At 59.0% G+C, this 57,052-nt stretch carries 55 protein-coding genes and 2 tRNA genes (2 of these 57 cut by a window edge); 42 read left to right on the top strand and 15 right to left on the bottom strand.

Features of this window, described 5'->3' with window-relative positions:
- Positions 1-509, top strand: the 3' portion of a protein-coding gene (locus DYI22_RS02355) for a DUF6160 family protein (protein ID WP_213476408.1). 301 nt of this gene lie to the left of the window's left edge; the window shows 509 of its 810 coding nt (coding positions 302-810); the start codon falls outside the window, past its left edge; it ends in the stop codon at positions 507-509.
- A gap of 70 nt (positions 510-579) precedes the next feature.
- Here DYI22_RS02355 and DYI22_RS02350 read toward each other — a convergent pair whose 3' ends face one another.
- The 3 genes from DYI22_RS02350 to DYI22_RS02340 all read right to left on the bottom strand — a co-directional run bounded on the left by DYI22_RS02350 (position 580) and on the right by DYI22_RS02340 (position 3,327).
- Positions 580-1,374, bottom strand: a complete 795-nt coding sequence (locus DYI22_RS02350) for an ABC transporter ATP-binding protein (protein ID WP_213476407.1) — start codon at positions 1,372-1,374, stop codon at positions 580-582.
- Between the two features lie 10 nt (positions 1,375-1,384).
- A complete protein-coding gene (locus DYI22_RS02345; RefSeq protein WP_213476406.1) occupies positions 1,385-2,287 on the bottom strand; it encodes an ABC transporter permease in 903 nt (300 codons plus the stop codon).
- A gap of 65 nt (positions 2,288-2,352) precedes the next feature.
- Positions 2,353-3,327, bottom strand: coding sequence for an ABC transporter substrate-binding protein (locus tag DYI22_RS02340; protein ID WP_213476405.1), 975 nt, complete (start codon positions 3,325-3,327; stop codon positions 2,353-2,355).
- 255 nt (positions 3,328-3,582) lie between these two features.
- On the opposite strand from DYI22_RS02340, the gene DYI22_RS02335 reads away from it, so the two are divergent.
- Positions 3,583-5,250, top strand: a complete 1,668-nt coding sequence (locus DYI22_RS02335) for an AMP-binding protein (RefSeq protein WP_213476404.1) — start codon at positions 3,583-3,585, stop codon at positions 5,248-5,250.
- 131 nt (positions 5,251-5,381) lie between these two features.
- Entirely contained in the window at positions 5,382-5,867 is a 486-nt protein-coding gene (locus DYI22_RS02330) for a thioesterase domain-containing protein (RefSeq protein WP_213476403.1), read from the top strand.
- Positions 5,868-5,903: 36 nt separating this feature from the next.
- Here the strand turns inward: DYI22_RS02330 and DYI22_RS02325 are convergent, their stop codons facing one another.
- Entirely contained in the window at positions 5,904-7,592 is a 1,689-nt protein-coding gene (locus DYI22_RS02325) for an ABC transporter permease (protein WP_213476402.1), read from the bottom strand.
- A gap of 107 nt (positions 7,593-7,699) precedes the next feature.
- Complete coding sequence (locus DYI22_RS02320; RefSeq protein ID WP_228300740.1) at positions 7,700-8,716, bottom strand: Fe(3+) ABC transporter substrate-binding protein; 1,017 nt, start codon at positions 8,714-8,716, stop codon at positions 7,700-7,702.
- Positions 8,717-8,906: 190 nt separating this feature from the next.
- Here DYI22_RS02320 and DYI22_RS02315 point away from each other — a divergent pair, with 190 nt between their 5' ends.
- The 3 genes from DYI22_RS02315 to DYI22_RS02305 all read left to right on the top strand — a co-directional run bounded on the left by DYI22_RS02315 (position 8,907) and on the right by DYI22_RS02305 (position 11,334).
- Positions 8,907-9,179 (top strand): PilZ domain-containing protein, encoded by a 273-nt coding sequence (locus DYI22_RS02315; protein WP_213476401.1) that lies wholly within the window; start codon positions 8,907-8,909, stop codon positions 9,177-9,179.
- 72 nt (positions 9,180-9,251) lie between these two features.
- Positions 9,252-9,851, top strand: a complete 600-nt coding sequence (locus DYI22_RS02310) for a hypothetical protein (RefSeq protein ID WP_213476400.1) — start codon at positions 9,252-9,254, stop codon at positions 9,849-9,851.
- A 175-nt stretch (positions 9,852-10,026) separates the two neighbouring features.
- Positions 10,027-11,334, top strand: a complete 1,308-nt coding sequence (locus DYI22_RS02305) for an HD-GYP domain-containing protein (RefSeq protein ID WP_213476399.1) — start codon at positions 10,027-10,029, stop codon at positions 11,332-11,334.
- Between the two features lie 14 nt (positions 11,335-11,348).
- On the opposite strand, the gene DYI22_RS02300 is transcribed toward DYI22_RS02305, so the two are convergent.
- Positions 11,349-12,482, bottom strand: coding sequence for an organic solvent ABC transporter permease (locus tag DYI22_RS02300; RefSeq protein WP_213476398.1), 1,134 nt, complete (start codon positions 12,480-12,482; stop codon positions 11,349-11,351).
- 272 nt (positions 12,483-12,754) lie between these two features.
- Between DYI22_RS02300 and DYI22_RS02295 the strand changes: the two genes are divergently transcribed.
- From DYI22_RS02295 to queF, 3 genes are read left to right on the top strand one after another with little or no spacing between them, the layout of a single operon-like run.
- Positions 12,755-13,696: an ABC transporter ATP-binding protein gene (locus DYI22_RS02295; protein WP_213476397.1), complete on the top strand. Its 942-nt coding sequence runs from the start codon at positions 12,755-12,757 to the stop codon at positions 13,694-13,696.
- Complete coding sequence (locus DYI22_RS02290) at positions 13,693-14,466, top strand: ABC transporter permease (RefSeq protein ID WP_213476396.1); 774 nt, start codon at positions 13,693-13,695, stop codon at positions 14,464-14,466. Before DYI22_RS02295 ends, DYI22_RS02290 begins: the two co-directional genes overlap by 4 nt.
- 26 nt (positions 14,467-14,492) lie before the next feature.
- Positions 14,493-15,314 carry an NADPH-dependent 7-cyano-7-deazaguanine reductase QueF gene (gene queF / locus DYI22_RS02285; RefSeq protein WP_213476395.1) on the top strand — a complete coding sequence of 274 codons (822 nt, stop codon included), beginning with the start codon at positions 14,493-14,495 and terminating at the stop codon, positions 15,312-15,314.
- Between the two features lie 29 nt (positions 15,315-15,343).
- Here queF and DYI22_RS02280 read toward each other — a convergent pair whose 3' ends face one another.
- Complete coding sequence (locus tag DYI22_RS02280) at positions 15,344-16,783, bottom strand: adenylate/guanylate cyclase domain-containing protein (RefSeq protein WP_213476394.1); 1,440 nt, start codon at positions 16,781-16,783, stop codon at positions 15,344-15,346.
- 1 nt (position 16,784) lies between these two features.
- Positions 16,785-17,096, bottom strand: a complete 312-nt coding sequence (locus DYI22_RS02275; protein ID WP_213476393.1) for a DUF962 domain-containing protein — start codon at positions 17,094-17,096, stop codon at positions 16,785-16,787.
- Between the two features lie 125 nt (positions 17,097-17,221).
- On the opposite strand from DYI22_RS02275, the gene DYI22_RS02270 reads away from it, so the two are divergent.
- The 18 genes from DYI22_RS02270 (at position 17,222) to secF (ending at position 35,147) form a co-directional block, all read left to right on the top strand.
- The gene (locus DYI22_RS02270) at positions 17,222-17,776 is read left to right on the top strand and encodes a nitroreductase family protein (protein ID WP_213476392.1); all 555 of its coding nucleotides are present in this window, start codon (positions 17,222-17,224) and stop codon (positions 17,774-17,776) included.
- Positions 17,777-17,989: 213 nt separating this feature from the next.
- The gene (flgB, locus tag DYI22_RS02265; protein WP_213476391.1) at positions 17,990-18,388 is read left to right on the top strand and encodes a flagellar basal body rod protein FlgB; all 399 of its coding nucleotides are present in this window, start codon (positions 17,990-17,992) and stop codon (positions 18,386-18,388) included.
- 34 nt (positions 18,389-18,422) lie between these two features.
- Positions 18,423-18,872, top strand: coding sequence for a flagellar basal body rod protein FlgC (gene flgC, locus DYI22_RS02260; protein WP_213476390.1), 450 nt, complete (start codon positions 18,423-18,425; stop codon positions 18,870-18,872).
- Positions 18,873-18,890: 18 nt separating this feature from the next.
- Entirely contained in the window at positions 18,891-19,568 is a 678-nt protein-coding gene (locus DYI22_RS02255; RefSeq protein WP_213476389.1) for a flagellar hook assembly protein FlgD, read from the top strand.
- Positions 19,569-19,595: 27 nt separating this feature from the next.
- A complete protein-coding gene (locus tag DYI22_RS02250) occupies positions 19,596-21,539 on the top strand; it encodes a flagellar hook protein FlgE (RefSeq protein ID WP_213476388.1) in 1,944 nt (647 codons plus the stop codon).
- Positions 21,540-21,613: 74 nt separating this feature from the next.
- Positions 21,614-22,366, top strand: coding sequence for a flagellar basal body rod protein FlgF (locus DYI22_RS02245; RefSeq protein ID WP_213476387.1), 753 nt, complete (start codon positions 21,614-21,616; stop codon positions 22,364-22,366).
- Positions 22,367-22,450: 84 nt separating this feature from the next.
- Positions 22,451-23,239, top strand: a complete 789-nt coding sequence (gene flgG / locus DYI22_RS02240; protein WP_213476386.1) for a flagellar basal-body rod protein FlgG — start codon at positions 22,451-22,453, stop codon at positions 23,237-23,239.
- A gap of 30 nt (positions 23,240-23,269) precedes the next feature.
- Positions 23,270-23,971, top strand: a complete 702-nt coding sequence (gene flgH, locus DYI22_RS02235) for a flagellar basal body L-ring protein FlgH (protein WP_213476385.1) — start codon at positions 23,270-23,272, stop codon at positions 23,969-23,971.
- A complete protein-coding gene (locus DYI22_RS02230; protein WP_323132854.1) occupies positions 23,968-25,065 on the top strand; it encodes a flagellar basal body P-ring protein FlgI in 1,098 nt (365 codons plus the stop codon). The genes flgH and DYI22_RS02230 overlap by 4 nt, the downstream gene beginning before the upstream one ends.
- A gap of 8 nt (positions 25,066-25,073) precedes the next feature.
- Positions 25,074-26,069 carry a flagellar assembly peptidoglycan hydrolase FlgJ gene (gene flgJ, locus DYI22_RS02225; RefSeq protein ID WP_213476384.1) on the top strand — a complete coding sequence of 332 codons (996 nt, stop codon included), beginning with the start codon at positions 25,074-25,076 and terminating at the stop codon, positions 26,067-26,069.
- A 6-nt stretch (positions 26,070-26,075) separates the two neighbouring features.
- Entirely contained in the window at positions 26,076-28,112 is a 2,037-nt protein-coding gene (gene flgK / locus DYI22_RS02220; RefSeq protein ID WP_213476383.1) for a flagellar hook-associated protein FlgK, read from the top strand.
- Between the two features lie 19 nt (positions 28,113-28,131).
- Positions 28,132-29,382 carry a flagellar hook-associated protein FlgL gene (gene flgL, locus DYI22_RS02215; protein ID WP_213476382.1) on the top strand — a complete coding sequence of 417 codons (1,251 nt, stop codon included), beginning with the start codon at positions 28,132-28,134 and terminating at the stop codon, positions 29,380-29,382.
- A gap of 82 nt (positions 29,383-29,464) precedes the next feature.
- Positions 29,465-29,551, top strand: a tRNA-Leu gene (locus tag DYI22_RS02210).
- A 41-nt stretch (positions 29,552-29,592) separates the two neighbouring features.
- Positions 29,593-30,684 (top strand): tRNA preQ1(34) S-adenosylmethionine ribosyltransferase-isomerase QueA, encoded by a 1,092-nt coding sequence (queA, locus tag DYI22_RS02205; RefSeq protein ID WP_213476381.1) that lies wholly within the window; start codon positions 29,593-29,595, stop codon positions 30,682-30,684.
- A gap of 14 nt (positions 30,685-30,698) precedes the next feature.
- On the top strand, positions 30,699-31,817 hold the full coding sequence (gene tgt / locus DYI22_RS02200; RefSeq protein WP_213476439.1) for a tRNA guanosine(34) transglycosylase Tgt: 1,119 nt from the start codon (positions 30,699-30,701) through the stop codon (positions 31,815-31,817).
- 73 nt (positions 31,818-31,890) lie between these two features.
- A complete protein-coding gene (gene yajC / locus DYI22_RS02195) occupies positions 31,891-32,253 on the top strand; it encodes a preprotein translocase subunit YajC (RefSeq protein ID WP_228300739.1) in 363 nt (120 codons plus the stop codon).
- Positions 32,254-32,329: 76 nt separating this feature from the next.
- A complete protein-coding gene (gene secD / locus DYI22_RS02190; RefSeq protein ID WP_213476380.1) occupies positions 32,330-34,201 on the top strand; it encodes a protein translocase subunit SecD in 1,872 nt (623 codons plus the stop codon).
- Positions 34,194-35,147, top strand: coding sequence for a protein translocase subunit SecF (gene secF, locus DYI22_RS02185; protein ID WP_213476379.1), 954 nt, complete (start codon positions 34,194-34,196; stop codon positions 35,145-35,147). Before secD ends, secF begins: the two co-directional genes overlap by 8 nt.
- Positions 35,148-35,218: 71 nt before the next feature.
- Here the strand turns inward: secF and DYI22_RS02180 are convergent, their stop codons facing one another.
- On the bottom strand, positions 35,219-36,019 hold the full coding sequence (locus DYI22_RS02180; protein ID WP_213476378.1) for an inositol monophosphatase family protein: 801 nt from the start codon (positions 36,017-36,019) through the stop codon (positions 35,219-35,221).
- 183 nt (positions 36,020-36,202) lie between these two features.
- On the opposite strand from DYI22_RS02180, the gene trmJ reads away from it, so the two are divergent.
- From trmJ to der, 13 genes are all read left to right on the top strand, one after another.
- On the top strand, positions 36,203-37,066 hold the full coding sequence (trmJ, locus tag DYI22_RS02175) for a tRNA (cytosine(32)/uridine(32)-2'-O)-methyltransferase TrmJ (protein WP_213476377.1): 864 nt from the start codon (positions 36,203-36,205) through the stop codon (positions 37,064-37,066).
- Entirely contained in the window at positions 37,059-37,838 is a 780-nt protein-coding gene (gene cysE / locus DYI22_RS02170; RefSeq protein ID WP_213476376.1) for a serine O-acetyltransferase, read from the top strand. Before trmJ ends, cysE begins: the two co-directional genes overlap by 8 nt.
- A gap of 77 nt (positions 37,839-37,915) precedes the next feature.
- The gene (gene iscR, locus DYI22_RS02165; protein ID WP_213476375.1) at positions 37,916-38,413 is read left to right on the top strand and encodes a Fe-S cluster assembly transcriptional regulator IscR; all 498 of its coding nucleotides are present in this window, start codon (positions 37,916-37,918) and stop codon (positions 38,411-38,413) included.
- A gap of 24 nt (positions 38,414-38,437) precedes the next feature.
- Positions 38,438-39,586 (top strand): IscS subfamily cysteine desulfurase, encoded by a 1,149-nt coding sequence (locus DYI22_RS02160; RefSeq protein WP_213476437.1) that lies wholly within the window; start codon positions 38,438-38,440, stop codon positions 39,584-39,586.
- A gap of 69 nt (positions 39,587-39,655) precedes the next feature.
- Positions 39,656-40,084, top strand: a complete 429-nt coding sequence (gene ndk, locus DYI22_RS02155; protein ID WP_213476374.1) for a nucleoside-diphosphate kinase — start codon at positions 39,656-39,658, stop codon at positions 40,082-40,084.
- 60 nt (positions 40,085-40,144) lie between these two features.
- Positions 40,145-41,257, top strand: coding sequence for a 23S rRNA (adenine(2503)-C(2))-methyltransferase RlmN (rlmN, locus tag DYI22_RS02150; protein ID WP_213476373.1), 1,113 nt, complete (start codon positions 40,145-40,147; stop codon positions 41,255-41,257).
- Between the two features lie 78 nt (positions 41,258-41,335).
- Complete coding sequence (gene pilW, locus DYI22_RS02145) at positions 41,336-42,106, top strand: type IV pilus biogenesis/stability protein PilW (RefSeq protein ID WP_213476436.1); 771 nt, start codon at positions 41,336-41,338, stop codon at positions 42,104-42,106.
- Positions 42,099-43,142, top strand: a complete 1,044-nt coding sequence (locus DYI22_RS02140; RefSeq protein WP_213476372.1) for a RodZ domain-containing protein — start codon at positions 42,099-42,101, stop codon at positions 43,140-43,142. The genes pilW and DYI22_RS02140 overlap by 8 nt, the downstream gene beginning before the upstream one ends.
- Positions 43,143-43,177: 35 nt before the next feature.
- On the top strand, positions 43,178-44,296 hold the full coding sequence (gene ispG / locus DYI22_RS02135; RefSeq protein WP_213476371.1) for a flavodoxin-dependent (E)-4-hydroxy-3-methylbut-2-enyl-diphosphate synthase: 1,119 nt from the start codon (positions 43,178-43,180) through the stop codon (positions 44,294-44,296).
- A gap of 42 nt (positions 44,297-44,338) precedes the next feature.
- Entirely contained in the window at positions 44,339-45,619 is a 1,281-nt protein-coding gene (gene hisS / locus DYI22_RS02130; protein ID WP_213476370.1) for a histidine--tRNA ligase, read from the top strand.
- Between the two features lie 49 nt (positions 45,620-45,668).
- Positions 45,669-46,325 (top strand): YfgM family protein, encoded by a 657-nt coding sequence (locus DYI22_RS02125; RefSeq protein ID WP_213476369.1) that lies wholly within the window; start codon positions 45,669-45,671, stop codon positions 46,323-46,325.
- Complete coding sequence (bamB, locus tag DYI22_RS02120; protein WP_213476368.1) at positions 46,325-47,500, top strand: outer membrane protein assembly factor BamB; 1,176 nt, start codon at positions 46,325-46,327, stop codon at positions 47,498-47,500. Before DYI22_RS02125 ends, bamB begins: the two co-directional genes overlap by 1 nt.
- A 55-nt stretch (positions 47,501-47,555) precedes the next feature.
- Positions 47,556-48,977, top strand: coding sequence for a ribosome biogenesis GTPase Der (gene der, locus DYI22_RS02115; protein WP_213476367.1), 1,422 nt, complete (start codon positions 47,556-47,558; stop codon positions 48,975-48,977).
- A 33-nt stretch (positions 48,978-49,010) separates the two neighbouring features.
- Here the strand turns inward: der and pta are convergent, their stop codons facing one another.
- Genes pta through DYI22_RS02100 form a run of 3 tightly spaced genes read right to left on the bottom strand, consistent with a single transcriptional unit; the run spans position 49,011 to position 54,828 of the window.
- A complete protein-coding gene (pta, locus tag DYI22_RS02110; protein ID WP_213476366.1) occupies positions 49,011-51,164 on the bottom strand; it encodes a phosphate acetyltransferase in 2,154 nt (717 codons plus the stop codon).
- Between the two features lie 27 nt (positions 51,165-51,191).
- The gene (locus tag DYI22_RS02105) at positions 51,192-52,388 is read right to left on the bottom strand and encodes an acetate/propionate family kinase (RefSeq protein ID WP_213476365.1); all 1,197 of its coding nucleotides are present in this window, start codon (positions 52,386-52,388) and stop codon (positions 51,192-51,194) included.
- 22 nt (positions 52,389-52,410) lie between these two features.
- Positions 52,411-54,828: an EAL domain-containing protein gene (locus tag DYI22_RS02100; protein WP_213476364.1), complete on the bottom strand. Its 2,418-nt coding sequence runs from the start codon at positions 54,826-54,828 to the stop codon at positions 52,411-52,413.
- Positions 54,829-55,068: 240 nt separating this feature from the next.
- On the opposite strand from DYI22_RS02100, the gene ccoM reads away from it, so the two are divergent.
- Positions 55,069-55,224 carry a cytochrome c oxidase subunit CcoM gene (gene ccoM, locus DYI22_RS02095; RefSeq protein WP_213476363.1) on the top strand — a complete coding sequence of 52 codons (156 nt, stop codon included), beginning with the start codon at positions 55,069-55,071 and terminating at the stop codon, positions 55,222-55,224.
- A gap of 12 nt (positions 55,225-55,236) precedes the next feature.
- Here the strand turns inward: ccoM and DYI22_RS02090 are convergent.
- The 3 genes from DYI22_RS02090 to DYI22_RS02080 all read right to left on the bottom strand — a co-directional run bounded on the left by DYI22_RS02090 (position 55,237) and on the right by DYI22_RS02080 (position 56,761).
- A tRNA-Glu gene (locus tag DYI22_RS02090) sits at positions 55,237-55,312 on the bottom strand.
- Positions 55,313-55,415: 103 nt separating this feature from the next.
- Positions 55,416-56,318, bottom strand: a complete 903-nt coding sequence (locus DYI22_RS02085; RefSeq protein ID WP_213476362.1) for a TIGR01777 family oxidoreductase — start codon at positions 56,316-56,318, stop codon at positions 55,416-55,418.
- A 62-nt stretch (positions 56,319-56,380) separates the two neighbouring features.
- Complete coding sequence (locus DYI22_RS02080) at positions 56,381-56,761, bottom strand: sirohydrochlorin chelatase (protein ID WP_213476361.1); 381 nt, start codon at positions 56,759-56,761, stop codon at positions 56,381-56,383.
- A gap of 106 nt (positions 56,762-56,867) precedes the next feature.
- Between DYI22_RS02080 and DYI22_RS02075 the strand changes: the two genes are divergently transcribed.
- Positions 56,868-57,052: the 5' portion of a DUF924 family protein gene (locus DYI22_RS02075; protein ID WP_213476360.1), read on the top strand. It continues 418 nt past the right edge of the window; 185 of the gene's 603 nt are visible here — the first part of the coding sequence; the start codon lies at positions 56,868-56,870; its stop codon lies off the right edge, out of view.

The raw sequence follows: 57,052 nt of genomic DNA, 5'->3' as shown, positions 1-57,052 counted from the left end.
ATTTGGCGAATGACGGTGATGCCATCATCAACCTGCTGCCGCTGAGCTTTAACGCGGTCGACGTGCGGGTATCCACCGGCGCCTGGAACCTGACGGGTACCGGCGGCAGCACTACGGTGCTGGATAACTTCAACATGGACATGCTGGTGGGGTCGGGCACCATCCGGGTGGATACCGCCACGGATACGCTCAACTTCCGTACCGACATTGCCATCGATGACATGGATTTCGACGTGCCGTTCCTGGCACTCGGCATCCAAGACTTCCAGCTGACCGGCGCCGACTATGACCTGCAGGCGCCGCAGCCGTTGCGTCTGTTTGCCGCCGTTGAGCTGGACATGTACACCGCTCCGAACTCACAGAACGTCGAGAGCCTGGCGATTGATCTGGCGAATTTCGAGGCGGATATCCGTATCGGTGGGGTGATTGTGGGGGGCACCTCCATTGGCTCCATTGCCATGGATAATCTGGCGATTACCAATACCTCGATGCTGATCTACGGTCACTGAGGTCTTTGCCGGAACGAAAAAAGGGGCCGATGGCCCCCTTTTTTACATTCAGGCTAGCAAGTTTCTACGGTCATCCCAGCAGCAGGCTGTCGTCGTCCACTTCCAGCCCGCGCTGTTTCTCAAACAGCCCCAGCAGGTCTTTCACCTCCAGGCCTTTGCGGTCTTCGCCCTCGATATCGAACACCACCTGGCCCTGGTGCAGCATCACCGTGCGGTCGCCCACTTCCAGCGCCTGTTTCATGCTGTGGGTCACCATCAGCGCCGTGAGCTTCTGCTCCTCGATGATGCGGGTGGTCAGTTCCAGCACGAAGGCCGCGGTTTTCGGGTCCAGTGCGGCGGTGTGCTCATCGAGCAGCAGGATGGCCGACGGAGTGAGGCTGGCCATCAGCAGGCTGACGGCCTGGCGCTGGCCGCCGGACAGCAGGCCCATCTTGTCGCCAAGGCGGTTTTCCAGCCCCAGCTTCAGGGACGAAAGGCTTTCGCGGAACCGCTCCATGTATTCCTTTTTCACGGCGGAGGTCAGGCCCCGGCGCTGGCCGCGTTTGATGGCCAGTGACAGATTTTCCTCAATGCTCAGGCCTTCGCAGGTGCCGGCCAGCGGGTCCTGAAACACCCGCGCCACGCTGGCGGCCCGTTTGTGGGTCGGCAGTTTGGTGACGTCTGTGTTGTCGACGATGATCTTTCCGCTGTCCACCATTACTTCGCCGGCCAGGGCGTTCAGAAACGTGGATTTGCCGGCGCCGTTACTGCCAATCACGGTGACAAACTCACCCTGGTTGACGGTCAGGCTCATGCCGCGCAGTGCGGGGTTTTCCAGCGGCGTGCCTTTGCCGAAGGTCAGTCTGAGATCTGTTGCGCTAATCATGCTGTACCTCTCAGGCCTTTTTGCGGGTGAAGCGGGCGGCGACCGAGGTGCGCACGCCGGGCAGGACAATGGCCAGGGTGACCAGTACCGCGGTAATCAGGTTGAGATCCTGCGCCTGCAGGCCCAGGAAATCCGCGTTCAGGGCAAAGGCGATGGCCAGGCGGTAGATGATGGCACCCACTACGCAGGCGATCAGCGCTTTGATCACGGAATTGGGCGTGATCACCGCCTCGCCGCCGATCAGCGACGCCAGCCCGATCACGATCACGCCGACCCCCATAGTTACATCCGCCGCGCCCTGGCTCTGGGCGAACAGGGCGCCCGCCAGGCCCACCAGGCCGTTGGACAGCGCCACGCCGAGAATGATCATGCCGCCGGTGGCGATGCCCTGGGCCCGGGCCATCCGGGCGTTGGCTCCGGTGGCCCGCATGGCCAGGCCGGTTTCGGATTTCATGAAGCGCCACAGCAGGAACAGGGACACCAGCACCACGATGATGAACAGCAAAACCGGCACCTGATGGTACGCCAGGTTCAGGTCGTACCAGGGCGTGAGCACGGTTTCTTCGGTCAGCAGCGCCACATTGGGCCGGCCCATGATGCGCAGGTTCACCGAATAGAGCGCGATCATGGTGAGGATCGACGCCAACAGGTTGAGGATGTTCAGTTTGACGTTGAGTATCGCCGTCACCGCCCCGGCGGCCATACCGGCCAGGATGGCGGCACCGGTAGCCAGCCACGGGTTCCAGCCGGCAATGATCAGCATGGCGGCAACCGCAGCCCCGAGGGGGAAGCTGCCGTCTACGGTGAGATCGGGAAAGTCGAGCACCCGGAAGGAGAGGTAGATGCCAAAGGCAACGAGGCCATAGATCAGGCCGGTTTCGATGGCGCCGTACAGAGCAATTTCACTGAGCATGGGTAATGATCGCTATAAATAGTACGGGCGGGCCCTTGTGAGGCCCGCCCGTCGTGAATCAGCTGTTACTTATCGCTTTTGACGATTTCCTGGGCATCACTGAGCAGCTCGTCGGACAGGGTAATGCCCATGCGCTCTCCCGCATCCGGGTTGACGAACAGGTTCAGCGCATCAACCGACTCCACCGGCATGGTGGCCGGGGTGGCGCCGTTGAGAATGCGCGCAACCATGCTACCGGTCTGGCGGCCGAGGTCGTAGTAATCAAAGCCCAGGGCGGCGACGGCACCGCGGCTCACAGTGGCGGTATCGGCCGCGAATACCGGAATCTTGGCGCGCTCACCCACGGATACTACCGCCTCGGCGGCGCTGATCACGGTGTTGTCTGTGGTCAGGTAGATGGCGTCTGCCTTGCCCACCAGTGAGCGGGCAGCGCCCAGCACTTCGGAGGTCTTGGTGGCGGCGCCCTTGACCAGGGTCATGCCGCGGGCGGCCAGGCGCTCTTCGAGCAGTTCCACCAAGGCAACGGAGTTGGCTTCACCCGGGTTGTACACAGTGCCGATGTTCTTGGCATCTGGCATGATGCGCTGGAGCAGGTCGATGTGGCGTTCGATTGGCAGCATGTCGGTCACGCCGGTGATGTTCGCGCCCGGTTGCTCCAGGCTGGAAACCAGCTTCGCGCCGACCGGATCGGTCACCGCGGAAAATACCACCGGAATGTTGCGGGCCGCGGCGGCCACGGTCTGCGCAGACGGTGTGGCGATGGCCACAATCACGTCGGGGCCTTCGCCAACAAATTTGCGGGCGATCTGTGAAGCAATCGCGGCGTTGCCCTGGGCGCTTTCGTGCATCAGGCGCAGGTTCTCGCCTTCGGTGTAACCTTCCTCAGCAAGCTCATCCCTGACGCCCTGATGAACCGCGTCCAGTGCGGGGTGTTCAACGATCTGGGTGATGGCAACCACTTTTGGATCTTCAGCCTGTGCCAGCCCGGCCGCGGCCAGCAGCGTTGCACCTATCAGGGTTCTCAGAGTGTTCTTGGCCATACGCCGTTTCTCCCGAGTAAAATGAGCCGTAATTTAAAGGTGCGCAAGTTTACCACAGCAGAAAGCCTTCTGGGGCAGGGTAGGAACCGGGAATAAAACATGAGAAGAGCAATAGTTTTATTGCCATCACGTTTTGACTGAAGCCGGTGTGTTGAAATACGCTACGAAAGTCTAATAAGCCCGCCAAGAGGCCCGGCTCTCGACTAACATCGTTACTCTGGAATAACTCCAATAACAGCAAGCAAGGAAAGGTCCATGGACACATCAAACAAACTGCCACTGGATATGGTCTACTACTGGGAGAAAACCAAGGGCGACTCCCTGTACATGACCCAGCCGATCGGTGACGGAAAGGTGGTGAAATATAGCTGGAAGCGGGCCGCTGACGAAGCCCGCCGGATGGCGTCGTACCTCAAGTCCCTCAACCTTCCGGAGAAGAGCCGGATCGGCATTATATCCAAGAACTGCGCCCACTGGATCATGTCCGACTGGGCGATCTGGATGGCCGGGCATATCTCCGTGCCGCTGTACCCAACACTGAATGCCGACACCGTCAGCTACATTCTTGAGCACAGTGGCTGCGAGCTGTTGTTTGTTGGCAAGCTGGACGACTGGGAAATGATGAAACCGGGCGTGCCGGAGAGCATGCGCTGTGTCTCCTACCCCCTCAGCCCGCCCAACGATTTCGACTCCTGGGACGATCTGGTGGCCAAGTACCCGCCGATGGAAGAGAACACCACCCGCGAAGCCGCCGAGCTGGCCACCATTGTATACACCTCTGGCAGCACCGGCCGCCCCAAGGGCGTGATGCTGAGCTTCCGCAACATGGCCTTTGCTGCCTCTGGCGGCACCCAGGTGCTGGGCGTCGGCTCCGAGGAGCGGATGCTGTCGTACCTGCCGCTGGCCCACGTGTTCGAGCGTACCTTTGTTGAGCTGGGGTCGCTGTACTCCGGTTTCGAGCTGTACTTCGCCGAATCCCTCGACACCTTTGTGCAGGATCTGCAGCGCGCCCAGCCTACGCTGTTCCTGTCGGTACCGCGCCTGTGGGTGAAATTCCAGCACGGTGTGCTGCAGAAACTGCCCAAGCAGAAGCTTGATAAACTGCTTAAGATTCCGGTTGTAAGAGGTCTGATTAAAAAGAAAATTCTCAAAGGCCTTGGTCTGAGCAAAGTGAAGCTGGCCGGCAGCGGTTCCGCGCCGCTGTCCAACGATGTACTGGACTGGTACCGCAGCCTGGGGCTGGAACTGCTTGAAGGTTACGGCATGTCCGAGAACTTCGCCTATTCCCACATGAACAAGCCGGGTCGCTCACGCACCGGTTATGTCGGCGAAGCACTGCCGGGTGTCGAGGTGAAAATCAGTGAGCAGGGCGAAGTGCTGGTCAAGAGCCCGGCCACCATGATGGGTTACTACAAGGACGAAGAGAAAACCCGCGAAACCTTTACCGAAGATGGCTTCCTCAAGACCGGCGACAAGGGCGAGATCGATGAAATGGGTCGCCTCAAGCTGACCGGGCGCATCAAGGAGATCTTCAAGACCAGCAAGGGCAAGTACATTGCGCCTGCGCCGATCGAGAACCGCCTGATGTCCCACGATGCCATCGAAATGGTGTGCGTTTCCGGTGCCAACCAGACCCAGCCCCACGCGCTGGTCATGCTGGGTGAGGAAATCCGCCCGAAGATGGCTGACGAGGCCTTCCGCAAGGAAATCGAGGAAAGCTTCCGGCAGTTGATCACCGATGTGAACAAGACCGTCGATCCCCACGAGCAGCTGGCCTTCATTACCGTGGTCAGTGACGAATGGTCGATTGAGAACAGCTTCCTCACCCCGACGCTGAAACTCAAGCGTAACGTGGTGGAAGACGCCTACCAGGAGAATGTGGATAGCTGGTACGCCAAGCGTCAGCCGGTTATCTGGCAGTAATCGATACAGGGGTATCGATCCAAAAGGCCCGGACTCAGTCCGGGCCTTTTGCGTTTGGTGACACAATGTCTACATAAGTCGCATAGGGCGACAGCGACAGGCGTCCTAAACTGGGGAAAGCAGGAGGTGCTATGACGCAATTAGGCCGTTTCCAGAAACGACTCCACGACGCCATTCCGATTAGCCGTGCATTGGGTCTTGAGGTGATTGACTATGATGGCCGTGCGCTGCTGGTCAGCGCGCCGCTGGAGCCTAATCATAATCATCAGGGTACCGGTTTTGGTGGCAGTGTTTACTCAATAGCGGTTACCGCAGCCTGGGGGCTGATCGAGCTGGCCATCGCCGATATGGGGCTGAAAGGCAACGTATTGGTGCAGAGCGGCAACATCGATTACCTGACACCGGTGGACGGGGATTTCTACGCCCTGTGCCGGTTGCCCGCGGGGGAGGTGCCTGACCGCTTTCGCAAAAGCCTGGCGCGCCACGGCAAGGGCCGCCTGGCGCTGCATGCGGACGTTTATTGTGGTGAACCGACCATGGAGCCCCGGGGGGCGCCGGTGGCAACGTTCCAGGGGCGGTTCGTGGTGCAGGACGCCGGTTCCCGCCCGATTCTCTGATCGTCTTCGAGGTTTTTTCAGCGGCCGACGCTCGCCTCAGGCGATGCTGCGGGTGTCGGAGATCGAGCGGCTCATCAGGATGATGGGTATGATGCCGGCGAGCACGATCACCAGCGCCGGCAAAGCGCTGTGAGTCAGTTTCTCATCCGACGCAAACTGGTAAACGTATGTCGCCAGCGTCTCGAAATTGAACGGGCGCAGAATCAGCGTCGCCGGTAACTCTTTCATGCAGTCCACAAACACCACCAGTGCGGCGGTGATCAGCGTTCCCCGCAGCATTGGCAGGTGAACTTTCACCAGCGTATTGCCCGGCGAGTGCCCGAGCGAGCGCGAGGCCATGTCCATACTCGGGGTGATCTTCTGGAGCGCGCTCTCCACGCTGCCGGCCGATACCGCCAGAAAGCGTACCGTGTACGCGAATACCAGGGCGAAGGCCGACCCGCTGAGCAACAACCCGGTGCTGACATTGAAGGTGTCCCGCATCAACCCATCCAGCCAGTTGTCGAAGCCCGCCAGAGGAATGATCACGCCCACCGCAAGAACGGCGCCGGGCATGGCGTAGCCCAGGCTCGACAGCCGCATCATGATTTGCATGCCACGGGTGTTGTGCAGGCGCCGGCTATAGGCCAGGGTGACGCCGATCAGCAACGTGGTCAGCGCCGCGGTACCGGACAGGAACAGGCTGTTCAGGGTGTTGCGGAAAAACTCCGGGTTCCAGCTCTCATCAAAATACTCCCACGCAAACTGCCCGAGGGTAGCCGCTGGGATAACGAAGCCGAGAATCACCGGGAGGGCGCACACCACAATGCACACAAATTGGCGTGGCCGCGACATGGTGAAGCGACGAATCGGGTCACGGTTGTCCCGTGCCGCAAACTGCTGCTGACGCCGGCGCGAATAGCGTTCGAGGGTTACCAGAATCACCACGAAGATGAGCATGGTGGTGGCAATCTGCGCGGCACCGCCCAGATTGCCCAGGTTCATCCAGGTGTCGAACAGCCCGGCAGTGAGGGTCTGCACGGCAAAGAAGTCGACGGTGCCGAAGTCGTTCAGGGTTTCCATCAGCACCAGTGACAGCCCGACGGCGATGGCGGGCCGGGCAATGGGCAGAACCACCCGGAAAAAGGTGCTGATGGCCGAATGGCCCAGGCTGCGACTGACCGCAAACAGCGAGGGTGACTGCTCCAGAAACGCCGCACGGGCCAGCAGGTAGACGTAGGGGTACAGCACCAGGCCGATCATCAGGGTGGCCCCCTCCAGCGTGCGGATTTCCGGAAACCAGTAATCCCGGGCGCTGTCCCAGCCAAACCAGTCCCGCAATGCGATCTGTACCGGCCCGGCGTAGTCGAGCAAGCTGGTGTACACGTAGGCAATCACGTAGGCGGGCACGGCAAACGGCAGCAGCATGGCCCATTCGAAAAAGCGTCGTCCCGGAAACTCGCACATGGTGACTGCCCAGGCCGTTGCCAGACCAATCACCAGGGTGATGGCCGCCACGCCGAGCATCAGCTTCAGGGTTGTGGTGAGATACCGGGGCAGGGTGGTGTCGAGCAGGTGTGGCCAGATATTCTCATCCGGGAACAGGGCCAGAAAAATAACGGAGAGAACCGGTAGGGCGACTATGGCAGTGGTCAGAGCTGCGGAGACCAGCCAGCGTTTTGAGGTGCGTCTTGCCAGCAGCGGCTGATTCAGCCCGGGGGCTCTGCTGGATGCTGCCTCGGTCATGTGGATCCTTTGGAGTTCTGAAAAAGAGCCACGATTCTAGTCACCTGAGGGGGTAGCTGCAACGAAAAAGGGTGGGCCAGGCCCACCCTTTCCGCATCGCGAGGGCTTTATTCGCCGTCGTAATCCACGCGATCAACCAGTTTCACCGCGGCGTTGCGGTTTTCGGCAATTTCCTGCAGTGACAGGTCGTCCGGGTTGATCTCGCCCCACTCAGCGACCAGGCCGGAAGGCTTCACGTCGGGGTTGGCGGGGTACTCGGTGTTGGCTTCAGCGTAGATGCGCTGGGCCTCGTCTTCCGACAGGAACTCCATCAGTTTGATGGCGTTTTCGCGGTTCGGCGCGCTCTTGGTCAGCGAGATGCCACTGATGTTCACGTGGGTGCCACGGCCTTCTGCGTTCGGGAACACCAGGCGAACCGCTTCGGCGGCCGGGCGCTGGTTTTCGTCGTTCAGCATGTTGCCGTAGTAGTAGCTGTTGCCAATGGCAAGATCGCACACGCCCTCGGCAATGGCCTTGATCTGGTCACGGTCACCGCCCTGGGGCTTGCGTGCCAGGTTGTCCTTGACGCCCTGAAGCCATTCCTGGGTCTCTTCTTCGCCGTGGTGGGCGATCATGGACGAGATCAGGGCAATGTTGTACGGATGCTTGCCGCTGCGGGTGCAGATGCGATCGTTCCACTTGTCGTCGGCGAGTTCTTCGTAAGTGGTGATTTCGCCTTCCTCAACGCGCTCTTTTGACGCAAAAATCAGGCGGCCGCGGGTGGTCAGGGCGAACCATTTGCCATCCGGATGACGGAGGTTTTCGGGAATGTTTTCGGCCAGGGTGTCGCTTTCAACGCCGGCGACCAGGTCGCGTTCCACCAGCTCATTGATGCGGGAAATGTCCACGGTCATAACCACGTCGGCGGGGCTGTTGCGACCTTCGCGCTCCAGGCGCTCAGCCAGGCCTTGCTTGGCGAAAACCACGTTGGCCTTGATGCCGGTCTCTTGTTCAAAGGCGTTGAGCAGAGGCTCCAGCAGGTACGCCTGACGATAGGAGTAGATGTTCACCTCGCCATCGGCGGAAGCGGTGAGTGGCATTACAGACAGCGCCATGGTGGCGGCAGCGGCCAGTTTCATTCGCATAATGTGATTTCCTTTTCCAGGCAGATTATTGATGTAATCGCGACAGAGTATCGGGATGACAGTAAAAACAAAAACTATTCTCATTACTGATCAGCGTACTGTCAAGCAGGCGTTGCCAGTTTTGCCTTAAATGGTGCTATGCTTCGGAAGACTATAAAAACTATGCAAAAAAGTAGTGGATACACAGCTTATGGTTGGCAATGATCGGAGAGAGCACAATCGCACGGCCATGAGTGCCAAAGTAAAGGTGCGTCACGGCACCCAGGGCGAGTTTGTTTTTTCTACCCGCGATATTTCGGATGGCGGGATTTTCATCGTAGTGGAAAGTGATCCATTTGAGCCGACCATTGGCGACCGGGTGGAAGTGCAGGTGCAGGGGCTCCCGGTGCCGGCCCCAATTCTGGAAATGGTAGTGGTTCGACGTACCAACGACGGTTTCGGTCTGCAATTTGCGGATCAATAGCCGGTTTCCCCGCTCCAGGTATGGATAATCACTCCGTCTGAACCGTCAATCCCCAGCAATGAAGCCTGACAAATGACCAATCCAAAGACTGTACGTCGCCTGTTTCTTCCCGCTTTCGTTGTCCTGTCGGTGAGTCTTGGCGGCTGCGCCTCCTATTACAGCCACTACGGTGTGTTCCCGGCCGAAAATTCCGCCGGGGAAGAGCGACAGGTGATGTTGAGCTGGCAGACGGCCGAGTATCCGGACTGGTGGCTGCAGGCTGATCAGTCCACGCCCATTACCGTGACTACACAGTGCAGTAGCCGCTCCTGGCGGATGGCGGATAGCAGTCACCAGGAGCCGGGCGCCTGCGCAGACGGAATCCGGGCCTGTGGCAAACCGGGCCAGGATCTGATTGCCGCGACCGGGGAGCCGGCGGGTGAGGGCACTGCCTGCCTGTCGGTACAGCCGGATGGCGGCGTCAACCAGGTGACGGACATTGGCCAGTCACTGATGTTGCTGGTGTCCTGTCGTCCTGCACGAACCACCAGGCAGGCGGGAGACGAAGAAGAAAACATTGATTACCTGCGGGCCTCGGCGGTGCCCTACAAGGTCTACATCCGCAAAGCGCCCCGCGGCGCGCTCAACGGGCGTCCGCCAGCCATGGACGATTCGATGTGTGACGCTGAGTGACACTTTTGTACCAGAAGTGTGCGTAGCGTCACGTTGCTACAATTTGTTGCTCCATGATAGAAAGCGTTACGCCCTGTAGCTTTCGGGTTACCTCGCACTACAAATATGTAATGGACTCTATCAGCGAAGTCGTCAGAATAGTGATTATCGATTGCTGTAAGAGTTGAGGTGCACCGTGGGCGTTCGTCAGAAGAAAATCGCCGTACATGATCTGGAAATCGGCATGTTCGTGTCCGATCTGGACCGGCCGTGGCACCAGACTCCGTTCCCGATTCAGGGATTCCATATCCGTTCCCAGGACGATATCCGCTCCATTGTCTCTCACTGCAAATGGGTGGTGATTGATGTCGCGGAAGTGCGTGAAAAAATCGACGCTGAGAAAACCTCCGCTACGGTGTTCGGTCAGCGGGCACGCAAAGCCGGCGGTCATCGTGAGGTTATTCAGCTTCCGCCGCTGCACATTCGCGAGCCGGTCACCTATGAAACGTCGACCACGCTGAAGAAGGAACTCAAGGTCTCGAAGATGGTCCTGGAAGACGCCGAGACCGCACTTCAGCGGGTCTTTGACACGGTCAAACGGCGCGCAATCCCGGATCTGCGGGAGGTGGCCGGTGTTACCCGGAAGATGGTTGCCAGTGTGGCCCGCAATCCTGACGCGCTGCTGTGGCTGAGCCGTACCCGCCAGCACGATGATTTCATATACCGTCATGCTATGAGCACGGCAGTCTGGGCTCTGGTATGCGGTCGCGAGCTTGGCCTGAACGAAGGGTTGCTGAACCACCTTGGTCTTGGTTGCCTGTTATCTCAGGTGGGTAAGATCGAGCTCCCGGTGACGATGCTGGAAAATGAAAGCAAGCTGAATTCCGAGGATTTCGCGCATTACCGGGGTTACGTGGACCGTGGCGTGGCCATGCTGGAAGATTCCGGTGTGTCCCGCGCAGTCATCAGTGTGGTGCAGGGGCATCGCGAGCGGCACAACGGCTCTGGTTTTCCCGAAGGCATTCGCGGTGACCGGATTCCGCTTCTGGCCAAGATTGCCGGGTTGGCGGAGTATTTTGAAACCCTGATCGGCCCGCGGGAGACGTCGGAACCCATGACCCCGGCCAGGGCGGTCAATTTGCTGTTCGACATGCGTAATATCGAGTTCCAGGAAGATCTGGTCGAGAAGTTTATCCAGGCGGTGGGCATTTACCCTACTGGCAGTCTGGTGCAACTGAATGACGGCCAGCGAGGCATTGTGGTGTCGCACTCACCGTCACGCCGGTTGTGGCCAAGGGTGATGGTCATGACGGACCAGAACCAGCAGCCGCTGAAAGCGGCCAAGGTGATTGATCTGGCCAGTTACAACGCGGATAGAGAAGCAGGGGAGACGCTGTCGATCGCCGAATGCCTGCCCCACGGCACCGAAGGGCTGAATCCCGAAAATTACGATGTCACCGGAACGGAATCCCGCTGGAATCTTGCCCGACTGGTCGGCGCCTGATTCGTCAGGACCGATCAGCGAATGGTCACCCTCAGGGTTTTACGCAGCCAGCGATACGTGTCGTCAGGACGGAAACTGATCACGATTTCCGCCTCGCCCCCTGGGTTCCCGGTGACGAAATACTCCACGCTGGCTGACTGCCAGTCAAAGCTGTGAACCACAACGTCCTGAGTGCGGGTACTGATCGCCTCAATCTGCGCCAGTTCGGTGTCGCCGTCTACCTTCCTGACTTCAACGCTCTGGATCTCGGTGGCTGAGGCGGGATAGGTTGCGGTCGCATCGTCCAGATAGTACCGATTGCCGTAAACCGTGGTGATCGCGTTCAGCTCACGGGTCAGGTAGTCTTCGGCCGCTTCCCGATCAAAGTCATCCAGGGTGCGAGCGGCTTCAAGAATCCTGTCCCGCTTGTTCTGCAGATCTTCCTGGTATTGCACGCCCGGCTCCACGTCTTCGTCATCTTCCGGTCTTGGCGGCAGTGCGTCTATTTCCGCCTGAGTGGGCGGCTCCTCGCACAATTCGTCATCTTCGGGGTAAAAGCAGATGGCGGCCAGCAGCTGGTTGGCGGGTGATGCCGCAGGTTCTGTTGCGGAACCGGTGTGGGCAAAGGCTTCTTCACTGACGGTAAAGTCGATGGGGGCGGTCAGGTTGGGCAGTGCCGCGTTGATCTGGCTGATGACCCGCTCGCGATACTCGAGCCCCGCGTTGTCCTGCAGATTTTCCTCCCAGTTCAGCGCCAGCATCAGGCGCGTCAGGTTGATCAGCGCGTTGTCGCTGAGCACCGCCTGTTCGGTCAGGGTGTGGGTACGCAGGCCCTCATCGTCGGTGCTTGGGGTGTCAAGTTTGCTGCGGGTGGCCGCGAAAAACTCCAGCGGGGTGACGAACTCTTTTGCCGGAACGCCCGACGCCAGCTCCAGGTCACCTACGCTGAAGCTGACGGTTTCCCCCGGGTAATACTCGAAGTGGCCCCGGGCATCGGTCTCGCCGGTGCGGCTGGCGGTGGTGTAGCTGAGCCCACTGACGCCATTGGCGTTCAAAGAGCCTGTTCGGGTGTCGTCGTCGCTTCCGCCGCCCCCGCTGTCGAGGCAGCCAGACAAGGAGAGCAGGACGGCCAGTGGCAGGGCAACTCGTAGGAGGTGAACGGGTCTCATGGTCTTGCGTACATTCCCTGGTCTGTCGGCCGGTCACACAAGGGCATTGAGCTGCGCCCGGCCTTTTGTAAGTTGTTGTAACCGGCATTATAGGGAGGCCACCTCGGGGATATCGGGATTCCTGTCGCAGTTTGGTGTTTTTCATGCAGGCACCAGAATGCTGGCCAACACTTGAAAATTCCCGGGTTGCCACAACCTTAGGGACTTCAGCTTCAACGGATCGCGACACTGACGTGCCAGTGGGCGCGACAAGTCATTATTCTGGGTGGTTTATGACCAATGCATTGGAGATAGAGGGTCTGATAAAAACCTACGGCGATGGGTTTCAGGCGCTCAAGGGTATTGACCTGAACGTCCGCGAGGGCGACTTTTTCGCCCTGCTGGGACCGAATGGCGCCGGCAAATCCACCACGCTGGGGATCGTATGCTCGCTGGTGAACAAGACCGCCGGCAAGGTTCGCGTCTTCGGTTGCGACATCGATACCCACCTCTCCGACGCCAAACTGAATCTGGGTGTGGTTCCCCAGGAATTCAACTTCAACCAGTTTGAGAAAGTGTTCGACATTGTCACCACCCAGGCCGGGTACTACGGTATTCCGCTGAAACAAGCCAAAATTTCTGCCGAGAAGTACCTGCGTAAACTGGGTCTGTGGGACAAGAAAGACACCCCGGCCAGAATGTTGTCCGGTGGCATGAAACGCCGGCTGATGATTGCCCGGGCGCTGGTGCATGAGCCGAAACTGCTCATTCTCGATGAGCCCACCGCAGGCGTGGATATTGAGCTGCGGCGTTCGATGTGGACGTTTCTCGAGGAAATGAACCGCGAAGGCACCACCATTATTCTGACGACCCATTACCTTGAGGAGGCGGAAGCCCTGTGCCGCAACATCGCGATCATCGATCACGGGCGCATCCTCAAACACACAAGCAAACGTGAGCTTCTGCAACAGCTGCACATTGAAACGTTTGTGCTGGACACCGAATCAGCGCTGACAAACGCGCCGCAGCTGGACGGCTTTCCATGCAGGCTCGACGACGAAGGCGCACTGGAGATTGACGTTGAAAAGGGGCAGGGCCTCAACCGGGTGTTCGTGCAACTGGAAGCGCTGGGAATCAAGGTGACGAGTATGCGTACCAAGGCCAACCGTCTGGAGGAGCTGTTCATCCGCATGGTGGAAGAAAACGCGGCGGATGCCCGGGGAGGTGAGGTATGACACCCCACGCGATGTTCACGGCATTTAACACCATCGTGGTGCGGGAGGTGCGGCGTTTTACCCGCATCTGGCCGCAGACGCTGTTGCCGCCGGCGGTGACCATGACGCTGTACTTTATTATTTTCGGCAACCTGATCGGCTCGCGAATTGGCGACATGGGCGGGTTCGACTATATGGCCTTCATCGTCCCGGGCCTGATCATGATGGCGGTGATTACCAGCTCCTACGCCAACGTGGTGTCTTCCTTCTTCTCCATGAAATTCCAGCGCAGCATCGAAGAACTGCTGGTATCGCCGGTGCCTGACTGGATCATCCTCGCCGGTTACGTCTGCGGTGGTATGGCGAGGGGGCTTGGCATCGGCCTGATCGTGACCTTACTGTCACTGGCGTTTACGCGGCTGGATATTCATAACCTGCCCATGGTGATTGTCACGGTGTTTCTGACGTCGGCGCTGTTTGCCCTGGGCGGTTTCATCAACGCGATGCTGGCCACCAAGTTCGATGACATTTCCATCGTACCGACGTTCGTCCTCACGCCGCTGACGTACCTCGGCGGGGTGTTCTACAGCATCAGCCTGCTGCCGGATTTCTGGCAGGGCGTGTCGATGATCAATCCCATTCTGTACATGGTGAACGCCTTCCGTTTCGGTATCCTTGGGGTTTCCGATGTGAATCCTTTCGTGGCACTGGGTATGATTCTGGTGTTTATCACGCTGCTTTCCGCCATCGCACTGCGTATGCTCAAGCGCGGCAAAGGCATTCGTCACTAATTCCGATTCCTCAGGCAGGTTGTACCATGGCATTGAACGAGGCCCCCCTGGGCAAAACCAGTGAATACCCGGATCGCTACAACCCGGAGTTGCTGTTCCCGGTGGCCAGGGATGAGAATCGCCGGCGCATCGGGCTGGCTGATGGCCGCTGGCCGTGGTTCGGCGAGGACCTTTGGCAGGCCTGGGAAGTATCCTGGCTGCGCGCGGATGGGGTGCCGGCTGTTGCCTGGGCGGAAATCCGTTTTCCTGCGGCGTCGCCCAGTATTATCGAGTCGAAATCCCTCAAGCTGTATCTGAATTCGCTCAACCAGGCGGTGTTCACCTCGCCGGAGCAGGTGGCCGAGGTGGTTACGCGTGACCTGTCCAGCGCCAGCGGAGCGGCGGTCCAGGTAACCATGCTGAGCGTGGACGAGGGTGATAGGGCGGAAGGCCGCCCAACGGGATTCGACCTGATTGACGGCGAGACACTGGGCGATGTGACCTATCATTACGCCCCGGAATCCCTGGCAACGGAAGCGGGCGACATCGTTACCGAAAGCCTCTGCTCCCATCTGCTCAAGAGTAACTGCCCGGTCACCGGTCAACCCGACTGGGCCACGCTGATGATCCGATACTCCGGGCCGAAGATAAGCCGCAAGGGATTGCTGCGTTACGTTGTCAGTTTTCGGCAGAAGCAGGATTTTCACGAACACTGCGTGGAAACGGTATTCACCGACATCATGAGCCGGTGCGCGCCGGAAAAACTGTTCGTGTGTGCCCGTTATACCCGGCGCGGAGGGCTGGATATCAACCCCTGGCGCAGCACGGAGCCCGGGGACGGGGCCGGCGCACGACTGATCAGGCAGTAACAATGTAAAACGCGTCGGGCGGATGATGCCTAGCGGATTTCTTCTTCCTGCCGCAGCCGATCGGCGGCGTCTTCAAGGGCGGTGAGGATCGCCTTGCGCTCACGTTCAGTGATCTTGTCGGAGTCCAGGTACATGGCGAAGCCGCTGTGCTCGTGCTCCAGGAAGCTGCGGTTGGGCCCCATGTCACGGCGGAAATCCACCACTTCGTAGATTGGTACCGGTTTGCCAAAGCCTTTCACGGTAATCTCGCCCTTGTCCCGGCACATGATGCGGTCCTTGATCAGCGAGAAGGTTTCGTAGGAAACCAGAATCTCGCCGGGCTCGGCGAGGGATTCCAGGCGGCTGGCCAGGTTCACTTCCTTGCCGATGATGGTGTAGTCCATGCGGTTTTCAGCGCCGAAGTTGCCCACCGTGGTGTAGCCGGTACTGATGCCCATGCGGATTTCCAGCGGCGTTTTGATACCCTGGCTGCGCCATTTCTGGCGCATGATCTTCATGTGCTTACGCATTTCGATGGCCATGGAGACGCAGGCAAAGGCGTCCTCCCGCTGGCCGCGACTGGTGGGATCCCCGAAGAACACCATAATGGAATCGCCGACGAACTTGTCGATGGTGCCGCCGTACTTCAGCGCGACCTCGGACATGCCATTGAAGTAATGGTTGAGCAATTCGGTCAGCGCCTCGGGTTCCATTTCTTCCGACAGCTCGGTAAACCCTTTGATGTCCGAGAAAAACACCGCCAGTTTCTTGCGCTGGGTTTCCAGGCGCACGTCCCGCTCGCCGGTAAAGATCGACTGCCAGACCTGGGGCGACAGGTATTTGGAGAGCTTGTGCGAGAGCGCGATGGATTGCTCCCGCTGGTTCTGGATCTGGGTTTTCGCCATCATCAGGGCGCGGGCCTGTTGGTGGGAGTAGAAGGCGGTCACACAGATATACAGGCCGGTCGCCAGGATCGATAAGATGCTGGTCAAAAGCGGAGCCTGAAAATTGTCTGCAGGGCCACAGATCGCCAGCCCGACGGACAGTGTCGTGAACATGAAAACCGTGCCGAACAGCCATTGCCTGAGCCCGCCGATGATCAGGCAGCTGAACATCAGCATCAGCATAACCGACACCGACGGAATGGCGACCAGGCCGATGGCGCCCACAAAGGCACCGCCAATGAGGCAATCCACAATCAGCATTTTCTGGCGGATGCGGGGAGAATTCCTGAGGAACGTGCGCCGGGTCAGCAGGTGGGCAACGTGGGGCCAGCCCAGTGCGCCGGCGATGGTGTACATAAACCACTGGGGGAAGGCGCCCTGTATCACGCCGGCTGCGATAATCATCGCGGTAGCCGTGTAGGCCAGAATACGACCGTTGTAATCCGGCATGGGCGGTATGGCAATGGGGTTATTGTGCCCGTCCGTCACGGCCGCCTTGCTGGCGCTCGTGCTGACAGTGCGCAGATCCACCGGAGCACTCATCATGTCAGAAACGGATCCGTCCGATGAGCATGTCGCGGAACATCACCCAGTCTCCCATCAGGCTGTACAATGGGTATTTGAACGTGGCCGGGCGGTTTTTCTCGAACACAAAGTGACCTATCCACGCGAACCCGTAACCGATAACAGGAAGCAGAAGCAGCCAGGCGAACTTGCCTGTGGTCAAAGCGTACAGGGCGACAATAATCACGAGCAGGCTGCCGGCAAAGTGCAGCCTTCGACAGGTCACATCACTGTGCTCTTCCAGATAGTAAGGATAGAATTCGGAAAAGTTGCGGTAAGCGCTCTGGTCACTCATGGTTCAGTTACCGGCTCATTGTTGGTTTTGTTAGCAGTCGGACTACGACTAAAGGTTAACAGTAATACAGGAAAGCCACAATTCAGGAATTTTCACCCCACCCGACAACAGGATCGCGGCACTCTATGACTGCAGTAATTGATTTCCTGCTACAGCGAAAATCCGAACCACGCCTGCAAGCCCCGGGGCCAGACGCCGACACCCTGGACAAGGCCTTCCAGTGTGCGGCCAATACGCCGGATCACGCCTTACTCAGGCCCTGGCGCTATCTGGTTGTGGAAGGTGCCGGGCTGGAGGCGCTGGGGGAGTTGTTCGCGTCTACGTGCGGGGAGGGCAGCAGCGAAAAAGAACGCGAGAAACTCCGGCTTGCGCCCTTGCGCGCCCCCATGATCATAATTGGCATTGCCAGCCATACGCCGCACCCCAAAGTCCCCGAAAGCGAACAGGCTTTCTCGGCAGCGGTCGGTATGGGGCATCTTTCACTGGCGCTGCAGGCGGCCGGTTTCGGTGTGATGTGGCGAACCGGCGGCATCGCCTACCATCCCGACGTGATGGCGGGTCTTGGGCTTGCCGAAAACGAACAGATTGTCGGTTTTCTCTACACCGGTACCGCGGCAAGCGAAAAACCGCCCGTACCGCGGCCCTCTGTTTCGGAGTTCGTCGATCGCTGGCCCCGCTAGCGGCCCGGGCGAAACGGCAGGGGAAAGCGTTTGCCGCTTTCGCTGCCGTTCGCCGCTTATATTGCCTTCCTAACCCGCTGTTCTCTCGATAATCCCCTGAAACCCCCTGTAAACCGGCCCTTCCGAAAAACTGGCACTGAGGTTGCTTTGTCTACTCCAAAGAGGTGAACCGGCAAACCGATGCACAGCCGGTCCCAAGGTTCTGGAGGCACAATGGCTATTTCCTTTGACAATGCACTGGGTATTCATCCGCAGGCGCTGATGGCGCGGGAGAAGCGTGGTGAAGTGCTCGCCAACAACCTGGCGAATGCCGATACACCGGGCTTCAAGGCACGGGACGTGGACTTCCGGGCGATGATGGAAAAGGCCCAGCAGGAGGCCAGTGGTTTCGGCATGTCGCGCACCCACGAGTCCCATATGGACACGACGGCAGGCGGGATGGACAGCGAACTGCTGTACCGCACCCCCCATCAGCCGTCGGTTGACGGCAACACCGTGGATGCCCAGCAGGAGCAGAGCCGGTTCATGCGAAATGCGATGGACTACCAGGCCAGCTTCCAGTTCCTGAACAGCAAGATTTCGGGCCTGAAGAAAGCCCTGAGCGGTCAGTAAAACGGACGCAGCCAGATAACAGAGGAGCGGGATTATGTCCCTGGGAAACATTTTTGATATCGCCGGTTCCGGCATGACCGCACAGTCGCTGCGGCTGAATACCACTGCGTCCAACATCGCCAATGCGGAAACGGCCAGTTCCAGCGTGGAAGGCACCTACCGCGCACGCAAGCCGGTGTTCGCTACCATCCAGCAGTCCATGCTGAACCCGCAGCAGCAGGGGATGGGCTTCGGAAGCGACGAGGGTCCCGGTGCAGGCGTGCGGGTTGAAGGTGTGGTCGAGAGTGATGCCGAGCTGCAGATGCGGTACGAGCCGAATCACCCCGCGGCGAACGAAGACGGTTACGTGTTCTACCCGAACGTGAACGTGGTGGAAGAGATGGCGGACATGATGTCGTCCTCCCGCAGCTTCCAGATGAACGTGGATATCATGAACACGGCAAAATCCATGATGCAGCGCATTCTTACACTTGGGCAGCAGTAAACGGGCGAGGAACGACCGATGAGCGCAATTAACGCAACAGACGCCGCCGATGTACTGGGCAAGTATCGCGTCCAGCAAAACTCCACGGCTGCCGGCAATAACGAACTGGGCAAGAACGAGTTCATGGACCTGATGATTGCCCAGTTGAAGAACCAGAACCCGCTGGAACCCCAGGACAACGGCGAGTTTATCTCCCAGTTGGCCCAGTTCAGCTCCCTGGAAGAGATGCAGGGGCTGTCAAAGAGTGTCGACGATGTCGCCAGTCAGTTCCGCTCCACCCAGGCGCTGCAGGCCTCAGCCATGGTGGGTCGCACCGTGCTGGCGCCGTCTGAGGTTGGCATCCTCGGTGCTGAGGGAGAGATCACCGGCACAGTTGAAGTGCCGGCTTCCACCGGTGGCCTGCGCATCTCCATCGAGAGCCAGAACGGTGAGCGGGTGCGGCAGATTGATATGGGCGCCAGTCAGGCGGGCGTTGCCTCCTTCAAGTGGGACGGCACCGACGGTAACGGCAATGCCTTGCCGCCGGGTCCTTACCGCATTGTGGCGGAAGGTTCGTACCCGAGCGGGACTGAACAACTGGCCACCCGCGTCAGCGCCAACGTGGACAGCGTGTCCCTGGGGCAGGGCGGCAAGGTGACACTGAACCTGGCAGGCATGGGCTCCATCGCCCTGTCGGACGTCGAACAAATCAACTGATACCGGTGCACAACCACGAGGTGAATTATGGCTTTTAACACAGGGCTTAGCGGTTTGAGGGCAGCGTCCGTTGATCTGGATGTCACCGGTAACAACATTGCCAATGCCAGCACCGTTGGCTTCAAGGGCAGTAAGGCGCAATTCGGCGATCTGTATGCCAGCGGCTTCCTGAGCTCCGGTACCAACCCGGTGGGCGACGGTGTTCGCGTTCAGGACGTGAAGCAGTCATTCGGGCAGGGCAACATCAGCTTCACCGATAACGGCCTGGACATGGCGATCAACGGTGACGGCTTCTTTATTCTCAACAATGGCGGCGAGATCCGCTATTCCCGGGCCGGTCAGTTTGGCCTGGATAAAGACGGGTTTGTCACCAACAACCAGAACATGCGGGTACAGGGTTACACGGCGGATGCCGATGGCAACCTCTCCGGTATCCGCGGCGACCTGCAGGTTGAGACCGACAACCTGGCGCCACGGCGCACGACTAGCTTGCGCTCAGATCTGAACTTAGATTCGCGAGAGGAGGTCCTGGAGAATCGGGTAGTCAGTCTTGGCGCAGATATACCCCTCAACAATGTCCTTGGCGATGCATTTACGATTGGTTACCGCGACGGAACGAGTTCTTCGCTCGTATCGATGCCTACTTCTTTGTCGCCTGGTCAGGGAGCAGACTTCATAGCAAATAAGCTTAACGAGCAAAAGGTATTGAGTGCGTCCGCGAGAACTGAGACCACAATTTCAGGAGCGACGTCCCCAACACTCACCCCACTCGCTCAAGCGCTGAGTGACACGGGCTTCGAGTTTTCCCTTGCGGTAAATGGTAGTACGCCGTTTACGTTGGACGATCCCGGTATAACGGATGTCGCAAGCTTGGCGTCAGCAATCAATAACGCAAACTTCGGGAGCCCCAAAACTATTAGCGCCGAAGCCGATGGGGAAAACCTGATTGTTCGAGATAGCCGGGGGCAGACACTCGACATTTCGGTTAATAGTGACAACACTAGCTCCCAGCAACTTGATCTGGCTTATGGCACTCTTAGTACTGTGCAGGCCGATAGCAGAGTTTCCTCTATTGAAACCGATGGCTCTGCAACTAATGATCCTGGTTTCGCAGAGGGAGCATTTAATGCAGGGTCTGTTGATCCAATAATCACAAATGAGTTTAACCCGATCGACCAACGTACTTACAACCATGCTACGTCAAGCACCATATACGACAGTCTCGGTAACTCTCATGAGTTAACCCAGTTTTTCGTAAAGGAACCGCCCTCAGGGGCTGCGGTGGGTCAGAGTCAGTGGTCAGTTTATCTCCAGATTGATGGAGAATATGTAGGCGGTACTGAGGAAAACCCATACACAGCGACATTTAATCAAGACGGGGAGCTTCTTAGCGTAAACAATGATCCTAACGGCGAGATCATCGTTACCGACTGGGAACCAAAAGATCCGAATGGAAGGCCGAATGGCGCAGCCGGAGCTCCTAGTGATCCTTCTAAGGTCACCAGCCCAATATCCGAACCGTTGAACAGCTCTGCTTTCGTCATTGACCTCGGTAATACGACCCAGTATGGCAGCACGTTCGGAGTCAACGATCAACGCCAAAACGGCTACACCACCGGGCGCCTCTCCGGTCTGGACGTGTCCGACCAGGGTATTCTTTTTGCCCGCTATACCAATGGTCAGTCGAAAGAGCTTGGCCAGGTTGCCCTGGCGGCGTTCAACAATACCGATGGCCTGTCACCGGTGGGGGAGACCACCTGGGTGGAAACCTTTGAATCGGGCCAGCCGATCATCGGTGCGCCGGACACCGGCACTCTGGGCTCCATCAAGGCCAGTTCCGTTGAGGATTCCAACGTGGATCTATCGGCAGAGCTGGTAAATCTGATCATCGCCCAGCGCAACTATCAGGCCAACGCCAAGACCATCGAAACCTCCGATGCGGTCACTCAGACCATCATCAACCTCCGATAATGTCTGAATCGTAATTCTGGCACAACTCCTGCAGGAAGACTGGAAACAGTCAAAATTCCGGCAGGAGTTTTCCCATGGATAAAGCCCTTTATATTGGAATGTCTGGCGCCAAGCAGAACATGCTGGCCCAGCGTGCGCACGCCAATAACCTGGCTAACGTCAGCACCACAGGGTTCAAGAAAGACTTCGCCCAGGCCCGCAGTATGCCGGTCTTTGGAGAGCATCACCCGACCCGAGCCTACGCCATGACCGAACGCCCCGGCACGGATCTTTCCGCAGGCGCGTTGATGGAAACCGGCCGCAAGATGGATGTTGCCGTGGACGGTGAAGGCTGGCTGGCGGTGCAGAACCAGCGTGGCGAGGAAGTGTTTACCCGTTCCGGCAGCCTCCAGATCGATGTGAACGGCCTGCTCCGCAATGCCAACGGCGACATGGTGATGGGCAACGGTGGCCCGGTTGCGCTGCCGCCTTTCGATAACCTGCAGGTGGGTGCCGACGGCACGATCTCCATCGTACCGGTGGGCGGTTCGCCGGATCAGCTGGTGGAAATCGACCGCCTCAAGCTGGTGAATCCTCCCCCTGAAGCGCTCGAGAAGGGCGAAGACGGTTACATTCGACGCAAACCGGACCAGGCGCTCGACGGCCCTGAGCCGCCGGACGCTGCCTTGCGGGTGGCCTCCGGGTTCCTGGAAAGCTCCAATGTCAATGCGGTGGAAGAGATGATCGCCAATCTGCAACTGTCGCGGCAGTACGAGATGCAGGTGAAGGTAATGAGCACCGCAAAAGAGAATTCCGAGGCTTCGGCACGGCTGTTGCAGAACCTCTGATAAACCACAGCACTATGCGGCGGTAGGGTGAAAAAGCGGCAAACAATGGCCGCCCTTACGACCCCCGCGGCAAGGAGTAAAACCATGCATCCAGCACTTTGGGTCAGCAAAACCGGGTTAAGCGCTCAGGACACCAAGATGTCCACCATTTCCAACAACCTGGCCAACGTGAACACCACCGGTTTCAAAAAAGACCGCGCGGTGTTTCAGGATCTGCTGTATCAGATCAACCGGCAGCCGGGGGGTATGAACACCCAGAATTCGGAACTGCCCTCCGGGCTGCAGCTGGGTACCGGTGTGCGGGTGGTGGGCACCACCAAGCAGTTTTCCCAGGGCAACCTGGAAGTGACGGAGCAGCCGCTGGATCTGGCGGTGAATGGCCGGGGTTTTATGCAGATTCTGCTGCCGGACGGCCAGATTGCCTACACCCGCGATGGCCAGTTTCAGCTCAACGCTGACGGCGACATCGTGAATCCGGACGGCTACACGCTGGAACCGAACATCAATATTCCCGAAAACGCCACCAACGTCACCATTGGTAAAGACGGCACGGTGTCGGCGGTAGTGGACGATCAGGCGGCCCCGGTCAATCTGGGGGAGATAACCCTGGTGGATTTCATCAACCCGCAGGGCCTGCAGGCCATCGGTAACAACCTGTACAAGGCGACCAATGCCAGCGGCGATCCCGCGGAAGGTGAGCCCGGGATTGGCGGGCTGGGCAGCCTCGAGCAGGGTATGGTGGAGTCATCCAACGTTGAGGTTGTGGAAGAGCTGGTCAGCATGATCACCACCCAGCGGGCATATGAAATGAACTCCAAGGTGGTTTCCGCCACCGACCAGATGCTGCAGTTCATTACGAATAATATCGGTTAACCGGTTCCCGGTTTGCTGAGGGGATAAGACATGAAACGCATCGCGATGACCAAAAGCGGAACACCTGTCAGTGCCCTGGCGCTGGTGGGAGTTCTGATCGTGCTGCAGGGATGCACTGCCATGAGCCGGCCACGGGCAATCCCGGATGATCCTGCCTACGCGCCGGTGAGAGCTGAAGCCATGATGCAGCGTGACCCGCATTCCGGCGCCATCTTTCAGACATCACGCAACCATAACCTCTATGGCGATACCGTGGCGCTGAACGTGGGCGATGTGCTGACGGTGACGCTTGAGGAATCAACGCGGGCGAGCAAGAACGCGGAAACCAGCATTACCAAGGACCAGGAAGTGTCTCTTCTGGCCGCCGAACTGCTGGGCAAGACCGGCCTCGATGTAAACACCGATCTGCAGCATGAGCGGGATTTCGAAGGCTCGGCGGAAGCGGATCAGAGCAACAGTCTTGCCGGCAGCATTACCGTCACGGTCACGGAAGTGCTGCCCAACGGCGTGCTGCACATCCGTGGAGAAAAATGGTTGTCGTTGACCAACGGAGATGAATACATCCGTTTGACGGGCCTGGTCCGTCCCCAGGATATCGCTCCGGACAATACCGTGGCATCGAACCGCATCGCGGATGCCCGCTTTGCCTACGGCGGCACCGGTGATTTCGATCAGGCCAATCAGATGGGCTGGCTGGCGCGCTTCTTCAACAGTGAGTGGTGGCCGTTATGAGGATGATCCGTTTCTGGGTTGTCGTTCTGGCGTTGTCCGTGGTGGCGTCACCGGTGTTGGCCGATCGGCTGAAGGATCTGGCGCGCATCAAGGGCGTGCGTAACAACCAGCTCGTTGGCTATGGCCTGGTGGTGGGCCTGGACGGTACCGGTGATAAAGCGCCGTTCACCAACCAGACCTTTCGTAACATGATGAACCAGTTCGGCGTCACCCTGCCTGAGGGCGTGAACCCGAATCTGGCCAACGTGGCCGCGGTAACAGTGAGCGCGACCCTGCCGCCGTTCGCCAAGCCCGGCCAGGAAATGGACATTACGGTGTCGTCGATCGGCAATGCGGACAGCCTTCGTGGCGGCACGCTGCTGATGACGCCGCTCAAGGGTGCGGATGGGCAGGTATACGGCATGGCTCAGGGCAGTCTCGTCGTGGGTGGTTTCGGCGCCCAGGGCCAGGACGGGTCACGGATCACCGTGAACGTGCCGTCGGTCGGGCGCATTCCCAACGGCGCCACCATCGAGCAGGAAGTCGTTTCGCCGTTCAGCAAGGGCGACACCATTACGTTTAATCTGCTGCGTGCGGATTTTACGACCGCCCGGCGCGTTGTTGAGGCAATCAACGGCACCCTCGGCCCAGACATGGCGTATGCCCATGACGCCACCTCGGTGTCGGTAAAGGCACCCCGCGACGTCAATCAGCGGGTGAGCTTTCTGTCGATTCTGGAGAACATCGAAGTTAACCCTGCGGAGGATGCCGCGAAAGTGGTGATCAACAGCCGCACCGGCACCATCGTGGTGGGCCAGAACGTGAAGGTCAGCCCGGCGGCGGTGACCCACGGCAACCTGACGGTGACCATCGAAGAGAACCCGAACGTGGAGCAGCCCAATCCGTTTGCCGGCGGCGACACGGCGATCGTGCCGAACTCACAGATTGCCATTACCGAAGACCCGGCCCGCATGTTCCAGTTCGGCCCGGCGGTAACGTTGAATGAGATTGTGCAGGCCGTTAACCAGGTGGGCGCCGCCCCCGGTGACGTGATGGCCGTTCTCGAAGCCCTCAAACAGGCCGGTGCGCTGCGCGCCGAGCTGATTGTGATCTAGGTGGCGTGATGCAGGACTCCAGCATTCAACAGGCCCGAATCTACACCGATTTCAGTGGCCTTAACGAACTCAAGAACCAGGCAAGAACGGACAAGAAAGCCGCGCTCGAAGAAGTGGCCCGTCAGTTCGAGAGTCTGTTCCTGGGTGAGATGCTGAAGTCCATGCGCAAGGCCGGCGATGTGTTCGGCGAGGACAATTACCTGAACAGCAATGAATCCCAGCATTACCGGGATATGTTCGACAACCAGCTCAGCCTGAGCCTGTCGGAGAAGCAGGGCACCGGCCTGGCGGAGGCGCTGGTGCGGCAATTGAGCCGTCAGATTCCCGGCATGAACGAGGAGGGCGACAAGCTCTCCGGCCACAAGGCCACGCTGGCGGATTACGACCGCAGTGTCCCGGCGATCTCGGCGAAGTTGCCCGAAAGGGTCCGGGAAGTGGATCAGGTGGCGCAATCTGACCGCGCACCGGAGGTACCGGCATCCCCGGTTTCCGAACCGCTGCCGCAGCGATTCAGCAGCCCGGAACAGTTTGTGCAGACCCTGTTGCCCATGGCCGAGCGGGTGGCCCGTGACAGCGGTATCGATCCGCGACTGATGGTGGCGCAGGCTGCGCTCGAAACCGGTTGGGGCAAGCACATGATTGAAGGTGGTGATGGGGAGCCCAGTCACAACCTGTTCGGTATCAAAGCGGATCATCGCTGGCAGGGTGAGGCGGTAGAGATTGCCACCACGGAATACCGTGAGGGCGTGCCAATGAGTGAGCGGGCTGCGTTCCGTGCTTACCCGGATTACGAGTCCAGTTTCCGCGACTACGTGGCCTTCCTTGAGTCGAACCCGCGCTACCGCGACGTGCTGGCAAGCGCTGACCAGCCGGAAGTGTTTGCACAGAAACTCCAGGATGCCGGTTACGCTACGGATCCGGAATACGGCGCGAAAATCCGCCGCATCATGAACGGCGATTCCCTGATGACACTCTCGATGGGTGCGTCAGAGGCTGAGGAGTAACAGGATATGGCAGGACTGATCGGTATTGGTCTGACAGGCATCCTTAGCCATCAGACGGCGTTGAACACCACCGGTAACAACATCACCAACGCGAACACGCCGGGCTACAGCCGTCAGGAAGTGCAATTCGGCACCCAGCCGGCACAGCGCACCGGCGCAGGTTCCATTGGCAGCGGTGTCAGTGTGACCAATATCCGCCGGCTGGCCAACGAATTCCTGTCCCAGCAGCTGCGGGAAGACACCACGCTTTACGGCGAACAGCAAACTCTCAACTCTGAGCTCAGCCGCCTGGACAACCTGCTGGGTAGTGAGACGACCGGGCTCAGCGATGCCCTGAACAATTTCTTTGCCAGTCTTCAGAACGCGGCGGAAGACCCGGCTTCGCTGCCCCAGCGTCAGCTTGTGCTGAGCGAGGCGCAGCAGGTGGTGAACCGTTTCCAGGCGCTGAACCAGGAGTTCATCCAGCAGCGCGAGGCGGTGAAAACCCAGATGCAGCAAGGCGTGAAAGACGCCAATACGCTGCTGAAAAGCATTGCCGAGCTGAACCTGGCGATTTCCGAATCACCGGGGCTGGCCGAGGGCAAGATGCCCAATGAACTGCTTGATAAGCGTGACGAGGCGTTGCGTGAGCTGTCCGAGCTGGTGGGTATCAAGGTCACCCCAACCGAAGGCAGTCAGGTAAATGTGTCCCTGAACAACGGATTGTCGCTGGTGGTGGGCAGTAACGCGGCAGAATTTGGTACCCGCGAGAATACCGCAGACCCCACTTCGCTGGAGTTCACGTTACGCAACGGTGGCCGCACGCTGGTGGTGGATAACCAGATCAACGGCGGCAAGCTCGGCGGTTTGCGCCGTTTCGAAGCGGAAGCCCTGAAGCCGGCTTTTGACGAGCTGGGGCGGGTAGCCATTGCACTGTCCGACACCATGAATCATCAGCACGAAATCGGCCTGGATCTCGAGGGTGAGCTTGGCGGTCGATTCTTTACCGACATCAACGATCTGGCGGCACAGCGCGGGCGGGTCATTGCCGATGCCAACAACCAGGTGCCCAAAGACGCGCAACTGGCGGTGGAAATCACCGACAGCCAGGTCCTCGAGGCAGGCAGCTGGACGTTGCAGTTCAGCGGCGATGGGCGCAACTATGAATTGATTGACAATGAAACTGGTCAGCCGGTCAATCAGGGGCGTTTGCCGGATCCGGTGGAGTCCGAGATTTCGATGCCGGGCTTCAACATCCGCATTGAGGGTGGCACCTTCAATGCGGGCGACAAATACCTCATTCAGCCGACCCGCAACGCGGCCGCCAACATGGGCCTTGAAGTGCAGCGGGAAGAGGATCTGGCGTTCGCCAGCCCGGTTCGGGCGGAGTCCGATCTCGGGAACAGCGGGACCGCGAAAATCAATCAGGGCAAAATGCTGGCCGTTCGCAATCCGTTCACTAACTCCTTGTTGCCGTCGTTCCGTACCGAGGGCGAGCTGAGCAATGGCCCTTTAGAAGTGCGTTTTACTGATGATGGTTCTGGCAATTTGTCCTACAGCGTATTCGATAACACAGGAAGCGCAACGCCCCTTGTCGGTCCGAAACCATACCAGCCCGGCATTTCCAACAAGCTGTTCAGTGAAGATCCACGCGATGGCGCAGAATACCAGGGTTTCCAGTTTGAGATTTCAGGTAACCCGGCGGACGGGGATGTCTTTACCATCGACTTTAACAAGAATGGGGTATCCGACAATCGCAATGCTGAGTTTCTCGCGGCGCTCGGCACCGCCAATACCATGAACCGCGGCACTCAGAGCTTCACTGAGGGGTATGCCGGTCTGGTGGAGGCGGTCGGGGTAAAGACCCGCCAGAGCCAGCTTGACAGCGACGCCGGCAAGACCTTGCTGGAGCAGTCAACCAATCAGCGGGAATCGGTCTCCGGGGTGAACCTGGATGAAGAGGCCGGGAAGCTCATTCAGTACCAGGCAGCCTATAACGCTTCCGCTCAGGTTGTGAGCGTGGCGCAGGATTTGTTCAACACTCTGTTGCAGAGTTTCCGGTAACAGAGAGAGGTGATGTGACATGATCAGAATTTCATCACAACAGGTGTTCTCCGGCGGCATCAACCGGCTTCAGGATCTCAACAGTGGTCTGAACAAGACCTCGGAACAGATCTCTACCGGCAAGCGGGTGAATCGACCCTCGGACGATCCGGTGGCCGCGGCGCGTATCCTCAAGCTTGACCAGGAGCTGGGGCGGGTTGAGACCTACCAGCGCAATGCCCAGCTGGCGGACAACCGCCTGAAGCAGGAAGAAAGTACCCTGGGCAGCGCCATCGATGTGATTCAGCGGGTGCGGGAACTGACGGTGCAGGCCGGTAACGGATCCCTGTCCGCCAACGACCGCCAGTCGCTGGCGTCGGAAATGAAGGAGCGGCTGGGCCAATTGGCGAATATCGCCAATACGAAAGATGCGTCCGGTGAGTTTATCTTCAGCGGGTTCCAGGGTAACCAGCAGGCGTTCTCTCAGAATGTATCCGGAGACTGGGTGTACCAGGGCGATGAAGGCCAGCGGGTACTGGAGATCGACGATGGTGTGACGGTTCCGATCAGCGATCACGGCAAGGGTATTTTCGTGGATGTCGCAGCCGCCGAGCCGACGTTTTTTGCGGAGGCCGCATCAAGCAATGTTAACGGCGCACAGATATCATCGGGAGCTGTGGTCGACCAAGATGCCTTTAATGCTGCCTACGCAAGCTCTAAAATCGATTATGTAGTCGAGGTTGACAGTAGTGGCGCATACGCAATCTCGTCACGAAATGGCGATGGCCCGCCAGATCCTTCGCTACCGGAAGTCGGAACCTTTGTCAGCGGGGAACCCATCGTTTTCCGAGGTATGCAATTTGAGATCTTTGGTGACGCGCCCGAAGCTGGAAAGCCGCCGTTGAATTTCACCCTGAAAACCGCTCAGAAACAATCGGTCTTCACCACCGTTGAAAAGCTGATCTACGGGCTGGAAAGCATCGATAAATCCGCAGCCGGCGGACAGCAAGCCTATGACGATCTCATCGCCAACTCGCTGACCAACCTGGACAACGCCCAGGAAAGCATCGTGCTCAAGCAGACCGAGCTCGGCGGGCGGATGAACGCGGTGGAATCCACCCAGTCGTTCCTGGAGGACTCGTCGGTTTACAGCAACGAAATCCGGTCTCAGCTGCAGGACGTGGACTACGCCGAGGCGATCAGCAATCTGAGCTTCCAGAGCTTCGTGCTGCAGGCGGCGCAACAGTCCTTCGCCCAGGTGTCGAGACTGTCCCTGTTCGACCGCCTGTAAAAAAGGCAGCCGGCACAGGGAAGTGCGGCGCTTGTTATTGCTTTCGGAGTCAGGCTCAGTATAATCCCCAGCACTCTCCGATGGCGGCGTGGTGAAATTGGTAGACACGACGGATTCAAAATCCGTTGGGGTAAAACCCGTGGCGGTTCGAGTCCGCCCGCCGCTACCACTTACAAGCCGCAGTACGCGGTGTCGTGAACAGTCCATTCAATGAATGTCTCCGATTTCCACTTTGATCTGCCGGATGAACTCATCGCCCGGTATCCACTCAAAGAGCGCAGCGCTTCCCGATTGTTAAGCCTCAATGGCCTGTCCGGGAATGTCAGTCACCTGCGATTTACCGATTTACCCGAACTGCTTCAGCCAGGAGACCTGCTGGTCTTCAACGATACCCGGGTTATCCCTGCGCGACTGTTCGGGCGCAAGGAATCCGGCGGCCAGGTTGAGATACTGGTCGAGCGGGTGTTGGGTCAGCGCGAGATCGTTGCCCATGTGCGCGCCTCCAAGGCGCTGAAGCCGGGCCAGAGCGTGATTCTTGAAGATGGCACTGCCCTGCAGATGACCGGCCGCGACGACGCTCTGTTTCACCTGGAATGTGGCAGCGGGGAGGATATCCTCGACCTGCTCGAGCGCATAGGCCATATGCCGCTGCCACCGTATGTGGATCGTCCGGACGAAACCTCGGATCGGGAGCGTTACCAGACCGTCTACGCCCGTGAAGCCGGTGCGGTCGCTGCACCCACGGCGGGTCTACATTTTGACGAGGCCATGCTCGAGCGATTGCAGGCCGCTGGTGTGGAGGTGGCCTGGGTCACGCTGCATGTGGGCGCGGGCACGTTTCAGCCCGTGCGAGTGGATCGCATCGAAGACCACGTAATGCACAGTGAGGTGGCTCATGTACCCGAGGCAACGGTCGAGGCCGTGAATCGCACACGCGCCCGGGGTGGGCGAGTGGTGGCCGTTGGCACAACGTCGGTTCGCTCGCTGGAATCTGCCAGTCGCGGTGGCGTGCTCCGGGCGTTTCGTGGCGAAACCGATATTTTTATTCATCCCGGGTATCGCTTTCAGACCGTGGATGCCATGGTCACCAATTTCCACCTGCCAGAATCGACATTGATCATGCTGGTCAGTGCGTTTGCCGGCTATAACAATGTGATGGCGGCGTATGCCGAGGCCGTTCGGGAGAAATACCGTTTCTTCAGTTATGGTGACGCTATGTTCATTACTGGCCAGGAGCCGAGCCTGGGCACCCTGCGTGCACACAGCGGGGCAGCCGATCCAGACAGCGGAGTGAAATCGTGAGTGAATCCTGCTTTATGTCGTTCGAGAAGCTGGGGGAAGACGGCCGCGCCCGCCGCGGGCGACTGACCTTTCCCCGGGGCACCGTGGAAACGCCGGCGTTCATGCCGGTGGGCACCTATGGCACCGTCAAGGGCATGCTCCCGCGGGACATCAAAGAGATTGGCGCAGAGATCATCCTGGGGAACACCTTCCACCTGATGCTGCGCCCGGGCACCGAGGTCGTGAAGGCCCACGGCGATCTGCATGACTTTACCCAGTGGCAGGGGCCGATCCTCACCGATTCCGGCGGTTTCCAGGTGTTCAGTCTCGGTGAAATGCGCAAGATTACCGAGGAGGGTGTCACCTTCCGCTCCCCGGTGGATGGCTCGCCCGTGAAGCTGAACCCGGAAATTGCCATGCAGGTCCAGCGCGACCTGGGTTCCGACATCGTGATGATCTTCGACGAGTGCACGCCATACCCCGCGACTGAAAAACAGGCCAGGGAATCCATGGAGCTTTCCCTGCGCTGGGCCCAACGCAGCAAGGATGCCCACGCGGGCAATCCGGCCGCGCTTTTCGGTATTGTCCAGGGCGGCATGTACGAGGGCCTGCGGGATGAATCCCTGGCTGGCCTGACCGACATCGGCTTCGACGGTTACGCCATTGGCGGCCTGTCGGTGGGTGAGCCCAAAGAAGACATGATCCGCATCCTCGATCATCTGCCACCGCGGATGCCGGCGGACAAGCCCCGTTACCTGATGGGGGTGGGTCGGCCTGAGGATCTGGTCGAGGCGGTTCGCCGCGGGGTGGATATGTTCGATTGCGTGATGCCGACCCGCAACGCCCGTAACGGCTATCTGTTCACCTCCACCGGAATCGTCAAGATCCGCAACGCCAGGAACCGTCACGATACCGGTCCGCTGGACACCAGCTGCGACTGCTACACCTGCCAGAACTTTTCGAGAAGTTATCTGCATCATCTGGATAAATGTGGAGAAATGCTTGGCTCCCAGCTCAACACCATCCACAACCTGAGGTACTACCAGAACCTCATGGCCGGATTGCGTGGCGCTATTGAAGCAGGTACATTGTCGGACTTTATTCACGACTTCTACACCCGCCGAGGGGAGTCTGTGCCGCCGCTGGCGGACTGATGCCTCTGTCCCGGCAGGTCGAAAAGACCCATTAACGATTGAAAACAGTTATCTCAAATAACGGAGACTTTGAATGAAATCGATCAAGCTGCTTGTTGCTGCCCTTATTGCGTTTCTGCCGTCACTGGCCATGGCCCAGGACCCGGCCGCCCAGGGCATGGGTGTTATGGGGCAGGTGATCTTCTTCGCCGGCTTCATCCTGATTTTCTATTTCCTGATCTGGCGTCCGCAGTCCAAGCGTGCGAAAGAGCACAAGGCACTGATGTCCGGCCTCAACAAGGGTGATGAAGTAGTGACTTCCGGCGGTGTTGCTGGCCGTATCACCAAGGTGACCGACGATTTCATCGTGGTTGAAGTGGCCGACAACGTGGAAATCAAGGTGCAGAAAGTAGCGGTTGCTGCCGCGCTGCCCAAAGGCACGCTGAAAGATATCTGAACCGGCGCCTCGCCAGACTGAATTTGCCAAGCCGACATTTCAGAGCCGGTCCCCGGGCCGGCTATAAAGGGAACCCATGCTTAACAAGTACCCGCTCTGGAAAAACCTGATTATCCTGATCGCGTTGGTGATCGGGTTTGTCTACGCCTTACCCAACCTGTTTCCTGACGACCACGCCATACAGATTACCGGTGCCAGAAGCAGCACCGAGATCGATCAGCGTATTCTCGACCGTGCTCTGGACGCCATGGAAGCGGAAGGTATTGCCGTCAAAAGCAGCGAGTTGCAGGACAGGAACGGGCTGATCCGGGTACAGAACGGTGACGACCAACTGAAAGCGCGCCCGGTTGTTCAGGAAGCCCTGGGTAGCGATTACCTGGTGGCACTGAACATGGCGCCGTCCACCCCGGACTGGCTGAGAAGCCTGGGTGCGGGGCCGATGAAGCTGGGCCTGGATCTGCGCGGTGGTGTTCACTTCCTGCTGGAAGTGGACATGGAAACGGCGGTTGAGCAGCGCCTTGAGGCCACGTCGGGGCAAATCAAGCGCGAACTTCGGGAAGAACGCATCCGCTATCGCGGCGGTGATCTTGAAGGGCGCCAAATCGTTCTCAGCTTCCGCGACGAGCAGTCGCGCAGCGAAGCGTTCAGTCTGATCCGCGATCAGTACAACCAGTTCCTGATGGACGAACAAACCGACGGGGACGAACTGAAAATCGTTCTGTCGTTGTCTGAGCAGGAAGTAAAATCCATTCAGGATTATGCCCTGGAACAGAACCTCACCACGATCCGTAACCGGGTAAATGAGCTGGGTGTCGCCGAACCGCTGGTGCAGCGTCAGGGCGCTGACCGTATCATTGTGGAACTGCCCGGTGTTCAGGATACGGCGCAGGCCAAGCGGGTTCTGGGCGCTACCGCCAACCTGGAGTTCCGTCTGGAGGCCCGCCAGGATGCGCCATCAGCCGAAACGGAGTCTTTCCCATTCCGTGACAACCCGCAGCGAACCGCCCGTCTTGAGCGGGAGGTCATTGTTACCGGTAATAACGTCTCCAACGCTCAGCAGGCCTTTGATGAAAACGGCCAGCCCCAGGTCAACATCACCATGGATTCGGTGGGCGGAGACCTGATGAACCGCGCCACCCGTAACGCCATTCAGCGTCGGATGGCGGTATTGTTCATTGAATACAAGACCGAAACCCAGCAGCAAATGGTGGACGGGGAAATGCAGTCCGTCGAAGAGCGGGTGGTGGAGAAGGGCATCATCAGCCTTGCAACCATCCAGTCCGCGCTTGGCAGCAGTTTCCGCATCACCGGTCTGGATTCGATACCCGAAGCCTCGGAACTGGCGCTGTTGCTGCGAGCCGGTTCTCTGGCTGCGCCCATGTACTTTGTTCAGGAACGCACCATCGGTCCGAGCCTGGGGCAGAAGAACATTGATGCCGGCATGATGTCGGTGGCGCTGGGCTTCGCACTGGTACTTGTCTACATGGCGATCTACTACCGCGGGTTCGGTATGATTGCCAACGTCGCCCTGACCCTGAACCTGATGATGCTGATTGCCTGCATGTCGATCCTGTCGGCTACCCTGACGTTGCCCGGTATTGCCGGTATTGTGCTGACAGTGGGTATGGCGGTCGATGCCAACGTACTGATCTTTGAGCGCATACGTGAGGAACTCAAGGCGGGGGTTCCGCCCCAATCGGCTATTAATTCGGGTTACTCCCGCGCGTTTGTGTCAATTGTCGACGCCAACATCACCACACTTCTGGTGGCCGTGATTCTGTTCGCCATGGGCTCTGGCCCGGTGAAAGGCTTCGCCATCACCTTGTGCCTCGGTATTCTCACGTCGATGTTCTCCGGCCTGATGGTCAGCCGCAGCATCGTGAACCTGGTATACGGCGGTCGCAAGATCGAGAAGCTGTCGATCGGAGGAAAGCTGGCTAATGTCTGATACACAGAAGAAGCCTATTGATTTCATGGGAATACGGAAGATTGCTTCCGTTTTCTCCATCACCCTGATTATTGTCTCTATCGCGCTATTGGCCACCCGTGGCCTGAATCTGGGCATGGATTTTACCGGGGGCACCTCAGTCGAGCTGGAATATCAGCAGGCCCCGGCGCTGGCTGAAGTGCGCACCACCCTGAATGAAGCCGGGTACAGCAACTTTGTGGTGCAGAACTTCGGTTCGGACACCACCGTTCTGGTGCGGATGCGCGAGTCCGGTAACGATGAGCTTGCCCGCGAAGTCACCGGTGCGTTGTCTGCGTCCGGGGCTGAGCTCGAGTTGGTCAGCTCCGAGTTCGTGGGTTCCCAGGTAGGTGAGGAGCTGAAAGAAGACAGCGGTCTCGGGCTGCTGATCGCGCTGGCCGTCGTACTGATCTATGTCGGTATGCGCTTCCAGTTCAAATTCGGTATCGCCTCGGTACTGCCGTTGGCCCACGATGTCATTATCGTTCTTGGCGTATTCGCGCTGTTCCAGTGGACCTTTGATCTGACCGTGCTGGCGGCCCTGTTGGCGGTCATTGGTTACTCGCTGAACGACACCATCGTGGTTGCGGACCGAATCCGGGAGAACTTCCGCAAACTGCGGGAAGGGGATTCCTGGTTCATCATCAACGAGTCCATTCACCAGACCATAAGCCGTACCATCAACACCTCCGGTACGACACTTGTGGTGCTTCTGGCGCTCTACCTGTTCGGTGGCGAGGCCATCAATAACTTTGCGTTGGCGCTGATGATCGGCGTGGTGGTTGGTACCTATTCCTCCATCTATGTGTCAGCAAACATGTTGATGGTGCTCGGTGTGAGCCGGGAAGACCTGATGGTGCCTGCCAAGGAAGGAGCGGTGGATCAGGAAGAGGAAGAGCAGCCTCCGGAGTGGCTGAACCGGATGTGACATCCGGCCCATGGCCATAAAAAAAGCCGCACCCCTCAGGGTGCGGCTTTTTTATTGTCCGCTTTCCGGTATCAGCGCGGCAGTCGGCCGCGGAACGGGTGCAGTACTTTCAATACTTCGCGGAACAGCTTCGGATTGGCAACAACCAGTTGGCGGGCCTGGCCCGTCGAAGGATTGCCGGAGAAGTCACCAGTCAGCGCGCCCGATTCCATGGCGAGGCTGATGCCAATGTCGAGATCGGCGGCTTCGGGGCGAAAAATGATGGCGGCGTCCAGGTGCCCGGCGGAAACCCTTGCGATATCCAGCGCCACGCAGCCGGAGGTGCGGAACATGCCGGTTTCACGCGCAATAACCGACGCCATTTCACCCCACAGCAAGGGATCGTCGCCGCTGCGGGCCTGATCGAGCAGGTTGCTTGCGATGGCCGCTTGCTGAGTCTGGCGGATTTCGCTGGTGCGGACGCGACGACTGTTCAGTGCGGCGCCGTGGCCGCGACTGGCCGAGTATTCCTCACCGGTGATCGGATTGACCAGCAGCAGGTTCTCTGCGCGGTTGTTCTTCTTCTGCACCAGGGCCAGGGCAAAATCCGGAATGCCCCGCAGGAAATTCTCACGCCCGAGCAGCGGAAAAATATGCCAGCTCTTGTCGCTGCCGCCCGCATCGGATTCGCCCATCGGCGCAATGGTGTGGTCTTTGTAGGCTTTTTCGAGCTGCTCGGTAAAGTTGCCGTAAATCGACGTTTCAACCCGTTCCAACTGGCTGCGACGATCGGCGTCGTCCTTGCTGTTGGGTTCCTGGCGCTCGAAATGTGCTTTCAGATAGTCAGACCCCTGACGCGCGACGCGCAAGGCCATTTTGATTGCTGGTTGCATCTGAGTGTTCATTATCCGGGTGTGTGAAGGTCGCGTATCATAGCAAAAGATGAGCCCCCTTGTATGTTTTTTGCCTTAGCAATGTCACGGATAGCACCGGGTTTCGGGATGTTCGGAGAGGCAAGGGCGCCGCGGAATCTGCTATCATTGCGAACCCGAACGTAATCACAGAGAACATGCTCCATGCACAAGCCGGCACTTCCGCAGGAAGGCACAGACACGTTTCAGGATCAGCTCCGCATTGTACTGGTAGAAACCTCCCACTCGGGAAACATCGGCGCAGTGGCTCGCGCCATGAAGAACATGGGGCTGGGTAGCCTGTATCTGGTCAATCCGGCGTCGTTTCCGGATGAGGCATCTTACGCCCGCGCCGCCGGTGCTTCCGACGTTCTGGACAATACCCGGGTTGTGTCCTCGCTGGATGAGGCGATTTCCGACTGTGTTCTGGTGATGGGCACCAGTGCCCGCGGGCGCAAAGTTCCCTGGCCGGTGATAGCGCCGCCGGAAGCGGCGGCCAAAGCGGCTGAACATACCGCCGCAGGCCCTGTCGCCCTGGTGTTCGGGCGCGAGAATCACGGTCTCAGTAATGACGAGTTGCAGCGCTGCCATTTTCACATCCATATACCCTCCAATCCGGATTACAGCTCGCTGAATCTGGCCATGGCGGTACAGGTGGTGAGTTATGAAATGCGAATGCATTTTCTGCGAGGCCTTGAAGGTGGTGAAGGCAGCCCATACCTAAAGGCGATGACCGAGCCCGGCGATGAGGGCTGGGATGTGCCCGTGGCACCGGTCAGTGATGTGGAAGGTTTCTTCGGTCATCTGGAGCAGGTGTTGGTGGATATCGACTTTCACCGTCGCGAGAATCCCCGCCAACTGATGACCCGATTGCGTCGGCTGTTCCAGCGCGCGAAGCTGGATCAGATGGAGATCAATATTCTCAGGGGAATTCTCACTGCCGTGCAGAAATCTTCCGGAACAAAACAGACCGGTCAGCCGAAGGCAGCGGACCAACCCGTGAGTGGGCAGGAAGAAGATCATGTTTGAGCGATTGAGGGAAGACGTCAGCAGTGTGTTCCATCGGGACCCGGCTGCGCGGAATACCTTTGAGGTGCTGACGAACTATCCGGGGCTGCACGCGCTGCTGTTTCACCGGTTTTCACACTGGCTCTGGCGTCTAGGCCTGAAATGGCTGGCGCGGACCATTTCCACGCTCGCGCGCTGGTTTACCGGAATAGAGATTCATCCGGGCGCCACCATCGGTCGACGGTTTTTTATTGATCATGGCATGGGCGTTGTCATCGGGGAAACGGCGGTGATCGGTGATGACGTGACGCTCTACCAGGGGGTTACCCTGGGCGGCACCAGCTGGAACAAGGGCAAGCGCCATCCCACCATTGGCAATGGCGTTGTGGTGGGCGCCGGCGCAAAGATTCTAGGTCCATTCGAGGTGGGCGAGGGTGCCAAGGTGGGGTCGAACTCCGTGGTGACCAAAGCCGTTCCGGCGGGCGCGACGGTGGTGGGTATTCCGGGGCGCATTATTGTCAAGCGCAAGCCCGTCGAGGGGGATGAGCTGCGTCGCAAGGAAATGGAAGAGCGCATGGGCTTTGACGCCTATGGCGTAACCGAAGAGATGCCGGACCCGGTGGCCCGCGCCATGCGAAGTCTGCTGGACCACATGCATGCCGTGGACGACCGTATTGAAAACATGTGCAAGGCGCTGCGCAAGGTGAACAGTGAGTACCAGAATGGCGCCCTGCCGCCACTGGACGAAGAGGATTTTGACTGCGTTCGGGATGAAGAGCCTCGCAACCAGTGAATACTTGACTGTTTTGGTAGGTCAATTCATACTCGGCGCTGTGAATTCTGATTCATTCCCTCATCGGGGCTGATGCTATGAAGCTGACCACCAAAGGCCGCTATGCCGTTACGGCGATGCTGGATCTGGCGCTCCACGGAGACCAAGGGCCGGTCAGTCTTGCGGACATTTCAGCCCGTCAGGAAATATCCCTCTCGTACCTTGAGCAGCTGTTCTCCCGCTTGCGCAGGCGCCAGCTCGTGGTCAGTATCCGCGGTCCGGGTGGTGGCTATCGCCTCAGCCGTGACGCGGCCTCGGTATTTGTTGCCGAAGTGGTTGATGCGGTCAGCGAGTCCCTCGACACCACTCGTTGTGGAAATAAAGGCGATTGCCAGAATGGTGAGAAGTGCCTTACCCATCATCTGTGGTCGGACCTGAGCGATCAGATTCATCAGTTCCTCAGTGAAATCAGCCTTGCGGATCTGATGAAGAAACGGGAAATCCAGACCGTGGCGGACCGCCAGGATCGCCGTCAGTCGGAATCCGGTTCCCAGACTATCAATACCGAGCGGCTGAACGAACAGACGCCGGCCTGACTCAAGTTTAATCTCGATACCATGATGAAAAAGCCCGTCTATATGGATTACGCGGCGACCACGCCCGTTGATCCGGCCGTTGCCGAACAGATGATCCGCCACCTCACGCCGGACGGCGTTTTCGGCAATCCGGCGTCCCGTTCCCATGCCTATGGCTGGCAGGCGGAAGCCGCGGTGGAGAATGCCCGCAAGCAGGTCGCCGAACTGATTCACGCCGATCCGCGGGAGATCGTCTGGACGTCCGGGGCGACGGAGTCGGACAACCTGGCCATCAAGGGTGCGGTTGCTGGCCGAACGACTGCTCACATTGTGACTTCGGTGATCGAACACAAAGCGGTGGTCGATACCTGCAAGTGGCTGGAGGGGCAGGGCGTTGAGGTGACCTGGCTGACACCCCACGGGAATGGCCGGATTACCGCGGACCAGGTCGCCGAAGCACTGCAGGACAACACCGCCCTGGTCAGCCTGATGCTGGTCAACAACGAGCTCGGGTGTGTGACGGATATCGCCGCCATCGGAGCGTTATTGCGGGAACGCGGTATCCTGTTCCATGTGGATGCGGCCCAGGCAGCCGGCAAGATGGCGGTGGATGTCACCCGGATGCCGGTGGATCTGCTGTCGTTGTCGGCGCACAAGGTCTATGGCCCCAAGGGTATCGGAGCGCTTTACGTGCGTCGTTCGCCGGAGGTGCGGATCGAGGCCCAGATTCACGGCGGTGGCCATGAACGGGGCATGCGCTCCGGCACGCTGCCCACCCACCAGATTGTTGGCATGGGCGCCGCGTTTGCCCTGGCCCAGGACCGGCTGGCAGACGATGAGGCCATGCTGGAAGGCCTGCGGGCCCGGTTTATTGACGGTCTGGCCCAGCTCGACGGCGTGTCGCTCAATGGCAGCGAAGAGGCTCGCGTGCCGGGGATTGTGAACCTGTCCTTTGCGGGGGTGGAGGCCGAGTCGCTGATGCTGGGGTTGCGGGATCTGGCGGTTTCCTCCGGGTCCGCCTGTGCGTCGGCCACGATTGAGCCCTCGTTTGTGTTGCGCGGCATCGGGCTTGATGACGAACAGGCGCACCGTGCGCTGCGTTTCTCGTTTGGTCGCTACAGCACGCGGGAAGAAGTGGATTTCGCGGTGGCACAAATCATTGAAGTTGTTGGGCGTCTCCGCGCGGTGCGGTAGGCAGTAGCCTCCGGACTGCGTATAATCTCAACCCTGAATTTTTAACCTGAACCATACTGGAGAAATATCATGGCAAATGAGCGCACGCTCTCGATTATCAAGCCCGACGCAGTCGCCAAGAACGTCATCGGCGAAATCTACACCCGCTTCGAAAAAGCCGGCCTGAACATTGTAGCCGCCAAGATGATGCACCTGACCCAGGAGCAGGCTGAAGGCTTCTACGCTGAGCACAAAGAGCGTCCTTTCTTCAATGACCTGGTTGCGTTCATGACCTCCGGTCCGGTTGTGGTTCAGGCGCTGGAAGGTGAAGGCGCGATCCTGAAGAACCGTGATCTGATGGGTGCCACCAACCCGAAAGAAGCGGAAGCTGGCACCATCCGTGCTGATTTCGCCTCGTCTATTGACGCGAATGCCGTACACGGTTCCGACTCTGCGGCTTCCGCAGAACGCGAAATCGCGTACTTTTTCAATGACAGCGAGATCTGCCCGCGCGGCTGATTTTGCTGCCGGGGCGGGAAATCTCCCGCCCCGGATTGGTTATCTGATCGAGGTTATGAAATGACAGCGGCCGCTGAAAAAACCAATCTACTGGGGATGCCGAAAGCCAAGATGGAGGCTTTCTTTGAAACCCTGGGAGAGAAGCGTTTCCGTGCTACGCAGATGCTGCAGTGGATTCACCAGCGGGGCGCCGATGACTTCGATCAAATGACCAATATGAGCAAGGCTCTGCGCGAGAAGCTCAAAGAGGTTGCCGAAATCCGCGGCCCGGAAGTGGTCTATGATGAGACGTCGAAGGACGGTACCCGCAAATGGGTCATGCGCATGGACAACGGCAACAGTGTCGAAACCGTGCTGATCCCGGACGGCGAGCGGGGCACCCTGTGCGTCTCTTCGCAGATCGGTTGCAGCCTTGACTGCACCTTCTGTTCCACGGGAAAACGCGGTTTCAACCGCAACCTGACCGCTGCCGAGGTCATCGGGCAGGTCTGGGTGGCCAGAAAAGCCTTCATGCCGTTCGAGCCAGGTCCTGATCGCCCGATCACCAACGTGGTGATGATGGGCATGGGGGAGCCTCTGCTCAACTTTGACAATGTCGTCGACGCCATGAATCTCATGATGGAAGACCTGGCCTACGGGATCTCCAAGCGTCGGGTGACGCTGAGTACGTCCGGGGTTGTTCCGGCTCTGGACAGGCTGGCGGAAGTTACCGATGTTTCACTGGCCATTTCGCTGCATGCCCCCAATGATGAACTGCGTAACAAGTTGGTTCCGTTGAATAAAAAGTATCCCATTGCCGAGCTTCTGGCGGCCACCAAGCGGTACTTTGCGCGTCTGCCGGACAAGCGCAAGGCGACCATTGAATATACCGTGATTGAGGGCATGAACGATCAGCCGGAACACGCGCGGGAGCTTGCCGAACTGCTGCGGGATCTGCCGTGCAAGATCAATCTGATACCATTCAATCCGTTCCCGGAAAGTGATTTCCGCCGGCCGAGCATGAACGCAACCCGCCGCTTCCAGAATATTCTGAATGAAGCGGGTTATATCGCAACGGTGCGTACCACCCGGGGCGATGATATTGATGCCGCCTGCGGGCAGCTGGTTGGCCGGGTCGATGACCGGACCAAACGGAGCCAGCGATATATTGCGGTTCAGCAGGTCAATCCCTGACTGGATGCAGCGTTCGAAAACCAACAGTTGTGGAGTGAGCGAACCGTGGCAGTAAACCGAGACAACAGTATTCGCGCGATGCTGACCGTGGTACTGGTCATGTTTCTTGCCACGGGTTGCGTGACAGTCTCCGACAGCCGGTTTTCCCGCGAGAAAGACCGCGACGAGGCGGTCGAAAACTACGTGCAGCTGGCCACGGCTTACATCAGCCAAGGTAATCTCGACCGCGCAAACAAACACCTGGAAAGGGCCCTGGAGCTCAAGCCGGACGATGCCGCCGCGCTGTCAGCCATGGCACTTCTGCAGAGCTCTGACGGCGAGGCCCGGCTGGCAGAAGAGTCATTTCGTAAAGCCATTTCCAGTGACGGCGATTACACCCGCGGCAGGGTCTATTTCGGGGCGTTTCTCTACGGTGAGGGACGGTACCGCGAAGCGCGGGACCAGTTCCGGGAAGCCTCCGCCGACACCAAGTATCCCGATCGGGCTTCGGTATTTTTCAATCTGGGGATGAGTGAAGAGCGTCTCGACAACAACGAGGCCGCCATAGCCGCCTATCGTCGTTCGGTAGAACTGTCCCGGGGCGAGCCCAAGTCGCTGCTGGCGCTGTCCCGTACCCTGGTCAAGGCAGGGGACTACAGTTCGGCGTCCCGCTACTATAGCCGTCTGGCCACGCTGATGGCCCAGAATCCACGTTACCGCCATTCGCCTGAGAGCCTGCTGACGGGCATTCGCATCGCGCGCCATTTTGATGAACGTAACCGGGAATCGAGTCTCGCACTGCAACTGAGGAACAATTTTCCGGAGTCAGTTGAATACCAACAATACAGAGTGCTGATTTCTAATGACTGATGAAGAAAACGTCCAGCAACCAGTGAGCGAGCCGGCGGGGAGCCAGCTTCGACGGGGCAGGGAGCAAAAAGGGCTCAGTGTGGCCGATGTTGCAAACGCGCAGCACCTTCGGCCCGCCATCATACAGTCGATAGAAAATGGCGATTATCAGCAGATCGGCAGCGAGCTGTTCCTGAAAGGCTATGTACGGGCCTATGCAAAGCAGGTCGGGCTGGACGCCGATGCTATTGTTTCATCCCTGGATCAGGAGCTGGAGCCGCTGCGCCAGCAGCAAGTTCAGGCGATGGAAGCCAGTCCGCTGGTCGACATCGAACGGCGCAAACGGCAGAAACGCCGGGTTGCCCGCGCGTTGATTCTGCTGTTGGCGGCAGCCCTGGTGGCATTTTTTGCGTTTCGGTTTGTGGACGATGGCGGCGGCCAGTCCGTGGATGAGGCGGAGAACGAAACGGCGGTTGAAGAAACTGGCGGCCAGGAGTCAGAACCAGAATCTGCATCCGCGATTCCCGCAGACGCCTCAGAGCAAGCCGAGCAAGCAGAGCAGCCGGAATTCGCGGCGCCAGATGAAAGTGATCAGACTATTACAGAGCCCGCGCCGGAAGACGTGGCTCCCACTGCAGACACTGAGAGTGCCGCACCGGAAAGCGACGTAGCAGAATCCGCGGCAGAGGTCGGGGCGGTGGGCGCAGACGAAGAAGCGGATGACGAGCTCGACGAGTCGCGGATTCCGGTGGTTACCAGCTCCACCGAGCCGGCATTGATGGAAGACTCCCGAACGGGGAATGGCCCGCTTACCGGCCGGCTAGAGGTGGCTTTTGATGACGATTGCTGGATCGAGGTGACTGATTCCAGCGGTGCCCGATTGGTCAGTTCACTGCAGCGGGAGGGTGACCGGATTGATGTGTCCGGCCCGGCTCCGCTAAGTGTCGTTATCGGAGCAGTTGACGCCGTGTCTGACATACGATTTCAGGGTGAACCTGTTGAACTTTCAGATTACCGGGTGGTGAACAACCGTACCCAGTTCTCACTGGAAATCTGAACATCCCGAACACACTTTATTTTGGTTAGCTCCAGATGAAACAGGAATCTCCGATTACAAGACGTAAATCCCGCCAGATCATGGTGGGGAATGTGCCGGTGGGTGGTGATGCGCCGATCGCGGTTCAGAGCATGACCAACACCAACACCTGCGACGTTGACGCCACCGTCGGCCAGATCAGGGCATTGCAGGAAGCCGGCGCTGACATCGTGCGGGTATCTGTGCCCAGTATGGAGGCGGCGGACGCTTTTGGTCAGATCCGGTCGAAAGTATCACTGCCACTGGTTGCGGATATTCATTTCGACCACAAGATAGCCCTGCGTGTGGCAGAGCTTGGAGTGGATTGCCTGCGCATCAACCCTGGCAACATTGGCCGGGAAGACCGGGTGAGTGCCGTGATCAGTGCCGCGCGGGATCGCAATATTCCGATTCGTATCGGGGTGAATGCCGGCTCGCTCGAGAAGGAACTGCAGCGCAAGTACGGTGAACCAACGCCCGAGGCGCTGGTGGAATCGGCCATGCGTCATATCGACATTCTTGATCGTCACGACTTTCAGGATTTCAAGGTCAGCCTCAAGGCCTCGGAAGTCTTCATGACGGTAGCGGCCTATCGCAAGATCGCCTCCCAGATTGAACAGCCACTGCACCTCGGTATTACCGAAGCCGGTGGCTTCCGGTCCGGAACCGTCAAGTCCTCGATCGGGCTGGGCATGCTGCTGATGGATGGTATCGGCGACACCATTCGTGTATCCCTGGCGGCGGACCCGGTGCAAGAGGTCAAGGTCGGGTACGATATCCTCAAGAGCCTGCGCCTGCGCAGCCGTGGCATCAACTTTATCGCTTGCCCGAGCTGTTCCCGCCAGAACTTCGATGTCATCCAGACAATGAACGATCTGGAAGCGCGGCTCGAGGACGTGAATACCGCGATGGACGTGGCGATCATCGGCTGTATTGTCAATGGTCCGGGCGAAGCCAAAGAGGCCGATATCGGGCTGACCGGTGGCAGCCCCAAGAACCTGTTTTACATGGGTGGGAAGCCGAACCAGAAGCTGGACAACAGCACTCTGACCGAAGACCTGGAGCGGTTGATCCGGGAAGAGGTCGCCCGTCGCAAAGAGCAGGAAGACGCCATCATTGCCCGTTCGGGCGAGTAACCGGTCGCATCCTGACCAAAGATTCGAGATTAAGGGTTTAACTTGGCTAAGATTCAGGCAATTCGCGGGATGAACGATATCCTGCCGGAACAGACTCCCATCTGGCAGTTCGTCGAAGCGAAGGTCCGCAAGGTACTTTCCGGCTACGGTTACCGGGAGATCCGTATGCCTATCGTCGAGCAGACCGATCTGTTCAAACGCTCGATTGGCGAAGTGACGGACATCGTCGAAAAAGAGATGTACACCTTCGAGGACCGCAACGGCGACAGCCTGACGCTCCGGCCCGAGGGAACGGCGGGCTGTGTCCGCGCCGCCGAGGAACACGGCCTGCTGTTCAACCAGACCCAGAGACTCTGGTACACCGGCCCGATGTTCCGCCATGAACGTCCGCAAAAAGGTCGTTACCGCCAGTTCCATCAGATCGGCGTGGAATGCTTCGGTATGAGCGGTCCGGACATCGATGCGGAGCTGCTGATCCTTACCGCGCGACTCTGGCAAGAGCTGGGCCTGGCGGATCACACGCGTCTGGAGATCAACTCGATCGGAACCTCGGCCGCACGGCGGGCCTACCGGGAAGCTCTGGTGGAATACCTGTCCGGGTTCCGCGACCGCCTCGACGCTGACAGCCAGCGCCGTCTGGAAAGCAATCCGTTGCGGATTCTCGACAGCAAGAACCCGGATACCCAGGCTCTGCTGACCGATGCGCCCAAGCTCGATGACTACCTCGACGACGAATCCCTGGCGCATTTTCGCCGGCTTCGTGAATTGCTCGACGCGGCAGGTATCCGCTACACCGTCAATCCCCGCCTCGTCCGTGGGCTTGATTACTATGGCAAAACCGTCTTCGAATGGATTACCGACAGCCTGGGCGCGCAGGGTACGGTGTGCGCGGGTGGCCGCTACGACGGTCTGGTGGAGCAGCTTGGGGGGAAACCGACCGATGCTGTGGGCTTTGCCATGGGGCTTGAGCGTCTGATTCTCCTGCTGGAAACCCTGGACCTGGTACCGCCGGGCGTGAACAACGATGCAGACGTCTATGTTACGGCGCTGGGAGACCGCGCCGTGCCCGCTGCACTGGCACTTGCCGAGACCCTTCGAACCGCCATGCCGGCCGCGAAGATTGTGACGCATTGTGGTGGTGGCAGCTTTAAAAGCCAGATGAAAAAGGCGGACCGCAGCGGTGCCCGCTACGCGGTCATCCTCGGCGACAACGAGATCGACACTGCGACGGTCGGCCTGAAGCCGCTGCGCTCTGATGAGCCCCAGCAGTCGTTGGCACAGGCTGAGCTCGCCACAACACTCATACCTATACTGGGCGCCTGATCAGGGCGTAGCCGGAATACCTATAACAACGCTTATTACAGGAGTCATCATGGCTGAAATGCGCACCGAGGAAGAACAGGTTCAGGCGATCAAGGACTGGTGGAAGAAGAACGGCAGTTCACTCTTGATCGGTATCGCCGCTGCTCTGGCCATCGTGTTTGGCTGGCAGGCCTGGCAGAGCCATCAGCAACAGCAGCGCACTGAGGCAGCCTCCCAGTTTGCAAACCTGCTCAATGCCTTTGGGGATGAGTCTGATGAGAACCGCGCCGAGACCGTGGCGTTTGTAGCAGACAATCTGAAGGAAGAGTTTGCCGACAGCACCTACGCCATTTATGGCATGTTGCTGCTGGCCCGTCAGCAACTGATGGATGAGAACGACGCCCCGGCGGCCATTGAATCACTGCAATGGGCGCAGAGCAAAGTGGAGGCTGGCGATGCCTTGTCATTTGTGATCCGTAACCGTCTTGCCCGCGCCCAGTTCGCGGCGGAACAGTACGATCAGGCGCTCGCCACCCTGGAGCAGGGCGGTGATTCGGACGCCTTTGCGGCGATTTATTCCGAACTCAGAGGCGACATCCTGCTGGCGCAGGGTGATCGCGACGGCGCACGTGAAGCTTATCTGGCGGCGCGAGAGCAGAGCAGTCAGGGCCGCAGCGGCGTTCTGGAACTGAAGCTGTCGGACCTCGGCGTGCAAGGGGGTGCCTGATGCGCTGGTTGGCTGACCGGTCATCACGGGGCAGTCTGGTTGCGACATCGCTGTTGGCGATGATCCTTGCCGGCTGCAGTACTAAAGAACCCATCGAGGAGCCGGCTCCGGTACCAGATATAAGTTCGACCGTCGAACTGGAATCGGTATGGACCATGGACGTGGGCAATGGCCATGGTGACCAGTTTCTGTACCTGACACCACTCAATACCGGGGAGGTGATCTACGCGGCCGCCGCCAACGGCGACGTTTATGCGGTGCAGGCGGAAAATGGCAAAGTGGACTGGTATCAGGATCTGGACGAACAGATCTTCGCCGGGGTGGGCGGTGATCGTGAGCAGCTCTATCTGGTAACCCGGGATGCCAAACTTCTGGGGCTTTCCCGCAACGACGGTGAAGTGCTCTGGGAGACAGCCCTGCCCAACGAGGTGCTGGCCACTCCCCAGTCCAACGGCAACGTGGTGGTTGTTCAGACCATCGACGGTAAAGTGCTGGCGTTTGCAACCGCAACGGGCGAGCTGACCTGGCAGTACGATGGTGTGGTGCCGGTGCTGTCGATCCGTGCTGCCGCTCCGCCGCTGGTGGGAACTGAGCTGGTTCTGGCCGGTTTTACCAACGGCAAGCTGATGGCGCTGTCGGCGGAAACCGGTCAGCCGCTGTGGCAATACGAAGTCGGGGAGCCTCAGGGCCGCACCGAGCTCGAGCGCCTGGTGGATATCACCAGCCAGCCGCTGATCCTCGAGAGTGCCGCCCTGGTGGTTGGCTACCAGGGTAAACTGGCGTTGGTGGACCTGCGAAACGGCGATGAGATCTGGAGTCGCGCAGCGTCGAGCCTGCACTCTCCGATGATCGGGGCGGGCAATATCTACGTCTCGTCGGCCAACGGCGACATCATTGCATACCGGGGCGCGGACCGCCGGGAGCTATGGACTCAGGACAGGCTCTCGTGGCGCCAGACGACACAACCGGTGGTGTATGATGATTATCTGCTGGTGGGCGACTTCGAGGGCTATATTCATATGATGGCGCTTGAGGATGGTTCATTGCAGGGCCAACTGGAATTTGACGACGATGGCCTGCGCGTGCCTGCGCAACGCCTTCGCAATGGCAATCTGCTGGTTTTCGGGAACAGCGGTAAACTGAGCGTGCTCGAACTCCGGGAAAACGACGACTGATCGTTTTCCCACCCGGGTCCATGAGGGCCCGGTCAATCTCTTGTAGCGGAACACTATGACCCCTGTAATTGCCCTTGTCGGCCGCCCTAATGTCGGTAAATCGACGCTTTTCAATCAGATGACGCGGTCCCGGGATGCCCTGGTTGCGGATTTCCCCGGGCTGACCCGTGACCGGAAATACGGCGAGGGCACATATGAGGGCCAGCGGTTCATTGTTATCGATACCGGTGGTCTTACCGGTGACGAGGAAGGTCTGGATGCGGAAATGGCGCGTCAGTCGCTGCAGGCGGTTGAAGAGGCCGATATCGTCCTTTTCCTGGTGGACGGCCGGGCCGGCCTCACCTCTGGTGACGAGCAGATCGCCGATCACCTTCGGAAAACCGGAAAGCGGGCGCATCTGGTAGTCAACAAAACCGACGGCCAGGACCCGGATATCGCGGCCGCGGATTTTTACCGTCTTGGCTACGACTCCACCTTTCTGATTGCGGCTTCCCACAACCGTGGTATCCGGTCAATGCTCGAGGAACTGCTGCCCTCGGAAGAGGAGAGGGAAGAGCAGGACCGCGCCGAGCGGTACCCGGGTATTCGTATCGGGATTGTCGGTCGTCCGAACGTCGGCAAATCAACGCTGGTTAACCGGATGTTGGGCGAGGATCGCGTGGTGGTGTACGACATGCCCGGCACCACCCGTGACAGCGTCTATATTCCCTACGAACGCCAGGATGCCCAGTACACGCTGATCGATACCGCCGGTGTGCGGCGTCGCAAGAACGTCAGCGAAGCGGTGGAAAAATTTTCCATCATCAAAACGCTGCAGGCAATCGACGACGCCCACGTGGTCATTCTGGTCATAGACGCCCGCGAAGGGCTGGTGGACCAGGACCTCCACCTGATTGGGTTCGTGCTGGATGCCGGCCGCTCGCTTGTCATTGCCGTCAACAAATGGGACGGCATGGATGCGGAAGACCGCGCGCGGGTAAAGGAACAGGTTCAGCGTCGCCTCGACTTCCTTGATTACGCCGACAAGCACTATATTTCGGCGTTGCACGGCTCCGGAGTCGGAGTGATGTACGGCTCGGTGCAGGCGTGTTATGAGTCGGCCATGGCGAAGTGGCCGACCAACCGGCTGACGGCGATACTGCAGGACGCCATCGCCCAGCACCAGCCGCCGATGGTTCACGGGCGGCGTATCAAGCTTCGGTACGCCCACCAGGGTGGATCCAATCCGCCGGTGATTGTGGTTCACGGCAACCAGACGGATGCGCTTCCCGGTTCCTACAAGCGCTACCTTGAAAACACCTTCCGCAAGGTGCTGAGCGTTACCGGCTCTCCCATCCGCTTTGAGTTCCGCTCCAGCGAGAACCCGTTTGCCGGCAAGGTGGACCGCCTGACGCCACGCCAGAAGGTCAAGAAAGACAACGATCTCAAGGCTGGCAGGCGCACGAAGAAGCCGCGGATGAAGAGCAAGAAGCGCTGAGCGGCGGCAAAATGCCTTCCTGAAAGGCGGGGCTCAGTCCCGCCCCGCATCCGCCACCTGCTTTGCCTGCACCGCTGTGATGGCAATCGTGAATACTATGTCTTCCACCTGAGCGCCGCGGGACAGGTCGTTCACCGGCTTTTTCAGGCCCTGTAACATCGGCCCAATGCTGACCACGTTGGCGCTGCGCTGTACGGCCTTGTAGGTGGTGTTGCCGGTGTTCAGATCCGGAAAAATAAACACCGTGGCACGCCCGGCGACCTTGCTGTCCGGGGCTTTGCTCTTGCCAACACTTTCAATGGCCGCGGCGTCATACTGCAGCGGGCCATCGATGAGCAGGTCCGGTCGCCGTTCCCGGGCAATTCGCGTGGCTTCTCTGACTTTCTCCACATCCTGCCCACTGCCGGATTCCCCGGTGCTGTAACTGATCATCGCGACGATGGGTTCGATCCCGAACGCCTCGGCTGACTCGGCACTCTGAATGGCAATGTCCGCCAGTTCTTCTGCGTTCGGGTCCGGATTGATGGCGCAGTCCCCGTACACCACCACCTGCTGGGGCAGAAGCATGAAAAACACCGAAGACACCACCCTGGCATTGTCGTGTGTCTTGATGAGCTGAAGTGCGGGGCGCACGGTGTTCGCTGTGGTGTGAATGGCACCGGATACCAGGCCGTCGGCCTCGTCCATCGCCACCATCATGGTCCCCAGCACCACATTGTCTTCCAGCATGGCATCCGCCATGTCAGTGGTCAGGCCCTTGTGCTTGCGTAGCTCCACCATCGCATTGACGTATTTTTCCCGGTCCTTGGCGGGCTCGATGATCTCGATGTCTTCCGGTAACTCGAGCCCCTGGGAGCTGGCCACGTTGCGGATGTCGGCCGGGTCACCGATCAGGGCGCACTTGGCCAGCCCGCGCTGATGGCAGATGATTGCGGCCTGCACCGTACGCGGTTCGTTGCCTTCCGGGAGCACAATCCGCTTGTCGGCAGCCCTGGCGCGTTCCGATAGCAGATAGCGAAACGCCGGTGGCGCCAGGCGGTTCTGCCGTTGTACTTTCAGGTGTTCCTGCAGCCAGTCAGTGTCCACCCGTGTTGCGACGGCTTCCATCGCCCGGTCAATGCGGTCCGGATCGTCAATGGGGATGGCGTTCGACAGGTTGGCGAGCTGGTGCGCCGTCTCATAAGTGTTGCTGTCGGCCCTCAGTACGGGTAGCCCGGTATCAAGGGCCCGCCGGCACAGATCAATGACGCGATCATCCGGCATCAGCCCGCCGGTCAGCATGAGCCCGGCCAGCGGTACACCGTTGAGGGCCGCGACGGCGGTGGCAACGATGATGTCTTCCCGGTCGCCGGGGGTCACCATCAGGGTGCCAGGCCTGAGCGTGTCGACCATGTTGCGGATGGTGCGGGCACACACAGACACTTTCTGCACCCGTCGTGAATGCATCTGGCCCTCATAGAGTACGGGCATGCCGGTCTCACGGGCAATGTCGGACACCCGCGCAGCCAGTAGTTCGGGTTGCCATGGAATGCAGGCCAGCAGGCGAAAACGGCCGTCACTGAACACACTGCACTGGGTGGCAAAATCCACGTCGCCGGACGACGCCTCGGAATTGACCCGAGGAGTGAATTCGGACCGCTCCGGTTCGCCAACCTTGTTGAGGATGACACCAATAACATCAGGGTCCGACGGGTTGGCAAACAGCCGCGCCGAGAAATCCAGCTCTTCGTCCAGTTGCTGGGGTGTGCAGTCTTTCGGGGTGCTGACCAGGATTACTTCGGAGCCCAGGTTACGGGCCACTTCGACGTTGAGTCGGGCGATATAGGCCTCGCTCCGATCCGGCACCAGCCCTTCTATGATCACCACATCAACGGTTTTGGCGACTTTCTGGTACTCCCCAACGAGGGTTTCCATCAACTGGTCAGATTTTTCCTTATTGAGAAGTTGCTGGGCTTCCCTGAGATCCAGCGGGTCGGGTGGCTCGAGATGGCTGCGAGCGCGCACGAAGCTTACCGAGGTGTCCTTGCCTTCATTATGCTGGCTCTCGCCCTGGTGAACGGACTGGCTGAACGGCTTGTAGAAGCCCACGCTGACCCCCACGCGCTCAAGGGCACGGAGCAGACCAAGACAGACGGACGTAAGGCCGGAGTCCATGGAAGTGGGCGCTATAAAAAGACTTTTCGCCATGAAGGATTCCTTTCGGGTAGTGCCTGATCAGTGGTGTGGTTCAGACGTGGCTTTGGCTCGCGCCGCTTTGGCAATGACCAGTTCTTCATCGGTGGGAATGACCAGGATCGCGAAGCGGCTGTTGCCGCTGTCAATCCGACCGTCGCTGGCGCGACCGTGATTCTGGTTAAGATCCCGGTCAACGTAAAACCCCGGCAGGCTCAGATGACTCAGGGTTTTATGGCGCACCAGGGCGCTGTTCTCGCCGATACCGCCGGTGAACACCAAAGCATCGAGATGAGCCAGTGATGCCATCATGGCGCCAATGTACCGCGCCAGTCGAAAGCAGAACACCTCGATGGCCAATGCGGACGCCCGGTGGCCCTGTTCGGCGAGTTCACAGAGCGACCTCATGTCGTTGGTCTGGCCCGAAATACCCAGCAATCCACTCTCGTGATTGAGTATCCGGTGAACTTCATCCGCGCTGATGCCTTTGGAGCCGAGAAAATCGAACAGGCCCGGATCGACATCGCCACTGCGGGTACCCATCACCAATCCCTCCAGCGGCGTTAGCCCCATGCTGGTGTCCACGCTGGCGCCCTCCCTGATGGCGGTGATACTGCAGCCATTGCCCAGGTGTGCCGAGATGATCGAGGTGGACTCCGGAGGCTTGCCGAGCCGGCGAGCGCTTTCGGTGGCCATAAAGCTGTGGCTGGTGCCGTGAAAACCGTAACGCCGCACACCCCATTGCTGATAGAACCGGTCGGGCAGGGCGTAGCGATAGGCGTACTCGGGTAAGGTCTGATGAAAGGCGGTGTCGAATACCACGACCTGAGGGACGTCGGGGAACAAGTCGCTGATGGCGTCGATTCCGGCCAGATTGACCGGATTATGCAGCGGGGCAAGGCTTGCGCACTGTTCAATGGCCGCGATCACGTCGTCCGTGACCCGTGCCGCCTCGCGAAATCTCTCGCCCCCATGCACCACACGGTGCCCGATGGCGGCTGGCTGGGCATTCAGCAGGTTGCGTTGTCGAAACGCTTCAATCAGCGCCTCCAGCGCATCCTTATGGCTGGCGCCGTTGGCGAGGGGGATGCGCTCCGGTTCGCCGGAGAGGCCGGCAAACGCATCGGAGTTGCCAAGTCGTTCTGCCAGTCCTGATCCGAGTTTGTTCATGTCAGCGTCAAACAGTGCCACTTTCAGTGATGAACTGCCGCAATTGATGACGAGTACGGTGTCGTCCATGGAAGGGGAGGTTCTCCTAATGTCAGGCTCTTGCGCGATGGTTGGTGCGCAACCATGTTTCGAATTCAGTCTCCGGAACGGGGCGGCTGTAGAAATACCCCTGGGAGTAGTCGCAGCCCTGCTGCTGGAGGAAGTGGGTCTGGGCTTCTTCTTCCACGCCTTCCGCAATCACGTGGAGTCCCAGGCTGTGGGCCATATTGATGATGGCTTTCACCAGCGAGGCGTCTTCCTGTTCCTTGAGGACATCCTGTACGAAAGACTTGTCGATCTTCAGGGTATCGAACGGGTAGCTCTTGAGGTAACTGAGCGCCGAATAACCGGTGCCGAAATCGTCCACCGATAAGCGTATGCCGGCGGCATCAAGCTGCTTCAGGATATCCGCCGTCTCAATGGTGTTGTCGAGGATGAGCCGCTCAGTAATTTCCAGCTCCAGCTTCTCGGGCGCAAGCCCGCTTTCTTTCAGCGCATTCATAACGGCGTCGGTAAACCCGCGGTCGCGGAACTGGCGGGGTGAGACGTTAACCGATACGCCGATATCGGTCCCCGTGACTTCGCGCCAGCGGACCGCCTTCTGGCAGGCTTCATGGAGTACCCACTCGCCGATGGGGATGATCAGTCCGGTTTCCTCCGCCAGGGGAATGAAGCGATCCGGCATGACCATGCCCATGCTCGGGTTGTTCCAGCGCAGGAGAGCCTCGGCGGAACACAGGGCGCCGGTGTCGGTGCGGACAATAGGCTGGAAATAGAGCTCGAACTCGTTGAGCTCAAGCGCCCGGCGCATTCTGGACTCCATCTGCAGGCGTTCGTGGGAGACTTCCGTCATCTCCGGCGCAAAGTGGGCAAAGGCGCTCTTGCCCTTGTGTTTGGCCTGATACATCGCCGCATCCGCATGCTGGAGCAGGGTTCCGCTGTTATCGGAGTCGGTCGGGAAAATGGCAATACCGATACTGGTGGTGACAAAGACTTCCTGGCCATTCAGCAGGTAGGCGGGTTCGAAGGTTTTCAGGATACGTTCCGCCACCTGGGAGGTGGCTTCGGGCCCGGCCAGCCCGGGCAGAATAACCAGGAATTCGTCGCCACCCAGACGCGCCACCGTGCTGGTGCCCCGCAGACAGCTGGAGATGCGGCGAGCGGCTTCAATCAGCAGGTTGTCGCCCGCATCGTGGCCCAGGGTGTCGTTGATGTGTTTGAAGTTGTCCAGATCCAGGAACATCACGCCCACCAGGGAATTCTCCCTGCGGGCCTGAGCCAGCGCCAGTTTCAGCCGGTCCAGGGCGAGCATCCGGTTTGGCAGGCCGGTCAGGATGTCGTAATTGGCCTGCCGCAACAGCTGCTGTTCGTAGCGCTTGCGAATACTGATGTCTTCACCGAGGATCAGATACCCAGTGGCTTCACCGCTGGAATCCTTGATCGGGGTAACGATCAGCTGCTCCCAAAAGCGTTCGCCGTTACGGCGGACGCTGTTCACCTCGCCCTGCCAGACCCCCACGCGCTGAACCTGAAGCCGGATGGACTGCCACAGGTGCCGGGTTTCGCGGTGTTCCATGGCGTTATCGGACAGCGCGCCCGGGTGCTTGCCGAGAATGCTGCTGGCGTCGTATCCGGTTAACTGGGTGAACTTCTGATTGGCGAACTCAATGCGCCATTGACGATCGCAGATCAGTACCGACGACGGGCTCTGTTCGATCGCTTTCGAGAACTTGCGGATTTCCGCCGCATCACGTTCCTGGCGAGCGGCATCTTCATTGAGCCGTTCGCGCATATGGTTGATGGCCTCGCTGACCTGGGCCAGCTCGTCGCGGCGGTTCAGCGGGGTATCGGGGCGATCCAGGCGCAACGGACTGGTCGGGTTGGTCAGGGAGAACTCCCGCGTGTAGTTGGCCATCGCCGACAGGTGGCGGGCGACAAAATGCTGGAATATCCAGATGATCAGGATCGACACCAGAAACGTCTTGAAGAACTGGGTCACCAGAATCAGACCCACTTTGCGCTTCATGTCCGTGTAGACGCGATTGAGGTCGGCGGTCACCGTCAGTTCGCCGAGCTTGAACATCTCGTCGCCCTGATGCACAAGATCGAAACTATGGGAGGTGGTGCGGGAATCCCTCGGCATGTTCCCCATCACCAGTTCGGAGTCAGGCTCTATCCGCAATCGCAAGTGAACTACGTCAGGCAGGCTGAGAATGCCTTCCATCTGGGTTTGCAGCAATTTCTGATCAAGCGCCCATAGACTCCGCGCCAGACTGGAGGCATAGCCGGTTTCCACCACCACCATGCGATTGTCAATCTGGGTGAGATCCTTGCGGTAATCGAGATAAAGCTGAATGGCGGAAGCGATCACGGTGAACAGGGAGCTGAACAGCAGTATCCATGCGAGTAGCCGGAACGACAGGGGTGACCCCGTTCGGAAACGTTGGAGACGTGTCGACAGTTTCTGCATGCCGTTACTTCAGCCACCCTGACGATGAAACATGGAACAGATAGGTAGTTACCCTCAGGACTATAGCAGCAGTTTCTTGCAAGTGCTTTGCAAATACAGGAAAAACCGAAAGAAATGTGGTGAGGTTCCCGGTTCAGAACCGGCACATCCGATGAGCAGGTTGATGCAGGTCAATACAGGCAGAACAGCGAGGGCTTAATCTGAGTGCAATTCAATAATGGAATGGCTGGAGATCAGGTTATGTACTTGGACGCGATTGTGATAGCAGGTATTGCAACAGTATTGCTGATGGTGGGGTTTCTGGTGGCTGTCGGCGTTTTTGTGGCGAGAGACGCCAAACATCCGAAACACCTGGGCATGAACGCTGCCCGGAAGGCGACTGATAAATCAGCCTGAGAAGAAGAAAATTGGCGTCCCCTAGGGGGTTCGAACCCCTGTTGCCGCCGTGAAAGGGCGGAGTCCTAGGCCACTAGACGAAGGGGACGCAACGTTCTTACTGACTTGCCTCGTCGAGGTGGCGCGTATATTAAGTAACACGCTTTTGGCTGTCAAACGCTTTTTTGAAAAAATCAGGCGGGCTGGCAGTTTCACCGAACGCAGTTCGCCAACGCCGCCGGCAGTTCCGGATAAGAAAACTCGAAGCCTTGTTGCAACAGTTTTTCCGGCATGGCCTGCTGGCCCGTGAGCAGTAAGCGCGACATTTCACCCAACGCCAGCTTCAGAACCGGCTCGGGTGCCGGAAACAGGGCGGGCCGGTGGAGAGCATGGGCGAGACAGCGGGTGAACTCCCGATTGGTGACGGGGTTCGGGCTGACCACGTTGTACGCCCCGGAAGCCTGGTCGGAGTCCAGCATGAATATCAGCGCAGACACCACATCCTCCCTGTGCACCCAGGGCATGTATTGAAGGCCGGAGCCAAGCCGGCCTCCGAGTCCCAGGCGAAACGGCAGCAGCATCCGTTTCAGGAACCCGCCTCCCGGGCCAGCGACAATGCCCGTGCGTGACAGGCATACCCTTACGCCATCGGCTTCGAGTTCCAGCGCTTCGGCTTCCCAGTCGCGGCACAGGCGGTGGGTGAATTCGTCGTTCGGCGGCGTTGCCTCGGTAACCAGTGCGCTGCCCTGATCACCATAGAAACCAACGGCGGAGCCGGATATCAGTACCGCGGGGGGCGATGACCAGCTTCTGGCGACGGTCACCAGTTCGCGGGTCAGGGCAATACGGCTGTCCCTGATTTCCTGCTTTCGCCGCTCGGACCAGCGTTGGTCCGCGATCCCTTCACCGGCCAGATTGATGATGGCGTCGAAGCCGGGATGTTCCCGTAATCGGGACAGGTTGCTGATCGGCTCCACACGCCCACACAGCGCTTTTACATCCGCTTCGTTGCGCCGACTCAATACCGTCAGGGTGTGGCCTTTGGCGGTGAGCCGCGGGCACAGAGCCTGGCCGATGAAGCCAGTGCCTCCGGTAACAAGAATGCGCTTGCTCATTGCATAGCTCCGTTCATTGCATTGGTCACGCCGCCCAGTTAGTCCGCTGGTGCCGGGGAAAGCTACGACGCCTTCTGGTTTGCCAGCTCCTGCTGTACAACATCGCGAATGGCATCGCCTAACTGGGGGTTCTCACCGATCGGAGGTGCCAGGCCGATTGTTACATCGAAGTTTTGTTCCAGCGCTTTGATCATCGCCGGCACGTCTTTGCGCAGGTGTCTGCCCGCGGCGAGGAACAGTGGCACCACCGTGAAACTGCGTACACCGTCGTGAACCCCCTCTTTAACAATAGCGTCCAGTGAGGGCTCTGCCAGCTCCATGTAGGCAATCTGTGCTCCGGGCACGGATTCAACCGTTGGTGCGGCCAGCTTCTCGAAAGTCCGGCACCAGCGTTCGTCGCTGCTGCCGTGGGCCAGAAGAATGATACGATGCTGATCGGGCATGGGTGCTCCTGTGAACGATCCGGGGCTCGGTGTCGTAAAGTGTAACGCAAAGGCCGTCGGCCGGAAGCGTGAATGACGTATTCACCAATGAACTGGGTACCCCGGTATGTTCGATTGGAAAGACATTCTGGATTTCTGGTTCGGAGAACTCGACGGCGATGGGTTGCCCGACAGCTTTCATCGCAATCGCTGGTTCCGCTCGGACCGACGTTTCGATCAGGAAATCCGGCGGCGGTTTCTGTCCATGGTGCTGTTTGCCTCCGAGGGTGGCCTCAGCCACTGGCGGCAATC

The organism is Marinobacter lipolyticus (assembly GCF_018424605.1).
GTDB lineage: Bacteria > Pseudomonadota > Gammaproteobacteria > Pseudomonadales > Oleiphilaceae > Marinobacter > Marinobacter lipolyticus_B.
The sequence above is the reverse complement of the archived record's forward strand: the minus strand, read 5'-3'. Positions and strand labels throughout refer to the sequence as shown.

Coding starts and splice junctions, on each gene's coding strand:
- DYI22_RS02325 (WP_213476402.1), bottom strand. CDS start 7,592: ATGACCGAGGCAGCATCCAGCAGAGCCCCCGGGCTGAATCAGCCGCTG.
- DYI22_RS02345 (WP_213476406.1), bottom strand. CDS start 2,287: ATGCTCAGTGAAATTGCTCTGTACGGCGCCATCGAAACCGGCCTGATC.
- yajC (WP_228300739.1), top strand. CDS start 31,891: ATGAAATCGATCAAGCTGCTTGTTGCTGCCCTTATTGCGTTTCTGCCG.
- flgJ (WP_213476384.1), top strand. CDS start 25,074: ATGCAGGACTCCAGCATTCAACAGGCCCGAATCTACACCGATTTCAGT.
- rlmN (WP_213476373.1), top strand. CDS start 40,145: ATGACAGCGGCCGCTGAAAAAACCAATCTACTGGGGATGCCGAAAGCC.
- ndk (WP_213476374.1), top strand. CDS start 39,656: ATGGCAAATGAGCGCACGCTCTCGATTATCAAGCCCGACGCAGTCGCC.
- DYI22_RS02330 (WP_213476403.1), top strand. CDS start 5,382: ATGACGCAATTAGGCCGTTTCCAGAAACGACTCCACGACGCCATTCCG.
- DYI22_RS02295 (WP_213476397.1), top strand. CDS start 12,755: ATGACCAATGCATTGGAGATAGAGGGTCTGATAAAAACCTACGGCGAT.
- DYI22_RS02180 (WP_213476378.1), bottom strand. CDS start 36,019: ATGCAACCAGCAATCAAAATGGCCTTGCGCGTCGCGCGTCAGGGGTCT.
- DYI22_RS02160 (WP_213476437.1), top strand. CDS start 38,438: ATGAAAAAGCCCGTCTATATGGATTACGCGGCGACCACGCCCGTTGAT.
- flgL (WP_213476382.1), top strand. CDS start 28,132: ATGATCAGAATTTCATCACAACAGGTGTTCTCCGGCGGCATCAACCGG.
- ccoM (WP_213476363.1), top strand. CDS start 55,069: ATGTACTTGGACGCGATTGTGATAGCAGGTATTGCAACAGTATTGCTG.
- secD (WP_213476380.1), top strand. CDS start 32,330: ATGCTTAACAAGTACCCGCTCTGGAAAAACCTGATTATCCTGATCGCG.
- tgt (WP_213476439.1), top strand. CDS start 30,699: ATGTCGTTCGAGAAGCTGGGGGAAGACGGCCGCGCCCGCCGCGGGCGA.
- flgK (WP_213476383.1), top strand. CDS start 26,076: ATGGCAGGACTGATCGGTATTGGTCTGACAGGCATCCTTAGCCATCAG.
- trmJ (WP_213476377.1), top strand. CDS start 36,203: ATGCACAAGCCGGCACTTCCGCAGGAAGGCACAGACACGTTTCAGGAT.
- DYI22_RS02245 (WP_213476387.1), top strand. CDS start 21,614: ATGGATAAAGCCCTTTATATTGGAATGTCTGGCGCCAAGCAGAACATG.
- flgG (WP_213476386.1), top strand. CDS start 22,451: ATGCATCCAGCACTTTGGGTCAGCAAAACCGGGTTAAGCGCTCAGGAC.
- DYI22_RS02100 (WP_213476364.1), bottom strand. CDS start 54,828: ATGCAGAAACTGTCGACACGTCTCCAACGTTTCCGAACGGGGTCACCC.
- flgH (WP_213476385.1), top strand. CDS start 23,270: ATGAAACGCATCGCGATGACCAAAAGCGGAACACCTGTCAGTGCCCTG.
- DYI22_RS02335 (WP_213476404.1), top strand. CDS start 3,583: ATGGACACATCAAACAAACTGCCACTGGATATGGTCTACTACTGGGAG.
- iscR (WP_213476375.1), top strand. CDS start 37,916: ATGAAGCTGACCACCAAAGGCCGCTATGCCGTTACGGCGATGCTGGAT.
- DYI22_RS02340 (WP_213476405.1), bottom strand. CDS start 3,327: ATGGCCAAGAACACTCTGAGAACCCTGATAGGTGCAACGCTGCTGGCC.
- DYI22_RS02080 (WP_213476361.1), bottom strand. CDS start 56,761: ATGCCCGATCAGCATCGTATCATTCTTCTGGCCCACGGCAGCAGCGAC.
- DYI22_RS02300 (WP_213476398.1), bottom strand. CDS start 12,482: ATGAGACCCGTTCACCTCCTACGAGTTGCCCTGCCACTGGCCGTCCTG.
- DYI22_RS02280 (WP_213476394.1), bottom strand. CDS start 16,783: ATGATGAGTGCTCCGGTGGATCTGCGCACTGTCAGCACGAGCGCCAGC.
- DYI22_RS02275 (WP_213476393.1), bottom strand. CDS start 17,096: ATGAGTGACCAGAGCGCTTACCGCAACTTTTCCGAATTCTATCCTTAC.
- DYI22_RS02230 (WP_323132854.1), top strand. CDS start 23,968: ATGAGGATGATCCGTTTCTGGGTTGTCGTTCTGGCGTTGTCCGTGGTG.
- DYI22_RS02315 (WP_213476401.1), top strand. CDS start 8,907: ATGGTTGGCAATGATCGGAGAGAGCACAATCGCACGGCCATGAGTGCC.
- DYI22_RS02270 (WP_213476392.1), top strand. CDS start 17,222: ATGACTGCAGTAATTGATTTCCTGCTACAGCGAAAATCCGAACCACGC.
- DYI22_RS02290 (WP_213476396.1), top strand. CDS start 13,693: ATGACACCCCACGCGATGTTCACGGCATTTAACACCATCGTGGTGCGG.
- der (WP_213476367.1), top strand. CDS start 47,556: ATGACCCCTGTAATTGCCCTTGTCGGCCGCCCTAATGTCGGTAAATCG.
- queF (WP_213476395.1), top strand. CDS start 14,493: ATGGCATTGAACGAGGCCCCCCTGGGCAAAACCAGTGAATACCCGGAT.
- DYI22_RS02105 (WP_213476365.1), bottom strand. CDS start 52,388: ATGGACGACACCGTACTCGTCATCAATTGCGGCAGTTCATCACTGAAA.
- DYI22_RS02140 (WP_213476372.1), top strand. CDS start 42,099: ATGACTGATGAAGAAAACGTCCAGCAACCAGTGAGCGAGCCGGCGGGG.
- bamB (WP_213476368.1), top strand. CDS start 46,325: ATGCGCTGGTTGGCTGACCGGTCATCACGGGGCAGTCTGGTTGCGACA.
- cysE (WP_213476376.1), top strand. CDS start 37,059: ATGTTTGAGCGATTGAGGGAAGACGTCAGCAGTGTGTTCCATCGGGAC.
- flgB (WP_213476391.1), top strand. CDS start 17,990: ATGGCTATTTCCTTTGACAATGCACTGGGTATTCATCCGCAGGCGCTG.
- queA (WP_213476381.1), top strand. CDS start 29,593: ATGAATGTCTCCGATTTCCACTTTGATCTGCCGGATGAACTCATCGCC.
- flgC (WP_213476390.1), top strand. CDS start 18,423: ATGTCCCTGGGAAACATTTTTGATATCGCCGGTTCCGGCATGACCGCA.
- DYI22_RS02125 (WP_213476369.1), top strand. CDS start 45,669: ATGGCTGAAATGCGCACCGAGGAAGAACAGGTTCAGGCGATCAAGGAC.
- DYI22_RS02085 (WP_213476362.1), bottom strand. CDS start 56,318: ATGAGCAAGCGCATTCTTGTTACCGGAGGCACTGGCTTCATCGGCCAG.
- DYI22_RS02350 (WP_213476407.1), bottom strand. CDS start 1,374: ATGATTAGCGCAACAGATCTCAGACTGACCTTCGGCAAAGGCACGCCG.
- secF (WP_213476379.1), top strand. CDS start 34,194: ATGTCTGATACACAGAAGAAGCCTATTGATTTCATGGGAATACGGAAG.
- ispG (WP_213476371.1), top strand. CDS start 43,178: ATGAAACAGGAATCTCCGATTACAAGACGTAAATCCCGCCAGATCATG.
- DYI22_RS02255 (WP_213476389.1), top strand. CDS start 18,891: ATGAGCGCAATTAACGCAACAGACGCCGCCGATGTACTGGGCAAGTAT.
- DYI22_RS02310 (WP_213476400.1), top strand. CDS start 9,252: ATGACCAATCCAAAGACTGTACGTCGCCTGTTTCTTCCCGCTTTCGTT.
- DYI22_RS02320 (WP_228300740.1), bottom strand. CDS start 8,716: ATGCGAATGAAACTGGCCGCTGCCGCCACCATGGCGCTGTCTGTAATG.
- pta (WP_213476366.1), bottom strand. CDS start 51,164: ATGGCGAAAAGTCTTTTTATAGCGCCCACTTCCATGGACTCCGGCCTT.
- DYI22_RS02250 (WP_213476388.1), top strand. CDS start 19,596: ATGGCTTTTAACACAGGGCTTAGCGGTTTGAGGGCAGCGTCCGTTGAT.
- pilW (WP_213476436.1), top strand. CDS start 41,336: ATGCTGACCGTGGTACTGGTCATGTTTCTTGCCACGGGTTGCGTGACA.